Origin of the sequence: Methanolobus sp. WCC1 (assembly GCF_045690315.1) — an archaeon.
Classification (GTDB): Archaea; Halobacteriota; Methanosarcinia; order Methanosarcinales; family Methanosarcinaceae; genus Methanolobus; species Methanolobus tindarius.
Window position 1 is genome coordinate 2,764,162 of record NZ_CP146979.1, and the last position, 57,671, is coordinate 2,821,832.

At 39.2% G+C, this 57,671-nt stretch carries 57 protein-coding genes and 2 tRNA genes (2 of these 59 only partly in view); 36 read left to right on the forward strand and 23 right to left on the reverse strand.

The genetic code is table 11. The annotated features are described in order from the left end of the window. The 4 genes from dapB to V7O61_RS13115 all read right to left on the reverse strand — a co-directional run. A protein-coding gene (gene dapB, locus V7O61_RS13100) for a 4-hydroxy-tetrahydrodipicolinate reductase (protein ID WP_407283352.1) crosses the window boundary here: on the reverse strand, positions 1-158 show its 5' end (the start). 634 nt of this gene lie to the left of the window's left edge; 158 of the gene's 792 nt are visible here — the first part of the coding sequence; its start codon is at positions 156-158; its stop codon lies off the left edge, out of view. Beyond that, positions 155-1,030, reverse strand: coding sequence for a 4-hydroxy-tetrahydrodipicolinate synthase (dapA, locus tag V7O61_RS13105; protein ID WP_407283351.1), 876 nt, complete (start codon positions 1,028-1,030; stop codon positions 155-157). Before dapA ends, dapB begins: the two co-directional genes overlap by 4 nt. 24 nt (positions 1,031-1,054) lie before the next feature. After that, a complete protein-coding gene (locus V7O61_RS13110; RefSeq protein WP_023845525.1) occupies positions 1,055-1,249 on the reverse strand; it encodes a 30S ribosomal protein S17e in 195 nt (64 codons plus the stop codon). A 134-nt stretch (positions 1,250-1,383) separates the two neighbouring features. Beyond that, positions 1,384-1,563 (reverse strand): hypothetical protein, encoded by a 180-nt coding sequence (locus V7O61_RS13115; RefSeq protein WP_407347410.1) that lies wholly within the window; start codon positions 1,561-1,563, stop codon positions 1,384-1,386. A 271-nt stretch (positions 1,564-1,834) separates the two neighbouring features. On the opposite strand from V7O61_RS13115, the gene dinB reads away from it, so the two are divergent. From dinB to V7O61_RS13140, 5 genes are all read left to right on the forward strand, one after another. Continuing rightward, positions 1,835-2,923 (forward strand): DNA polymerase IV, encoded by a 1,089-nt coding sequence (gene dinB, locus V7O61_RS13120; protein ID WP_407283349.1) that lies wholly within the window; start codon positions 1,835-1,837, stop codon positions 2,921-2,923. A 174-nt stretch (positions 2,924-3,097) separates the two neighbouring features. Next, positions 3,098-4,129 carry a PEF-CTERM sorting domain-containing protein gene (locus V7O61_RS13125; RefSeq protein ID WP_407283348.1) on the forward strand — a complete coding sequence of 344 codons (1,032 nt, stop codon included), beginning with the start codon at positions 3,098-3,100 and terminating at the stop codon, positions 4,127-4,129. Positions 4,130-4,447: 318 nt separating this feature from the next. Then, on the forward strand, positions 4,448-6,370 hold the full coding sequence (locus V7O61_RS13130; protein WP_407283347.1) for a methyltransferase domain-containing protein: 1,923 nt from the start codon (positions 4,448-4,450) through the stop codon (positions 6,368-6,370). Positions 6,371-6,570: 200 nt separating this feature from the next. Further along, positions 6,571-6,855: a ferritin family protein gene (locus tag V7O61_RS13135; protein WP_023845520.1), complete on the forward strand. Its 285-nt coding sequence runs from the start codon at positions 6,571-6,573 to the stop codon at positions 6,853-6,855. 11 nt (positions 6,856-6,866) lie between these two features. Continuing rightward, complete coding sequence (locus V7O61_RS13140; protein ID WP_023845519.1) at positions 6,867-7,139, forward strand: ferritin family protein; 273 nt, start codon at positions 6,867-6,869, stop codon at positions 7,137-7,139. A 29-nt stretch (positions 7,140-7,168) separates the two neighbouring features. Here V7O61_RS13140 and V7O61_RS13145 read toward each other — a convergent pair whose 3' ends face one another. From V7O61_RS13145 to V7O61_RS13160, 4 genes are all read right to left on the reverse strand, one after another. After that, a complete protein-coding gene (locus V7O61_RS13145; protein WP_407283346.1) occupies positions 7,169-7,912 on the reverse strand; it encodes a heparan-alpha-glucosaminide N-acetyltransferase in 744 nt (247 codons plus the stop codon). A gap of 19 nt (positions 7,913-7,931) precedes the next feature. Continuing rightward, entirely contained in the window at positions 7,932-8,390 is a 459-nt protein-coding gene (locus V7O61_RS13150) for a Zn-ribbon domain-containing protein (protein WP_407283345.1), read from the reverse strand. 72 nt (positions 8,391-8,462) lie between these two features. Next, entirely contained in the window at positions 8,463-9,383 is a 921-nt protein-coding gene (mtnP, locus tag V7O61_RS13155; protein WP_407283344.1) for an S-methyl-5'-thioadenosine phosphorylase, read from the reverse strand. Further along, positions 9,352-10,053 (reverse strand): phosphoribosyltransferase, encoded by a 702-nt coding sequence (locus tag V7O61_RS13160; protein ID WP_407283343.1) that lies wholly within the window; start codon positions 10,051-10,053, stop codon positions 9,352-9,354. The genes mtnP and V7O61_RS13160 overlap by 32 nt, the downstream gene beginning before the upstream one ends. 189 nt (positions 10,054-10,242) lie before the next feature. On the opposite strand from V7O61_RS13160, the gene V7O61_RS13165 reads away from it, so the two are divergent. The 3 genes from V7O61_RS13165 (at position 10,243) to V7O61_RS13175 (ending at position 12,124) form a co-directional block, all read left to right on the forward strand. Next, a tRNA-Met gene (locus tag V7O61_RS13165) sits at positions 10,243-10,317 on the forward strand. A gap of 122 nt (positions 10,318-10,439) precedes the next feature. Next, positions 10,440-10,514 (forward strand) — tRNA-Met (locus V7O61_RS13170). Between the two features lie 290 nt (positions 10,515-10,804). Next, a complete protein-coding gene (locus V7O61_RS13175) occupies positions 10,805-12,124 on the forward strand; it encodes a signal recognition particle protein Srp54 (protein ID WP_023845514.1) in 1,320 nt (439 codons plus the stop codon). 104 nt (positions 12,125-12,228) lie between these two features. Here V7O61_RS13175 and V7O61_RS13180 read toward each other — a convergent pair whose 3' ends face one another. Further along, positions 12,229-12,798, reverse strand: coding sequence for a GMP synthase subunit A (locus tag V7O61_RS13180; protein WP_407283342.1), 570 nt, complete (start codon positions 12,796-12,798; stop codon positions 12,229-12,231). A 327-nt stretch (positions 12,799-13,125) separates the two neighbouring features. Between V7O61_RS13180 and V7O61_RS13185 the strand changes: the two genes are divergently transcribed. From V7O61_RS13185 to V7O61_RS13215, 7 genes are all read left to right on the forward strand, one after another. Further along, positions 13,126-14,523 (forward strand): RAD55 family ATPase, encoded by a 1,398-nt coding sequence (locus V7O61_RS13185; protein WP_407283341.1) that lies wholly within the window; start codon positions 13,126-13,128, stop codon positions 14,521-14,523. Positions 14,524-14,700: 177 nt separating this feature from the next. Beyond that, a complete protein-coding gene (locus V7O61_RS13190) occupies positions 14,701-15,498 on the forward strand; it encodes a 2-amino-3,7-dideoxy-D-threo-hept-6-ulosonate synthase (protein WP_023845511.1) in 798 nt (265 codons plus the stop codon). A 37-nt stretch (positions 15,499-15,535) separates the two neighbouring features. Then, positions 15,536-16,678 carry a 3-dehydroquinate synthase II gene (locus V7O61_RS13195; RefSeq protein ID WP_407283340.1) on the forward strand — a complete coding sequence of 381 codons (1,143 nt, stop codon included), beginning with the start codon at positions 15,536-15,538 and terminating at the stop codon, positions 16,676-16,678. A gap of 31 nt (positions 16,679-16,709) precedes the next feature. Next, positions 16,710-17,414 carry a type I 3-dehydroquinate dehydratase gene (aroD, locus tag V7O61_RS13200; protein WP_407283339.1) on the forward strand — a complete coding sequence of 235 codons (705 nt, stop codon included), beginning with the start codon at positions 16,710-16,712 and terminating at the stop codon, positions 17,412-17,414. Continuing rightward, a complete protein-coding gene (gene aroE, locus V7O61_RS13205; protein WP_407283338.1) occupies positions 17,411-18,226 on the forward strand; it encodes a shikimate dehydrogenase in 816 nt (271 codons plus the stop codon). The genes aroD and aroE overlap by 4 nt, the downstream gene beginning before the upstream one ends. A gap of 2 nt (positions 18,227-18,228) precedes the next feature. Further along, positions 18,229-19,545: a prephenate dehydrogenase gene (locus V7O61_RS13210; RefSeq protein WP_407283337.1), complete on the forward strand. Its 1,317-nt coding sequence runs from the start codon at positions 18,229-18,231 to the stop codon at positions 19,543-19,545. Between the two features lie 141 nt (positions 19,546-19,686). After that, positions 19,687-21,087 (forward strand): ATP-binding protein, encoded by a 1,401-nt coding sequence (locus tag V7O61_RS13215; protein WP_407283336.1) that lies wholly within the window; start codon positions 19,687-19,689, stop codon positions 21,085-21,087. A 62-nt stretch (positions 21,088-21,149) separates the two neighbouring features. Here the strand turns inward: V7O61_RS13215 and tpiA are convergent, their stop codons facing one another. The 4 genes from tpiA to V7O61_RS13235 all read right to left on the reverse strand — a co-directional run bounded on the left by tpiA (position 21,150) and on the right by V7O61_RS13235 (position 26,433). Continuing rightward, positions 21,150-21,818 (reverse strand): triose-phosphate isomerase, encoded by a 669-nt coding sequence (gene tpiA, locus V7O61_RS13220; RefSeq protein ID WP_154809629.1) that lies wholly within the window; start codon positions 21,816-21,818, stop codon positions 21,150-21,152. Between the two features lie 169 nt (positions 21,819-21,987). Next, positions 21,988-23,166, reverse strand: coding sequence for a bifunctional 5,6,7,8-tetrahydromethanopterin hydro-lyase/3-hexulose-6-phosphate synthase (locus V7O61_RS13225; protein ID WP_023845504.1), 1,179 nt, complete (start codon positions 23,164-23,166; stop codon positions 21,988-21,990). Between the two features lie 261 nt (positions 23,167-23,427). After that, positions 23,428-24,039: an endonuclease III gene (gene nth, locus V7O61_RS13230; RefSeq protein WP_048136008.1), complete on the reverse strand. Its 612-nt coding sequence runs from the start codon at positions 24,037-24,039 to the stop codon at positions 23,428-23,430. Positions 24,040-24,135: 96 nt separating this feature from the next. Beyond that, positions 24,136-26,433: a PAS domain S-box protein gene (locus V7O61_RS13235; protein WP_023845501.1), complete on the reverse strand. Its 2,298-nt coding sequence runs from the start codon at positions 26,431-26,433 to the stop codon at positions 24,136-24,138. A 246-nt stretch (positions 26,434-26,679) separates the two neighbouring features. Between V7O61_RS13235 and V7O61_RS13240 the strand changes: the two genes are divergently transcribed. Together V7O61_RS13240 and V7O61_RS13245 are read left to right on the forward strand one after the other, a co-directional pair. Continuing rightward, complete coding sequence (locus V7O61_RS13240) at positions 26,680-27,099, forward strand: YqaA family protein (RefSeq protein ID WP_288069965.1); 420 nt, start codon at positions 26,680-26,682, stop codon at positions 27,097-27,099. A 157-nt stretch (positions 27,100-27,256) separates the two neighbouring features. Then, on the forward strand, positions 27,257-27,457 hold the full coding sequence (locus V7O61_RS13245) for a hypothetical protein (RefSeq protein ID WP_023845499.1): 201 nt from the start codon (positions 27,257-27,259) through the stop codon (positions 27,455-27,457). A gap of 157 nt (positions 27,458-27,614) precedes the next feature. Here the strand turns inward: V7O61_RS13245 and V7O61_RS13250 are convergent, their stop codons facing one another. Next, complete coding sequence (locus V7O61_RS13250) at positions 27,615-29,270, reverse strand: PAS domain-containing sensor histidine kinase (RefSeq protein WP_407283335.1); 1,656 nt, start codon at positions 29,268-29,270, stop codon at positions 27,615-27,617. Between the two features lie 267 nt (positions 29,271-29,537). Beyond that, the gene (locus V7O61_RS13255) at positions 29,538-29,750 is read right to left on the reverse strand and encodes a hypothetical protein (RefSeq protein ID WP_407283334.1); all 213 of its coding nucleotides are present in this window, start codon (positions 29,748-29,750) and stop codon (positions 29,538-29,540) included. A gap of 237 nt (positions 29,751-29,987) precedes the next feature. Between V7O61_RS13255 and V7O61_RS13260 the strand changes: the two genes are divergently transcribed. The 4 genes from V7O61_RS13260 to V7O61_RS13275 all read left to right on the forward strand — a co-directional run bounded on the left by V7O61_RS13260 (position 29,988) and on the right by V7O61_RS13275 (position 36,096). After that, positions 29,988-30,500, forward strand: coding sequence for a deoxyuridine 5'-triphosphate nucleotidohydrolase (locus V7O61_RS13260; RefSeq protein ID WP_407283333.1), 513 nt, complete (start codon positions 29,988-29,990; stop codon positions 30,498-30,500). A gap of 54 nt (positions 30,501-30,554) precedes the next feature. Then, complete coding sequence (locus V7O61_RS13265) at positions 30,555-31,346, forward strand: 2-amino-3,7-dideoxy-D-threo-hept-6-ulosonate synthase (protein WP_023845495.1); 792 nt, start codon at positions 30,555-30,557, stop codon at positions 31,344-31,346. 513 nt (positions 31,347-31,859) lie between these two features. Then, a complete protein-coding gene (glyS, locus tag V7O61_RS13270; RefSeq protein WP_407283332.1) occupies positions 31,860-33,614 on the forward strand; it encodes a glycine--tRNA ligase in 1,755 nt (584 codons plus the stop codon). A gap of 190 nt (positions 33,615-33,804) precedes the next feature. Next, positions 33,805-36,096, forward strand: a complete 2,292-nt coding sequence (locus V7O61_RS13275; RefSeq protein ID WP_407283331.1) for a DEAD/DEAH box helicase — start codon at positions 33,805-33,807, stop codon at positions 36,094-36,096. A 63-nt stretch (positions 36,097-36,159) separates the two neighbouring features. Here the strand turns inward: V7O61_RS13275 and V7O61_RS13280 are convergent, their stop codons facing one another. After that, positions 36,160-36,627: an Sjogren's syndrome/scleroderma autoantigen 1 family protein gene (locus V7O61_RS13280; protein ID WP_407283330.1), complete on the reverse strand. Its 468-nt coding sequence runs from the start codon at positions 36,625-36,627 to the stop codon at positions 36,160-36,162. A 117-nt stretch (positions 36,628-36,744) separates the two neighbouring features. Here V7O61_RS13280 and V7O61_RS13285 point away from each other — a divergent pair, with 117 nt between their 5' ends. Then, positions 36,745-37,011: a UPF0147 family protein gene (locus V7O61_RS13285; protein WP_023845491.1), complete on the forward strand. Its 267-nt coding sequence runs from the start codon at positions 36,745-36,747 to the stop codon at positions 37,009-37,011. Between the two features lie 43 nt (positions 37,012-37,054). Here V7O61_RS13285 and V7O61_RS13290 read toward each other — a convergent pair whose 3' ends face one another. Further along, a complete protein-coding gene (locus tag V7O61_RS13290) occupies positions 37,055-38,263 on the reverse strand; it encodes an ISL3 family transposase (RefSeq protein WP_023843742.1) in 1,209 nt (402 codons plus the stop codon). Between the two features lie 172 nt (positions 38,264-38,435). On the opposite strand from V7O61_RS13290, the gene V7O61_RS13295 reads away from it, so the two are divergent. After that, positions 38,436-38,702 (forward strand): hypothetical protein, encoded by a 267-nt coding sequence (locus V7O61_RS13295; protein WP_407283329.1) that lies wholly within the window; start codon positions 38,436-38,438, stop codon positions 38,700-38,702. 195 nt (positions 38,703-38,897) lie between these two features. On the opposite strand, the gene V7O61_RS13300 is transcribed toward V7O61_RS13295, so the two are convergent. Next, positions 38,898-39,218, reverse strand: coding sequence for a helix-turn-helix domain-containing protein (locus tag V7O61_RS13300; protein WP_209616403.1), 321 nt, complete (start codon positions 39,216-39,218; stop codon positions 38,898-38,900). Beyond that, entirely contained in the window at positions 39,205-39,534 is a 330-nt protein-coding gene (locus V7O61_RS13305; protein WP_209616406.1) for a hypothetical protein, read from the reverse strand. The genes V7O61_RS13300 and V7O61_RS13305 overlap by 14 nt, the downstream gene beginning before the upstream one ends. A 185-nt stretch (positions 39,535-39,719) precedes the next feature. On the opposite strand from V7O61_RS13305, the gene V7O61_RS13310 reads away from it, so the two are divergent. The 4 genes from V7O61_RS13310 to V7O61_RS13325 all read left to right on the forward strand — a co-directional run bounded on the left by V7O61_RS13310 (position 39,720) and on the right by V7O61_RS13325 (position 41,732). Next, on the forward strand, positions 39,720-40,904 hold the full coding sequence (locus V7O61_RS13310; protein ID WP_209616409.1) for a transposase: 1,185 nt from the start codon (positions 39,720-39,722) through the stop codon (positions 40,902-40,904). Positions 40,905-40,986: 82 nt separating this feature from the next. Next, positions 40,987-41,160 (forward strand): hypothetical protein, encoded by a 174-nt coding sequence (locus tag V7O61_RS13315; RefSeq protein WP_209616412.1) that lies wholly within the window; start codon positions 40,987-40,989, stop codon positions 41,158-41,160. 13 nt (positions 41,161-41,173) lie between these two features. After that, the gene (locus tag V7O61_RS13320; RefSeq protein ID WP_209616428.1) at positions 41,174-41,428 is read left to right on the forward strand and encodes a peptidyl-tRNA hydrolase; all 255 of its coding nucleotides are present in this window, start codon (positions 41,174-41,176) and stop codon (positions 41,426-41,428) included. Next, the gene (locus V7O61_RS13325) at positions 41,331-41,732 is read left to right on the forward strand and encodes an ArsR family transcriptional regulator (protein WP_209616689.1); all 402 of its coding nucleotides are present in this window, start codon (positions 41,331-41,333) and stop codon (positions 41,730-41,732) included. Before V7O61_RS13320 ends, V7O61_RS13325 begins: the two co-directional genes overlap by 98 nt. A gap of 151 nt (positions 41,733-41,883) precedes the next feature. Here the strand turns inward: V7O61_RS13325 and V7O61_RS13330 are convergent, their stop codons facing one another. The 4 genes from V7O61_RS13330 to V7O61_RS13345 all read right to left on the reverse strand — a co-directional run bounded on the left by V7O61_RS13330 (position 41,884) and on the right by V7O61_RS13345 (position 48,131). After that, positions 41,884-42,402: a hypothetical protein gene (locus V7O61_RS13330; RefSeq protein ID WP_407282226.1), complete on the reverse strand. Its 519-nt coding sequence runs from the start codon at positions 42,400-42,402 to the stop codon at positions 41,884-41,886. A 1,509-nt stretch (positions 42,403-43,911) separates the two neighbouring features. Next, the gene (locus V7O61_RS13335) at positions 43,912-44,706 is read right to left on the reverse strand and encodes a TrmB family transcriptional regulator (protein ID WP_407282225.1); all 795 of its coding nucleotides are present in this window, start codon (positions 44,704-44,706) and stop codon (positions 43,912-43,914) included. 42 nt (positions 44,707-44,748) lie between these two features. Then, complete coding sequence (locus V7O61_RS13340) at positions 44,749-45,813, reverse strand: COG1361 S-layer family protein (RefSeq protein ID WP_209616438.1); 1,065 nt, start codon at positions 45,811-45,813, stop codon at positions 44,749-44,751. Next, positions 45,810-48,131: a hydrophobe/amphiphile efflux-3 (HAE3) family transporter gene (locus V7O61_RS13345; protein WP_407347412.1), complete on the reverse strand. Its 2,322-nt coding sequence runs from the start codon at positions 48,129-48,131 to the stop codon at positions 45,810-45,812. Before V7O61_RS13345 ends, V7O61_RS13340 begins: the two co-directional genes overlap by 4 nt. Positions 48,132-48,235: 104 nt before the next feature. On the opposite strand from V7O61_RS13345, the gene V7O61_RS13350 reads away from it, so the two are divergent. From V7O61_RS13350 to V7O61_RS13390, 9 genes are all read left to right on the forward strand, one after another. Then, positions 48,236-49,021, forward strand: a complete 786-nt coding sequence (locus V7O61_RS13350) for a TrmB family transcriptional regulator (RefSeq protein WP_209616444.1) — start codon at positions 48,236-48,238, stop codon at positions 49,019-49,021. Positions 49,022-49,064: 43 nt separating this feature from the next. Continuing rightward, entirely contained in the window at positions 49,065-50,042 is a 978-nt protein-coding gene (locus tag V7O61_RS13355) for a radical SAM protein (protein WP_407347414.1), read from the forward strand. Next, positions 50,042-50,632 (forward strand): hypothetical protein, encoded by a 591-nt coding sequence (locus tag V7O61_RS13360; protein ID WP_407347416.1) that lies wholly within the window; start codon positions 50,042-50,044, stop codon positions 50,630-50,632. The genes V7O61_RS13355 and V7O61_RS13360 overlap by 1 nt, the downstream gene beginning before the upstream one ends. Positions 50,633-50,710: 78 nt before the next feature. Next, positions 50,711-51,898 (forward strand): hypothetical protein, encoded by a 1,188-nt coding sequence (locus V7O61_RS13365; RefSeq protein ID WP_407282223.1) that lies wholly within the window; start codon positions 50,711-50,713, stop codon positions 51,896-51,898. Between the two features lie 275 nt (positions 51,899-52,173). After that, complete coding sequence (locus V7O61_RS13370) at positions 52,174-53,859, forward strand: AarF/ABC1/UbiB kinase family protein (protein WP_245249965.1); 1,686 nt, start codon at positions 52,174-52,176, stop codon at positions 53,857-53,859. A gap of 516 nt (positions 53,860-54,375) precedes the next feature. Beyond that, the gene (locus V7O61_RS13375) at positions 54,376-54,732 is read left to right on the forward strand and encodes a hypothetical protein (RefSeq protein WP_407283328.1); all 357 of its coding nucleotides are present in this window, start codon (positions 54,376-54,378) and stop codon (positions 54,730-54,732) included. A 66-nt stretch (positions 54,733-54,798) separates the two neighbouring features. Next, entirely contained in the window at positions 54,799-56,418 is a 1,620-nt protein-coding gene (sepS, locus tag V7O61_RS13380) for an O-phosphoserine--tRNA ligase (protein ID WP_407283327.1), read from the forward strand. Continuing rightward, a complete protein-coding gene (locus V7O61_RS13385; RefSeq protein ID WP_407283326.1) occupies positions 56,411-57,109 on the forward strand; it encodes an endonuclease V in 699 nt (232 codons plus the stop codon). The genes sepS and V7O61_RS13385 overlap by 8 nt, the downstream gene beginning before the upstream one ends. A 4-nt stretch (positions 57,110-57,113) precedes the next feature. Further along, a protein-coding gene (locus V7O61_RS13390) for a DUF169 domain-containing protein (RefSeq protein WP_407283325.1) crosses the window boundary here: on the forward strand, positions 57,114-57,671 show its 5' portion. Its footprint extends 114 nt past the window's final position; 558 of the gene's 672 nt are visible here — the first part of the coding sequence; its start codon is at positions 57,114-57,116; its stop codon lies off the right edge, out of view.

Here is a 57,671-nt window from a genome sequence, read left to right on the forward strand (position 1 = left end):
ACTCCCAATGAACCTATCTGAGCTACCTCACCGACATCCTTACCGATGTTCATAAGATCAAAGGCTGATGTTAATTTCAGGTCGTCGAATTTGAGAATATTATCAATAATAAGTCTTCCCATTCTTCCGGAAGCGCCGGTTACACCAACATTGATCATGCAATACACCCCATCTTGCGTAGGACAGTTTCAAGAAGAACACTGTTCTCATCACTTAATGGCGCAAGAGGGAGCCTCATGTCACCACTTGAAAGACCTATAAGTTCTACTGCCCTCTTTACAGGTATAGGGTTTGTTTCTGTGAACAATGCACGTATAAGTGGTGCTACCTCAAAGTGAATCCTTCTGGCAGTTTCAAGGTCGCTGGCCTTTACAGCTTCAGCAAGTTGTACCATCTTAGCAGGAACAATATTAGCAACCACAGAAATTACACCTGCACCGCCTATGGCCATTGATGGAAACGTAAGACCGTCCTCTCCTGAAAGGACCTCAAAGTCTTCGTCTGCAGTTTCTTCAATAATCTGTGAAAACTTGCCAAGACTACCGCTTGCTTCCTTGACAGCCACGATATTCTCAACCTTTGAAAGCTCTACAATAACTTCCAGTGGCATGTCCTGTCCTGTACGGGATGGGACATTGTATAAGACTATAGGAATATCTGAAGCTTCTGCTATCTTTTTAAAATGAGCTATCAGCCCTGCGTTGTTGGGCCGGATATAATATGGGGATATTATAAGAGCACCATCTGCTCCCGCGTCAGCTGCGTGTTTAGTAAGTTCCACCGCCTCTGCAGTGTTGTTAGAACCTGTACCGGCAATGACAGGAACCTTAGCGCAATCTACACAAAGATTAATCAGCTCTTTGTGTTCCCTGGTCTCCAGGGTTGCGGATTCACCGGTCGTGCCACAGACAACAACTCCGGAAACGCCACCTTCTTCTACAAAATTGACAATGTTTTTGAAACTTTCTGAATCAACAGAACCGTCCTTTAAGAATGGCGTTACAAGAGCAGGTAAAACTCCTTCGAACATGGGAACATCCCCTCTCCAGAAACCTTACTCTCTTGGCTTATGGGTCATCTTTCTTGTCACGTAACCTGCTACACGGTTTCTGATAACCTTGCTCTCGATGGTTGTGTACTTTGTCACAAGGTGCTTGTTTGTGTCAAAGTCTGTTGTAAATACGTTACCGTGGTTTTCGGCTAAGCGAATTGCGATTCTCTTGATATTTGTTTGTCTAATATTTCCCATGATAATTCTCCATTATTATGAATTAATTATTTGATGAAACTTGAAACTTTATAGTAGTAACTTGTGTCGGGGTTATAATAAATACCCTTACATTTATACCTTTTGGATTACTGGAACTGCACCTGAATACTTGATTATATATCAGTCTTTCCCAGAAAACGATCCATAGCACCAGCGTTGTTGAATACACGCTCCCGGACACCTTTTTTATTGGCATACATACCAATAAATACAATAAGAAGACCCATTTCCGGATTAAAAGTTGTGAACAGGATTCCAAGTAGTACAATGGACGAAGCAAGAATACCTTTCATTGCCCCTTTACGGTAAGAATCAAGTTTGGTCCTTTTATAGATTCGGATATCCCTCAATGTTAGATAAAGAACAGCTACGTAAGCAAAAATTGCAAGATAGATATAATACATGATTTACAGGACCATTGGTTTATTACTTTATACGGTTGCCATGGTTCCTGATATTATATCAGAGTTCCGTTAGGCATAAGCAAAAAATCAAAATAAATGATATATTCAATTGAGCCTGTAAATATAACTGCATTTGAATAAAAACACTTATGGAGACTAAATGGAAAACTCTGGAAGGGAAAGGATAACACTGCACATTGATATGGACAGTTTTTATTCATCAGTTGAAGTGAGAGAAAAGCCGGAAATTCGAGGATTACCTGTTGTTGTAGGTTCTGATCCAAAAGGTGGTAGTGGAAGAGGAGTTGCCAGCACCTGCTCTTATGAAGCAAGAAAATTTGGTATACATTCTGGAATGGCAATTTCAAAAGCCTACAAACTATGCCCGGATGCAGTTTATCTCAGAGTTAACATGAAGCTCTACAAAGAAGTATCGGCAGAAATTATGCAGACACTTCGCATTTTTGCAGACAAATTCCAGCAGGTGAGTGTTGATGAAGCATACCTTGACATTGGAGAATCTATTTCGGACTATGAATCTGCAACATTGCTTGCAAAGAAGATTAAAAGTGAGATCCAGAGACTTCACGGACTCACATGTTCCATAGGCGTGGCACCAAATAAAGTGATTGCAAAAATTGCGTCGGATTTTAACAAACCCAATGGCTTGACAGTTGTAAGGCCTGAGGACATACAGGATTTCCTATTCCCAATGCATGTATCCAAAATCCCGGGAATCGGTAAGAAGACACAGCCAATACTGCAAGAATTGGGAATTGAAACCGTAGGACAGCTTGCCACCTGTGATGTGCAGTTGCTTATAGCACGCTTTGGAAAATTCGGGGTTGTAATGCACCAGCTTGCAAACGGTATTGACACACGGGAAGTTAAAGAGCGTGAAGAAGTAAAATCCGTAAGCACTGAAGACACATTCGATGAAGACATCTCCGACCCCGGGAGAATTGAACAGGTTTTCAAAGAACTGACAGAGAAAGTCCACGCTTCAATGATGAAAAAGCGATTCCGATACAGGACTGTAACAATCAAGGTTCGTTACGAGGATTTCAGGACATACACCCGTGCAAGAACCCTGAATGCTGCAACCACTGATAAAGAGGTCATCACAAAGAATGCGCTGATACTTATGGAAGAGTTCATGGGAAAAGGCAGATTCAGGTTACTTGGAGTAGGAGTCACGAAGCTTGAGAAGATTGATGAAAGACAGACTTTTTTGAGTGATTTTTATTGATAAACAAATTAGAGATATTGATTATATGATAATCATAATGATTATGATATACAGGTCATTCGAATAATTATATATGAAAGAAAAATCAACATGTGAATAAGCTGGAATAAGGGGGACAAAACAAACCTATTCTGAGCTAAAAAGTGATCCAATAGATATTGGGTGGTGCGATATATGAAATGCAAAATAATTACATTACTTGTAGTGCTGGCTTTATTCACAGGAATGGCAAGTGCTTATGAAACAAATGACCTAAGCTCAAATGGACCAGAGCCAATGATAAAACTGGCTGCTGCATCAGGAGAATCAACTGTAAATAATGGAGACGGAACCTTCACATACACTCAGACAGTGGACGATAGCAGTACAGCTCCTCATTACACTGCACCTGCCAGTGGAGGATTTGACATATACAGCTGGTGGGATGAAGACTATGGCTGGACACACACATTAGATTCAGCAATATATAATGATCCAAATCTTACAATCAATTCCGTACAGCTTGTCATAAGTGCATATGATGTCGATGCGGAAACATACCATGGCCTTGATGGAGAATACGATCATGTTACTGCAGATGGTGTAGACATGAACCCGGTATATCTCCAGGGAACAAATGGTCAATGGGCAACCACAACATTCGATGTAAATCCTACCTTATTGACAGATGATGGAGAACTTGACATCTGGATTGACATCGACATTTACCACAATTATGATGAGTGGGCAACCACACTTGAATACAGTAAGCTTATTGTAACATACAGTCTGGATGGTTCCAACCATGTGCCATACGAGCCTGTTGTTGAGAAATGCCCTGCATACTGTGTAGATACAAATGATGACCTTACTGTTACTGTAACCGGTCCAGACCCTGCAGACCCAGATGAAGATGCTGTTACATACAAGTACAGATGGTATGTGGATGTAGGAACCGGCGGATACCTTGATGATGAATTCGCACTTGGAATCGACCACACAGGATGCACAGTACCTGCTGCAGACACAAGTGCCGGACAGAAATGGATGGTACAGGTCACTCCTGTAGATGTTCATGGTGCACAGGGCCCAATGGTCGAAGTGGAATTTGAGACAATTGTAAGAGAATGTGGCGAAGAGGAAATTCCAGAGTTCCCAACACTTGTACTTCCAGTAGCTGCAATTCTTGGTCTTGCACTGGTAATCCAGAGACGCAAGAATGAGTAAGTGAAAACTTACTCTGCTTTTTTTTATTTTTTAATACGATTTCTTTTTCATTTAAGATAACCTGTTACTTGCAAAGATACCAGTAAATGGCTGATATTGTAATTCTGCAATGAAAAAATCATTAATAGTGATAAATAATACATTATTTATCTTTTTTTTAGTAAATAAGGATTTAAAATTAATATTAATTTGATTAATAATGATTTATGATATTAAAACTAAATAAAACTTGTAATCATAGGTTATTTATCCTTAAACTCCAGTATAGCCTTTGAATACACTGTAATATGTGTTCCAAAAATTAGAGGGCTATACCTAATGAAAGAAAGACCTAAAGAATACCAGAACAAGGAAAAACAAAAATCAAGGACATTGGGACCTGTACCACATCTGGAAGAGCATGTGAACCCTGATTGGTGGAAGAAAATATTTAATTCACTCTACCTGAAAACCGATGCAGACATAGTAGAGGATGCAAGCATCACCAGACAGGAAATAGATACTTTTTCATCAATACTTAAACTGACACCTGATGGCCATGTACTCGACCTGTGCTGTGGCCAGGGAAGACATACACTGGAACTTGCAAGAAGAGGCATAAAGAACCTCGATGGCCTGGACAGGTCACATTACCTCATCCAGAGGGCGAAGAACACTGCAAAAAAGGAAAGTCTTGGTGTCAAGTTCAAGGAAGGGGACGCAAGGAAAACACCATACACAACTGACACATTCGATGTTGTGATGGTCCTTGGAAATAGTTTTGGTTATTTTGAAACGTCTGATGAAGACCTGAGAGTCTTAAAAGAAGTAAAAAGGATACTCAAACCCTGGGGAAAGGTGCTGCTTGATGTAGCTGATGGTTCATACCTTAAGGAAAAGTACCAGCCACGTTCATGGGAATGGATTGATAAGCACAACTTTGTATGCAGGGAGAGATCCATATCAACCGATGGTCAGAAACTCATATCCAGGGAAGTCATTGTCAACGATACATCAGGAGTTATAGCAGACCAGTTCTATGCTGAACGCCTCTATACAACTGAAACGCTGAAAGAACTGCTGAAAAAAGCAGATTTCACGGACATTGAGATAGTTGATTCCATTAATTCACAGACACTGAGAAACCAGGATCTTGGAATGATGGAAAGGCGCATTATTGTGACTGCCACGGTCAGGAAAGAATGGACTCCCAAGAGAAAAAAGGCGAAGGAAGCAAAGAAGAATGTAGTCGTTGTTTTTGGAGACCCGAGAAAAAACGATTCACTGAAACCTTGCGGTGTCTTTGATGATGATGACATGTACACCATTGACCAGCTTAAAGGCGGACTCCATGGGCTTGAAAATTATTCTTTCAAATATCTGGATAACCACGATACACTTGTCACAGACCTTGCAAAGATAAAATCTAAAACAGATTTCATTTTCAATCTTTGTGACGAGGGATATGATAACGATCCTAAAAAAGAGCTGCATGTGCCTGCAATACTTGAAATGTTTAACATTCCTTACACTGGATCAGGACCGCAGTGCCTTGCATTCTGCTATGATAAAGCACTTGTGAGGGGGATTGCAAAGGATCTTGGTGTTCCGGTTCCTGAAGGTATTGTTGTTAAAGGAGAGGACACCCTGTTCGAGCTGCCCATGGATTTCCCGGTAATCGTAAAACCTAACTTTGGTGACTCCAGTTTCGGACTGAACCAGCACAGCGTTTGTAACAGCCGCGATGAAGTTGTCAGGGCTATTTATGACATCAGGGAAGGACTTGGTTACGACAAACCGATACTTGTGGAAGAATTCCTCTCCGGAAAAGACCTCAGTATAGGAATCATAGGCAACCCACCTGAGAACTATACCGTACTGCCGCTTACACAGGAAGATTACTCTGACTTACCTGAAGAACTTCCAAAACTCTGCGGATACGAAGCAAAGTGGATACCAGACTCACCTTACTGGAAAATTAAATCCTCACCTGCTGATCTTCCAAAAGAGACTGAAGAACTCATTATCGAGTGCAGCCTGAAACTCATAACTAGGCTGGAGTGCAGGGATTACACCCGCCTTGACTGGAGACTTGATGCAAAAGGCAACCCAAAACTCCTTGAAGTCAACCCCAACCCCGGCTGGTGCTGGGACGGACACCTTGCAAAAATGGCAAAGATAGCTGATATCTCGTACAGCGATATGATAGCCATGATACTCAAGAGCGCGGATGAGAGGATATCTGGGCAGAAACAGGGATAAACTGCAATTCAAAATTATTTTTAATGGAACAGATCATATGACATTTGATTTTGTTCCATGACTTATTTCGTTAGTTCTAAATAGACTGAGGCTTCATGTATTAGATGGGAGTTATTATTTGCCTTTATCTTACAGGCAAATAAAATCACATTGAATCGATTATTGCCAGTTAGTGAATACTGGATATGGAGAGTGGATATATGTTTTCAAAAGTACCTATAGACCTCAGTAACATAAAAAAAGAAAATATTGACAAAGAGATACTAAGAGCCGCACTCATGGCCGAACTTGATGCCATCAACCTCTATGAACAAATGGCAGGTATGACTGACAATAAAGAAGTCAGTGATGTACTTCTTGATGTTGCAAAGGAAGAGAAAACGCACATTGGAGAGTTCCAGACACTTCTACTTCAGATAGATCAGCAGCAGGTTGATGAGCTGGAAGCTGGAAAGAAAGAAGTTAAAGAAGAACTGGGCAAATAAAGGGTGATGAAATGGTATTTTCAGAAGTTCCCATTGAACTTAAAAATATCAGTGAAGATGACATTGATAAAGAGTTAATGAGAGTTGCCATTATGGCTGAGTTTGATGCCATTAATATGTACGAACAGATGGCAAATCTCACCGAAAATGAAGACCTTAAGACAATATTACTCGATATAGCTAAAGAAGAAAAAGTTCATGCAGCCATGTTCCAGACAGTCCTCATGGAAGTTGACCATGAATATCTAAAGGTAATGGCAAGTTATTCACTGGCAAAAGATTGAGTTCTGTGTCTTATATGCAGAACACTTCTTTAGAAGCTTGTAAGCAGCAGTAGCATTCCCACAATCACCGGCTGATGCACCAGATAGATCAACAGCGACTTTTTCCCCAGATACTCAAGCAATCTCACGCCAGCATTCCCCTCGCAATCACACATCCTGAAACTTCGTTTGTAATCAGGATACAGACTGTTCCCTGTATAGATTCCCAGAAGGACAAGTCCAAACCAGGGTATCAGCGGGAAGTAATCAAGAGTATAAAAACCATGAGGTTTCAGACCTATCCATAAAAGCCATGGATAATCAACATAAGCAGCGTCCATTGGGATTCCTGCAAAGAGCAGTATAAGACCTGCAATCAGGTTGAACTCTCTGTGTTTGAGGAATGGATAGGAAATGATAATCGAAACTCCTATAAGATGAAGAATTCCAAAGTAAATCGTGCCGCTTTCAAGGAATGTTGCAGTTACCAGCGTAATCACAAGACCCCAGCCGAAGATTCCGGCACCTCTTTTGAGATTGTGGATGAATATCTCTTTTCCAGATTTGCAGCGGGATGCTCTTGAGTAACTTAAAGTGAGTGAAACACCCACAAGAAAAATGAACAGGATAGCTGCGCTTCTTCCTATAACTACAAGAAGACCCGAATGCATGTCAAATTCAGAGATGCTGAAAAAATCAAGATCAAAAAAGAAATGATAGATAACCATCAGAACGATTGCGACTGCACGCAGAGCATCAACTTCAAAGAATCGTTCTTTTGGATTTACATCCATTGCTTACCTCAAAGAAGATTTACTTTTTCTTCTTTTTCTTATCTTTGTTTTCCTTAAAAACAGAACCAAGATGGAGAGCATATGCACCATCTTCTTTGAAGGCCATTACAATCTCCTTGCGATCAAGCAGGGAATCGAGGTTCAGTTCGTAAGAGCCGGGACCAAGGATACGCACGGATTCAACCCTTTCGCCTTCCTCTTCAGTGACACTGGATTCTTCCTTCTCAACACCAAGGATATCATCAATCTCACGGATTATTTCTCCTGAAGACTGTTCTCCTTTTGTTTCAGGAGAAGTCTCATCAATGACATGTTCCTCTCCGGCTTCCTGAGCTTCAGAACCTTCCGGAGATTGCTGCTCAAGCTCTTCATCCTTGACATAAAGGAACTTATTCCAGCCACAATTAGGGCATCCGCTAAGTATTACTGAAGCGCCGTCTACAAAGATAGATTCACATCTTGTACACTTATGAGGCATGGTCCACCGAATTAAATAAGCATCATGATATATTAAAACACTTGCGATAAGCCACTTACAGATAGCTGAGACTTACTCATCCAGATATTTCCCGATAAGAGGATCAAGTCTTCTCTTTGTTTCATGAGGTATCATGGACGGAACGGTTGTTATCGCACCCATCAGAGCATCCTTACACATACAATGCTGTTCAAGACTCAATTTATCAAGAGTTGACACGATTATATCTTTAACAGCAGCCTCGTTCTTCATTGCATTCTCAATGACAGTTTCGATGGTAACATCTTCCTCATACCAAACATCATAATCTGTAACAGTAGCAATCATGGAGTAGCATATTTCAGCTTCACGTGCAAGTTTTGCCTCAGGAATTGCAGTCATTCCGATAATATCAAAGCCAAGTGACTGGTAGACTCTTGACTCTGCACGAGTTGAGAACTGCGGACCTTCCATGCAAACGTAAGTTCCGCCTTCTTTGACGCTGTATCCTTTTGAATTGGCAACATCAACTATGGTCTTTGAAGTCTCAGGACAGAATGGATCTGCAAATCCCATGTGAACCACAATGCCGTCCTCAAAGAAAGTTGATGGCCTGGATTTTGTACGGTCATATATCTGATTGGGGATAACAATATCCAGTGGTTTGAGTTCTTCTTTCAGACTTCCCACAGCAGATGCAGCGATTATGCGCTTTACACCAAGTTTTTTAAGAGCAAAGATATTGGCTCTTGAATTCAGCTCTGATGGAGATATCCTGTGCCCAATGCCATGTCTTGGAAGGAAACACACACCTACATCACCATGATTACCAACTGTTATTGAATCAGAAGGTTTTCCAAAAGGTGTGTCAATATCAACATCCCGTACGTTGTCAAGCAGATTGGCATCATAAATGCCACTTCCACCTATAATTGCGATATCAGCGTTAGCTTTAGCTTTTTCCTGCATTCTATCACTCGTTTTATTCAGCAAGTTTCCAGTACTGTTTTCCATCCTCATTCACAGAGCATACAACGCCTCTGCGATGCATCTCTTCAAGAATCTCAGGAAGCCTTCCGGGTTGTGCAATCTCAAATGCAAATGAATCAAGTGAGTGATACATGTAAAGACCGTGCCTTATGGAAGCAACATCCCAGAGTTCCTTATCCTCTTTTGTCATGAGGGTTGAGATGAGATCGGTCATGTCCTCAATAAAATTCCATGGGAAAACAACCCATGCCCATTCTTCAAGACGTTCTCCTACAAAATCAGGGTTATATTCGGAGGAATCCAGATATTGGAGAGCTGCAGTCCTGACTTCTGTGGGGTTCTGTTCATTTACATATTCAAAGGAGCGCATGAGACTCTTACCAGTGTCTGCAATGTCATCTACAATCAGGATTTTCTTCCCTGCAACAGCTTTGTCGGCAAGAGGGTATTTTATCTGTGGCTCATCACCTGCAAGTGCAGTTCCAAGGTAGTGTTCAATCTTAAGACTTGTGAGGTCATCAAGACCAAGAAAATCACATAATACACGACCTGCAAACCATCCGCCTCTTGCAAGGGCAACTATCATATCTGGTTCGTAACCTGAAGCTTTCACTTCGTTTGCAACTTCTCTGCACAGGTCATAAATGTAATCCCAGTTTGTAACAACACATTTGAATTTGTCAGGTAAGGCCATATTATCTCTCCAATTAATAAAATTAAGATGAAACACTATATTTAGACAGCTAAGAGATATAATTTACCTATTATCAAACACATAATTAATCATGTAATCCTGCTATAAAAACAAAGTCACACGCAAACTATATGAACTATGAAATAGTTGATGGGGGAGTACCCTTCCAGAATAAACATCAATCTCCGAAGCGGGGTGGGGTAGCCAGGAGATCCCGACGGGCTCATAACCCGTAGACCGATAGTTCGAATCTATCCCCCGCTACTTTTCTAACATCATTTTGATTTAAACATCAATTAGTGTGTTAGAGCCTTGTTCTGGAAATATACATATATAGTATGCAGACATAGAAGGATTTGCTTTACAAGTTAAACTTCAATCCCCGAAGCGGGGTGGGGTAGCCAGGAGATCCCGACGGGCTCATAACCCGTAGACCGATAGTTCGAATCTATCCCCCGCTACTTTTCTAACACCATTTTGGTTTAAATATCGTCCAGAAAGCTGAGTTGTAACTTTTTTATACCATTTAATCATTCGAGTAATTTCAGGATATCAAAATGGAACTATCAGTTCTTATTTTCAGACTTGCAGCAACAACCGGGAAAGTTGATATTGCAGCCATTTTGATAGCGTAATGTCATACAACGAAAGATTTGTAAATCTAAAAATAGATGATTTTCACAACAGAATTAAATATGAACTCCCCATTTATTAGAGCAAAAAGAGAGAACTGAAAAAGGAAGATCCTTAAATGGTAATGGATAAACTCGGGAATTCCCTGCAGGATGCCCTTAAGAAAATAGTAAAATCTGGACGTATTGACGAACGTACCGTAAACGAGGTCGTCAAAGATATCCAGAGGGCTTTGCTTCAGTCAGACGTTAATGTCAAGCTTGTAATGCAGATGTCAAAGCACATCAAAGAGCGTGCACTGAAAGAAGAAGTACCCTCAGGAATGAGTCCCAGAGAACACGTAATTAGAATCGTTTACCAGGAACTCATCAATATCATCGGCAAGAGTACCGACATTCCCCTCAAACCACAGACTATCATGATGATCGGTCTGCAGGGTAGCGGTAAAACTACCACAACATCAAAACTTGCACGCTACTTCCAGAGGAAAGGACTTAAACCCGGTGTAGTTTGTGCTGACACGTTCAGGCCAGGTGCATATCAGCAGCTTAAGACTCTCTGTACTAAACTTAATGTTGCATTCTACGGAGAAGAAGGGAATCCGGACGCAGTAGGAATCGTTGAAAGAGGTCTTAAAGAACTCGAGAAAAACGATATCCTCATTGTGGATACTGCCGGACGTCACTCACTTGAAAGTGACCTCATCACTGAGATGGAAGAAATACATGCTGTGGCAAAACCTGATTACAAGCTCTTGGTACTTGACGGTGCAATCGGCCAGCAGGCGAGCGAACAGGCACGTGCATTCAATGAGTCCATCGGAATATCCGGTGTTGTAATCTCAAAACTTGACGGTACCGCAAAAGGTGGTGGAGCACTCTCCGCCGTATCTGAAACGAACTCATCCATCGCATTCATTGGTATTGGTGAAACACCTGATGACCTTGAAAGGTTTGAAGCTGACAGGTTCATCTCAAGACTTCTCGGAATGGGTGATATCAAGAGTCTTATTGAAAAGGCTGAGGAAGCTCTTGGTGAAGAAGACTTTGACATGGAATCAATGCTCCGTGGAAAGTTCACCCTGAAAGATATGTACAAACAGCTTGAAAGTCTCAACAAGATGGGACCAATGAAGCAAATTATGCAGATGCTGCCTCTTGGAGGAATGGGTGCCAAGATACCGGAAGATGCATATCAGGTAACGGGTGACAAACTCGGACGTTACAGAGTCCTTATGGATTCAATGACAGAAGAGGAAATGCTCAATCCAAGGATCATCGGCAGTGCCCGTATTAAGAGGATTGCCAGAGGTTCAGGCTGTGCTCCTGAAGATGTCAGAGAGCTTTTGAAATATCATAAGATGATGCAAACTGCCATGAAAGGATTCCGTGGCGGAAAGTTCAATATGCAAAAAATGATGAAGAAAATGGGAATGTGAGAGCAATAGTTCTCACATCAATTGATTTTTTGACTTAATAAGTTCTTAAGTCCTGAATAAAAGATTTGTTTTATTAAATAATTCTTACATAGAGAATGTAAAAACTAATAGTTCTCACATACCTCAAAGAAGTTCATTAACAACTGTTCTCCTTTTTCTGTGTGAGCAACTTCCGGATGCCACTGGACCCCAAATATTGGCCTGTCTTCATGCCGCATTGCCTCGCATTCACAAATGTTAGACCTTGCAAGCTGGATGAAGCCTTCAGGCATTCTTACAACTTCATCTGCATGTGAAGCCCATACTGATGTCTTGGGACCAAGTCCTTTCAGAAGATCATCTTCTTCAACGATCTCAACTTCTATATCTGCATAGCCCCCGGAGTTTCCAGAGGCAACTTCTCCACCGAATGTCTTTGCTATAACCTGGTGTCCAAGACAGATTCCAAGGATTGGAAGGTCAATGCTTTCCACGTATTCGGAACAAATTCCTGCACGCTCCATTGTGGGACCACCACTGAGTATCAGCCCATCTGGCTCCTCATCGAGGATTTCTTCAACTGGTGTTGTGTTGGCTACTATCTTTGTTTCCATGTCCAGATCCCTTACTGAACGGTGGATAAGGTGGCAGAACTGCCCGTAATTGTTGATAACAAGGATTTTTAACTCTCTCATATTAGTTCCCTGATTTAGTTTGTGTTAATATTAAGTCGTTAGATTAGAGATAGAGAAGATCTCCAGATATGATCAGCGTAGAATTATTATTAATTCCAGTATTAATATTGGCGTTATAGTAATTAACCATATAAGAGAGTTTCATAGCAAAAAAGAACGTATGAAACCTCTACAACCTTTTAAATAAGAAACTGTGCAGGCATATTTAAACAGTATTTGCTTTAAAATATATTGAACTCATGAATAATGTTAAGTAAAATTAAAAGTAAATTAAGTAAGGGAGAGGAAGTTTCAAATAAATCCTTTACATGAAATTCTCATTATTGCTTGGCAATAACCCAGGACGAGGTTCTGAAATTGGAAACAAAATTCACAGGAATATACGGTTTCGATGAGATACTGGGCGGTGGAATAACTGCCCCATCCACAATACTCATAGCAGGTAATACAGGCAGCGGAAGAACCATACTTGGAGTCCAGAGCTTGTGTGAAGCAGCACGTAACGGTGAAAAGGTACTTTACATCTGCATCACGACACAATCAGAGAATTCCATAAGAGAATCACTATCTGAGTATTCATTTTATGAGGAAGCCCTGAATGTACACATATTTAATGTCAGCTCCGTTGAAAGAGATCCTCTTACAATGCTGGTAGAACTTGGAAACATAGTGAACTCCATCAAACCTGACAGGATACTCATTGACCCCATAACACCTATTGGATTTGGTTTCCCGGAAGCTGAAAGGAGGAGATTTATCTACTCACTTAATTCAGCCATAGTCGAGTGGAATGCTGTTGTTTACCTTACAGGAACCATGTCAAAATCTGATGTTTGCAGATCAGTTATCAGCGATGTGGCAGATGGTATTGTTCATCTGTCCCAGGAGATCCAGAGAAGAGGCAGCAAACGGATGATAACAATAATCAAGATGAATCGTCCCAATTATATTGATGGTGAGCATAGTTTCAGCATAAATTCCAATGGGGTTACTATTTATCCAAGAATTACCGCACCAGTTGTTGAAGAAACAGCACAGATTAACAGAATCAGTGCAGGCATTCCTAAGTTTGATGAATTGAGCAGAGGCGGCCTTTTTGAATTATCAGCTACATTGATAGCCGGAAATACCGGAACAGGGAAAACACTGTTTGGGCTAAATTTTATTGTTGAGGGTGCCAAAAACGGTGAACCCGGAATAATCAGTACTTTTGAGGACAGCCCGGCCGAACTTAGGCGCTATGCAGCAAGTCTTGGGCTTGAACTTGAAGAACTGGAAAAACAGGGATTAATACGAATAATTTACACGCCACCTTCTGAGATTAATGCATGCAGACACACAATCGAACTTCGCAACTACATTCAGGAAATGGGAGCAAAAAGAGTTCTACTGGATGATATTTCAGGCTTTGATTATGTTTTCGATACCCAGATCGCAAAAAGAGAACATATTGCCAACCTGATACGGCTCTTCAAAAATATGAGTGTTACATCCATGTTTATTAGCGGAAACATGGCTGCTGGAAGCAATATACTTCAGACAGAGATACCTGTATCATCACTTGCAGATGTGCTGATACTTCTCAAGCACATGGATATTGGCAAAGAAATCAGAAAAACCATGTCCATTCTGAAAATGCATGGCAGTGACCATGAGAAGCACCTTATAAGCTACGACATAAGTTCTGAAGGAGTCATCATCGGCGAATTCCTGAAAGATATCTGATCTTTGAAATCTGAGCTTTATTTTTAATTCGTTTCAGCCCGTCATACAAAAACTTTTATATACTAAACCATGCTACTATGTCACACACTAACATGCAACTAAACAAATACATTAATGTACTTAACAGTACATCAATGTATATTCAATATAACTCAATCTTATAGAAGGCGAAAGCAAATGTCAGAAATTGGTAAAAAGATCCGTATCGAAAGAATCATGCACAGAGACAGCAGAAACATCGTGATAATCCCAATGGACCACGGAATATCTGATGGCCCAATAAAAGGACTCATTGATGTTGCTGACACCATCAACAAGGTAGCAGAAGGCGGTGCAGATGCAGTTCTCATGCAGAAAGGCATAGTAAACCACGGCCACAGAGGATACGGACATGATGTGGGACTCATAGTTCACATGAGCGCATCCACAATCCTTGGACCAGATCCTAATAACAAGGTTCAGGTATGCTCTGTTGAAGAAGTCATGAAAATGGGAGCAGATGCAGTTTCCATCCACGTGAACGTAGGTTCCGAAACAGAAGCAGACCAGCTCCAGAAACTTGGAAGCGTGGCTGAGGAGTGCAACTACTGGGGAATGCCTCTTCTTGCAATGATGTACCCACGTGGAAAAGAAATCATCAACCCGCATGACCCTGAACTTATAGCACACGTTGCCAGAGTTGGCGCAGAACTTGGTGCAGATGTTGTAAAAACATTATACACCGGCAACCCGGATACATTCAAAGACGTAGTGCAGGGTTGTCCAGTACCAATAGTGATTGCAGGAGGACCAAAGACAAATACCGATGAAGAATTCCTCCAGATGATCGAAGGTGCTATGGAAGGTGGTGCAAGGGGTGTTGCAATAGGAAGGAACGTATTCCAGCACGAGAACCCTACAAAAATTACAAAAGCCATTACAGAGATAGTGCACTACAAAAAGTCAGTTGAAGAAGCACTGGAAATGCTGAAATAAGCTGAGATTGTTTCCTGTGCTTGCGGACGTGCTCATTATGAATAATAAGATAATCTGGATTAAAGCCGATGAAGGCAACTGGGATGAACGCAAGGCTGTAATTACCACCGGAATGGAATCCGGCGTAGATGCAATTATGGTTGATGCTGCTGATGTTGAGAAGGTAAAAGAGCTTGGAAATGTGAAAGTAGCAGCTTTCTCCTCAAACCCTGTTGAAGGTGCGGAAATTGTTGTAGTGGGAAAAGGTGGAGAAGGAGACGGAACAAAACCATTACCACCAGACTATGCTGGATCTCTTGACATTACAACAGCTCTTCGCCTGAAAGAAAAAGGACTCAAGGTTGCAGGATATGTAATCATTCGCAACAAGGACTACGAGAACTTTGCAGCTGAAATGGGAAGTGTATGTGATTATCTTGTAACTATAGGCACAGACTGGCAGGTTATTCCACTGGAGAACCTTATTGCAGGACTTCAGAAGGAGAATGTAATGCTTCTCTCGGGCGTCCAGAATTCAGAGCAAGCAAAACTTGCATTCGAGACAATGGAACACGGAACCGACGGTGTAATGCTTGACACAAAGGACCTGAGTACCATCAAGAAAACAGCGGAAGTTGCAGAAACAGCCGGTGTCAAGAACCTTGCAATCCAGACTGCTGTTGTCACAAGAGTTGAGGCAATCGGTATGGGTGACAGGGTTTGTGTTGACACATGCAATCTCATGGTAAGAGGAGAGGGAATGCTTGTGGGTTCACAGGCAAACGGAATGTTCCTCGTGCACTCTGAATCCGAGGAAAGTCCATACGTTGCTTCACGTCCATTCAGAGTCAACGCAGGTGCAGTTCACGCTTATATTAAGGTAGGAGAGAAAACACGCTACCTTTCAGAGCTTAAAGCAGGTGATCAGGTCACAATAGTAGATGGTGACGGTAAGCAGAGAACAGGCGTTGTCGGTCGGGTCAAGATAGAGAGAAGACCACTTATTCTTGTTGAAGCAGACCTAAATGGAAAGATAATCAAGAACATTCTGCAGAATGCAGAGACCATCAAACTCGTCACAAAGGACAAAGAACCAATAGCTGTTACAGATGTCAAGGTAGGCGATGAAATACTTGTTCACTCAGAAGATATTGGTCGTCACTTCGGAATGAAGATCGAAGAGACCATTATCGAGAAATAAGCAAGAATAAGAGAAATTCAGGAGCGATTCAATGGTAAAGATAGGAAACTTTGACCTTGATGAAAAGCCCGCTATCGTTTCAGTGATAGACGATGACCCGGCTGAAAATGCAAAGGCTGCAAACTGGCTGGGTGCAAATGTTCTTGAGCTGAGACTTGATCTTCTCAATTTTTCAGACCTTGAAGAAGCTAAGAAGACTATTGAAAGAATAAAAGTGAACACCAACCTTCCATGTATTGCAACCAACCGATTACAAACTGATGGCGGCAAATGGGAAGGTTCGGAAGATGACAGAATTAAATTATTAGTTGACATCATGCCTTTTGTAGAAGCTGTAGATATTGAGCTTAGTGCTGATGAAGACCAGCGCAATAAAGTCATTGCAGCAGCAAAAGCAGCAGGAGTAACAGTAATTGTTTCCGCTCATGATTTTGATGGAACTCCTTCTGTTGAGATCATGAAGAAGATACTTAATCATGCACATGAAGCCGGTGCTGATATTGCAAAACTTGCAGTCATGTCACACTCTACACAGGATGTGCTGAACGTACTCCAGGCAACTGCTGACATGAAAAAACCAGTGTGCACCATTGCAATGGGAGAGATCGGCAAACACAGCCGTATTGTAGCTCCATGTTACGGTTCAAGACTCACATACGGAGCAATAGCACAGGCTGTTGCACCCGGACAGATAAAGATACACGAACTTAAATCAGCCCTGGAGATTCTCTTTTGAACACGGTTTTTGGTGTATTTGGTGACCCGATAGCACATTCCAAATCACCCGACATGCATAATGCAGCTTTCAGGGAACTTGGCATGAACTGCACATACCATGCTTTCAGGGTCAGCCCTGAGAATCTGAAGGATGCGCTTCTTGGAGCTAAAGCCATGGGTTTTGGCGGAGTGAACCTTACTGTTCCACTGAAACAGGAAGCATTGGAGATAGTCGATGCTGACCCGCTGGCAGAAGGAATTGGTGCTGTGAACACCGTTGACTTCAAGGATGGAATGATCGGCTACAATACCGACGGACTTGGTGCTAAACGCAGTCTTGAGGAAAAAGGAGTGAAGATAAAGGGTTCCAATGTACTGATAGTAGGTGCAGGCGGAGCTTCAAGAGCTATCGCATTCCAATTTGCAAAGGACGGAGCGGACATCACCATAGCAAACAGAACCGAGGAAAAGGCTATCGAGCTTGCAGCCGGTGTGTCAGGAGTTGGTAATGCAAGAGGCTGTGGACTTGAGAATTTGAAGCAACTTATCGCAGATAGTGATATTCTGATCAATTGCACCACCCTCGGAATGCATCCAAAGACCGAGGGAACAATAGCAACAGCAGATGACATGCACTCTGATCTAACTGTATTTGATATAGTGTACAACCCTCTGGAAACCACCCTCTTAAAAGAGGCAAAGAAAGCCGGTGCTAAAGCAGTCACCGGTGAGATGATGCTAGTCTACCAGGGTGCAGAGGCATTCAAGATATGGACTGGCGTTGAGCCACCAATTGAAGTTATGAAGAAAGCGGTACTGGAGGGCTTTTAAGTTTGAAAGTCCTTATCATAGGCGGTACCGGTGAAATGGGACAGTGGTTCACTCCTTTTTTTAAGAACCACGGTTACGAAGTTGTTGTCTGGGGCAGCAGTGGGAAAGTTGAAGTTGCTGAGCGAATGGAGGTTGAGTTTGCCAGTGACCTTGATGCTGAAATAAGCACCAGTGACATTGTTATCGTAACAGTACCCATCAATATTACCGAGAAGGTCATCAGTGAAACTGCACCTAAAATGAAGAGTGGAAGCCTGCTTATGGATTTCACGTCACTTAAGGTCGGACCCACTGAAGCCATGAAGAAGTACGCTCCCGAAAATGTGGAGATACTCGGTACTCACCCTATGTTCGGACCATCCATTCCAAGTCTGCACGGACAGATTTTCATTCTAACCCCTATCAATGGAAGATGTGATAAGTGGTTCCCCGTTATGCGCTCACTTTTTGAAGACAACGGCGCACACATCGAAGTAATCACTCCCGCAGAGCATGACAGATTCGTTTCCGTTGTGCAGGGACTTACTCACTTCGCTTACATCACCATCGGCACAACCTTTGATGCCCTTGATTTCAGCGTGAATGAATCAAGAAGATTCATGAGTCCGGTCTATGACATAATGCTTGATTTCGTTGGCAGGATACTTGGACAAAACCCATACCTCTACGCATACATCCAGATGGAGAACCCGGAAGTTCTCAAAGTGCACGATGCTTTCATGAATCAATGCAGCGATATGTCATCAATCGTCAGAAAAAAGGATGTGGAAGCCTTTACTGCAAAAATGAAGGATGCAGCAGTACATTTTGGAGATACTGCATCTGCACTCCGCAGGTCTGACAAGCTCATAAACTCAAAAATCGCTGAATTTGACAGGCTGCTTGATTCCATTGGACAGGAAATTGGTGTCAGGCACATCTACTCAGGTATAGTGCACACAGGAATCGTCAAGAAAGTAAGTCCAAGAGACGTTGTTCTTGAATGTGGCAGCAGAATGGTTCCTCTGAAAATAGAGAACATTCGTCTGTTAGACGAAGAGGAACTGCATGAGTGGAAGCTCGAAAACCTCGAACATCATTTAAGAGATATATCGGTACTGATTCCTGAGGAAGCCGATGCTGATGTGATAATGGAACTTGTTTCCTGTAATGATGATATCGTTTCAATTGAGATAATTGACAGGTATGAGGGTGTTGAGGGAACTAAGCGGCTGAGTGTTACATTCCGTGTTATGATTATGGGTGATGTTGAGGCTGAGAAGGTTCATCAGGAAGTGGAGAGGCAGCTGATGGGGATTGGTTGTGCTGTTCGCGGGTAAAAAACAATATACCACTTGGTCTTTTTAAAATTATAGAATCTAATTTTAATAGACATATTCACAAGAGATACATTTAGAACATTGTTAATTCAATTTAATAAAACATTAATAGTTCTAACTTCTATTTTCATATGTGATTTAATGAGTGAAGTTAATCCGTTTACTAAAGAAATGTTAGAATGGATTTTTGAAAAAGCCAACGAAGAAGACAATAAAGTCTTAAGAAGAGAAAGCTCCACTCTTGATTTTAAAGAAAATTTTAATTTTAATTCCATAGTAGAATATGGAAAATTTGGTGCATCTTTTGCAAATCGAAAAGGTGGTTACTTAGTATTTGGAATCAAAGATAAACCACATTTATTATTAGGAATGCAGAATGATCAATTTTTGAATTTAAATATTGAAAAAGCCACAACCTTATTCAATGAACATTTCGCCCCATCACTAAAATGGGATTCATACGTACATGAAATTGATGGGAAAAAATATGGACTACTTTACTTTTTTGAAGAATCTAATAAACCAATTATATGTACTAAAAATAATAATCATGGGAAATTTTCAGAAGGAGATATATACTACAGATATTCAGGGCAATCTCGGAAAATAAGGCATTATGAGTTAAATGAAATTATTCAAAATAAAATAAAACAGGAAAAAGAAGAGTGGTTAAATTTTTTAAAAAATGCAATGCAATTTAAACCAGATTCTGCCTTAATACTAGATTTACAATCAGGAACCCTTGACGCGAAAAACCACTCAATATTAATTGATGAAAATATCGTAGACAAATTAAAATTTATAAAAGAAGGAGAATTCACTGAAAAGGAGGGAGCTCCAACATTAAAATTGATAGGAAACATAACAGATACCGTTCAAACACACGGTGCAAAAATTATTGAAAGAAGAGTACCAGAGCCTATTGCAATTACAACAGAACAATTAATAGAAGCATTTCTCAATCAAAGTTGTGAAAAACCAACAGAGTACCTTAAACAATTCTGTTATGAATCTGCTTATCATTTACCCATATGGTATTTCATTTTATGCAGTCGAATGAGTATAGATGAAATGGAAACATTTTGGAGCACTTTAAATGATGTTAAAAATGCAACACGAAAAAAGCTTTTAGATAGACTTAATGATGATAATATCGATACTTATAAAGTTGGTACTCTAATTGATATTGAAGATGAAGTGAAGATATCAGATGTTCAAACATTTGATAATTTTGTAAAAGAAACAAGATTGAAATTAGGCTTATCAAATAGCAGAGACACAACAATTGAGCGTAGCTTATTTTATAAAATAATAATGGAAAACAAAGAAAAAAGTATTTTAGAAGAAATCATTGAACCAAAAGCACGCCCATTATCAGAAGCAATATCACACATTCCTGAAGAAGTTATTATTGAAAAAAAGGAATGGATATTAGAAATTCTTAGTATAATTCACGCTATTCCTTCGAAAAATTTTGTGTATGGATTCCGTAGATCTCTTTGCAGTGTAGATATCAAACTATCTAAATCACAAGTTGAATGATAATAGGTTTGCTACTCTACTATCATATCCATATTTTGCAAATAATAATTAAAAAAGAATAATTAGACCTTACTCACAAGGTCTTCCAGTGCAGCCTTCGGGTCAGCAGCCTTCACAATCCCTGATGCCAGCAGAACGCCAACTGAACCAAGTTCAAGAGCTGCGGCAAGGTCTTCGCCTTTTGAGATGCCTGCTCCGCAGAGAACCTGTACTGCAGGGTTGATCCTCTTTACTGCATCAACTGAACCAGTGACTACTCCAGGGTCTGCTTTTGATACAGGGATGCCGGAGCCGATAAGCTCTGGGGGTTCAACTGCAACATAATCAGGACCGAGTGCTGCGGCGGCGGCTGATGTTGCAACGTTGTTGGTGCAGACTATTGTTTTGAGAGCTGCGTTTCTTGCAGTTGTGATGGATGCATCGATGTTTGCAAGGGTAAGACGGCATTCGGAGTGGTTGATAAGGGTTCCAACTGCGCCTGCATCTTTGATAGACTGGACGAATGCATGTCCTGTAAAGCTGCCTGCTCCGACCGGGTCAAGACTCTGTGCGTAGACCGGCAGGTCAACCTGTGATGCTACACGATAGATGTCACAGAACTGTGGTGCAACACCAATCTCAATTCCGCTGTCATCTGCAACTTCTTTACATGCCTGTGCAACCTTTACGGCGCCTTCGCCTGTACCCTCAAGGTATGTTTTGAGGTTCAGGACAATTAGTGTAGAACTCAAATTCAATCTCTCCAATATGATTATATGAATATCAGTATGCGTATCTCGTACGCAGCAATATAGATGTAACTCCAACTATAAATATAATCTTAGAAAAAACGCAGAAGAAGCAAAAAGTGAGACTGAAAGTTTAGAAAAAAGAAGACAAGAGTGTGGAAATTCCACACGCTTAGAAGTCAGTCATTACTCTGAACTGGTCGATTTCAGGGTTGTTGAGACCTTCAATGAATTTCTCTGCGACCTGCCTTACATCCTTTGCATTGGTGATTGCTCTTCCGACTACAAGGACATCTGCGCCTGCCTTAAGTGCCTGTGGCATTGTGTTGATACGTACACCACCAGCAACTGCCACCAGGATCTTTGGTGAGAGTGCCTTGATAGCATCGATGTTACCCCATGCATGCTCTGTTTCCTCAATGTCGATTCCACGGTGGAGTTCTACTACATCTGGAAGTACATCGAGCTGCTTGAGTACTGCTACAGGGTCGTCACAGTTGAGTGTGTCCATGATAGCATAGATACCGGTCTTGTGAGCTTCCTCAATTGCCTTGTTCATGGTTGCGATTGGTGCAAGTGCGGAGACGACAATTGCGTCTGCTGTTGCGTCTGCTACCATACGTGCCTCGAGGTTTCCTGTGTCCAGAGTCTTAAGGTCAGCTACGATAAATGCATCTGGGCGGATTTCCCTGAGCTTGGTGATTACGTCAACACCATAGCGCTTGATAAGAGGTGTACCTGCTTCAAGGATGACGTGGTCACTCTTAGGAATCTGCTTAACAATGTTCTGGATAACAGGAAGGTTTGGATTGTCAAGTGCAACCTGAAGGTATGGTGGGTTCCAGAGTCTGGATACCTTGAATCCCATGATTGCGTGTCCCATTCTGTCCTTCTCCTTGAGTACTGTGTCGATGTCCGGGAAGCCATCTACTGCGCGCTTAACTGCCAACTTTGTAGCTCCGTAGTTGTATCTGTAGATTCTGTTGTAGTCCTTTGCTTCAGGGTGGATGAAAACACTTGCAACTACTACAAGATCCTCAATGTCAAGGTCACCGAATGTTCCCTCTTCAAGAGCATCTGCAACAGCCTTTGCAACAGCTGCCTGTGCAGGACCGAAGATCTGAGCTGCCTGGCCCATATTCTTTACAGTTACTTTAGGTACGATAAGTGTTGCAGGTTTGGTTGGAAGGTTTGGACGGACAACTGAAAGCAGAGGTGTGTGACCTGCTGAAAGCTGTGTTAAACCATTTGCGAATGCCTGACCAACAGGACCGTCTTTGTTTCCGATCATGAGGTCTACGTGTGCGAGTTCTGGTTCCTCGCCGATTAATGCTTCTCCGATTAATAACATGATTCTCACTCAACTGTATGTGTATTTTAACTTATACTGGATAAATAGCGTATCTGTAGTTGTAGTTGCGTTATAACCAGTTTATTAGTTATTATAGTATTTGCAACTATGAAATTTATCAGTTCTCGTGCAAAACCAGCGCTTTATATATTAGAGTTATGGCAGGATACACGAGATTTCTGCTTTATATAGTATATACAAATAAATAGTTTGTTGAAACTCGCGTTTTTAATCAAAACTGCCAAAAATACAAAAAATAACTCAAATGAGCTTCGGACAAATATCATCCATGATGCAGACATCGCATTTCGGCCCGACAGGCCTGCATATATTCTTGCCGAACAGCACCATCAAACCGTTTATGTCCTTCCATTCCTCTTTCGATAGCACCTTCTCAAGCTCTTTTTCGGTCTCATCGGGATCGGAGGTTTCAACAAGTCCCATGCGATTGGATATCCGATGCACGTGAGTATCAACTGCTATGACATCCTGCTCAAATCCATACCCAAGTACACAATTAGCAGTCTTCCTCCCAACACCTGGAAGTTTGAGAAGCTCATCCATACTATCAGGAACAACTCCGCCGTAGTCCTGTAGAATGATGCGTGAAATATCGATAATACGCTGGGATTTCACCCTGTAAAATCCCACTTCTTTAATTAGTTCCTGTATCTCATCAACATCTGCCTCTGCCATTTGCTGAACCGTACCAAATACACTGAAAAGCTTTTGCGTGGTTGGAATGGTTACCTCATCTCTTGTGCGCTGGGAAAGGACTGTGGATATCAAAAGATAGAAAGGGTCCTTGTTAATATGATAATATCCGCTCGGGTACAATTCCCACAGCCTTGAGACTACATCTTCAGCGTACATCAGAACAAAGAGAAACTTCAGGATATAAAATCCTTTGGAACCTGTACCCCAAAGAAAATAAAAGAGATTATATTGAAAAATTAATAAACTAGTCTATTAACTGGATCTGGAATATGCGGGAAAAACAATATGAACAGTAGTTCCTGAACCTTCCGTACTTTCAACCCATACCTTACCATGATGGATCTCAGCAATGGTTTTGCTGACATAAAGACCCATTCCGCTTCCACCGTATTTCCTGGACTTGGAACCATCTATCTGATAAAAGCGTTCAAAAATATTGTCTATTTCATGCTCAGGAATACCTATTCCTGAATCAGTCACTGTCACATGAACCTGTCCATCATCCTCAAATGCACATATCGATATCTCCGAGCCATCAGGACTGAACTTAACAGCATTGTCAACAATGGATCTGAAAAGATAGGGCAAATATTCCACATCACCTTTCATTAGAGGCAAATGCTCCTGGAAATCAAAGGAAATAGTAAGATCTTTTTCCTCGGATTTAAAGGAAAAATTCTCTACTACTTTTGTAAGGATATCCTCTATTCTGATAGGATCAAGCCTGTATTGTACTTTTCCTGACTTGATAATACTCATATAGATCAATGAATCCATGAGGAAACTTAGATGATCATATTTTTCGAGAACTGTTTTCATGGCATTTTTCTGTTTGGAATTCAGAGGGCCCATTACTTCATCGTGAACCAGTTCACTATAACCTTTTATGGATATCAGAGGTGTTTTCAACTCATGACTCAGATTTGATATGAATTCGTCCTTCATCCTGTCAAGAGATTTCAGTTCCTCATTTACCCTTGCCAATTCCTCTGTATAACGTTTAATTTCTTCCTCAGCCTTTTTGCGCTCGGAAATATCACGCGTCACGCCCAGGAAGAACTCAAAAGTCCCATCCTCATCAAAAACCGGGTTTGCAATTGCTTCAGTCCATCTTTTTGAACCATCTTTGTGATATTGTTCAATCTCAAATGTTTCAGAATATTTAATTTCGCCTGCCTCAAGGTGATCCTGAAAACGTGCTATAGCACCTGATATAGTTTTTATATGTTCTGGTGGGAAGATTTCCTCAAATGACTGCTTTGCAACCTCTTCAGGAGTATAGCCCCTTAATTTGAATACAGAAGGACTTGTATAGGTGAATTTACCTTCTTTATTCAGAGTCCATATTACATCATTTGTATTTTCAGCAAGAAGACGGAATTTATGCTCACTTTCACGGAGTTCTTTCTCAGCGAGTTTTCTTTCGGTTATGTCCCGTACATTGCTCAATAGTGCAGGATTCCCATCATAATCTATTATTCTGACACCCATTTCAACAGGAATTCGGGATCCGTCTTTTCCCATGTAGACCATTTCCAGCCTTATGGACTGGTGTTCCATGACATCACTCATTTTTTCACTGCAAATACCATGAAATTCCGGTGCCACAAGATCGTAACGGGTCGTTTTTAACAGTTCATCAATTGAGTAACCAAGCATTTCTGATGCTATTGAATTTGCATCAATAACATTACAATCAAAGTCAAATACCAATATAGCATCCGCAGCATTTTCAAACAGAGCCCTGAATTTGGATTCGGATGCCTGAAGTTTTTTAGTGGCAAGTCTTTCCTCAGTTACATCTGAACCGGAACTTAGTACGCCGACAATATTTCCATCAGGATCCTTATGATAAGAATTGTTCCAGCTTATGAGCCTCTTTTCTTTACTCTTAGTCAGAACACTGTTTTCATTTACTTTTACTAATTCCAGATTGCCTTTTGATATGCTATTAAATACCATGGATACCCGTTCTTTTTCGTCTTCCGGAATGGCAATATCCACCCATTTTTTACCAATGAGTTCCTTCTCGGCATATCCCAAAACCTGACAGCATTTTTTGTTTACAAGCTTCACATAGCCTTTTTTATCAAAACCAACTATAATACATCCTGCAATGTCAAGATAAGATTGTACCCTGTCTTTTTCAAGCTTTAATTCATCATAGAGATTTTTGTTATTCAACAGAGTTCGCACACGTGTGAGAACTTCTACCCTGTCAATGGGTTTTACGAGGAACTCATCTGCACCTACTTCTATTCCTTTTATCCTGTCATCTTTTGAAGAAAGAGCTGTGACGACAACCACTGGAATGATTTTCGTTGATTCATTTGCCTTTATCCTGCGACAGACTTCATATCCATCCATTCCGGGCATCATTATATCCAATATTACAAGATCAACAGGTTCAGACTCTATTATTTCAAGAGCTTCTTCTCCGCTATAGGCTCCAAGAACTGAATGGTGTTTTGAGAGAAATGCTTCCAGAAGCCTGACGTTTAGAGGGTCATCATCTACGATCAATATAGTATATTCGGTTTTTTCTTCCATTTTTAAACCCTGGAAATCAGAATTTTGAATTTGATTAAATAAGTGACTATTCTATGAAACGCAGTTATGATTATATGGGATGGTTTTTACACTAGTGAGCAAATGTTACATTGATGAATATAGAGTTATTAATATATAAATGTCATTAGTATGTTTTATCATAAGATGCAAAGAAAAATAAAAATCAGGAGTTGAAAAATAATAGAGATACTGTCTGTACTTGTAGAAGAGCATGCACTTGCTGGTTTGTTTATTGCAAGTTTTCTTGCATCAACCATTCTTCCAATAGGTTCGGAAGCTTATGTAGTCCTGTTAATCAGTAAAGGTTTTTCTATTCTGCCTGTAGTAATGGTTGCCTCTATTGGTAATTACATAGGAGCATGCACAACATATTACATTGGAATCAGAGGCAGGCAGGATGTTATTGAAAAGTATTTTTCTATTTCTGATGAACAACTGAAAAAAACCGATAGATTGTTTGCCAGATATGGTTCTTTTTTGTTGCTCTTTACCTGGGTCCCAATTATAGGCGATGCAATTACTGCAACAGGAGGAATTATGAAGCTTGATTTCAGGATATTTTCTTTCTATGTGTTCATAGGAAAAACTGCAAGGTATGCAGCACTGGCTTACCTCACGGCAGGAACCCTGATGTTTTTCCAGTGATTTTGAATTTTGATGTACATGTTTTACCTGTTTTAAGCCATAATTAAGACGGGATTGTTCAAACATATGTCTCAAAGGGATAAAGTATATATACTCATCCAGAGCATATAAATAAATATATATTACCAAAGATAGCAAAACATTCAGAGACATGGAAATGGCAAAATTAGAAATAGAAGAGAAGACACTTAAGCAAAATTCTTTGCTGATACCTGTTGCTGTAGCTCTTGGAACTTTATTGGCAATTATCGCCTATACATACCTCCCAAACAATACAGCGTTGATAACTATATTTTCAGGTGCAATTATAGTGGCTTTGATAACCTATGCCTTTTTAAAAAAAAAGAAAGAAGAATAAAACATAATGCAGACAACGACATCTTTGCAGACACAAATTAAGAACTTATTCTGCTCTCATCAGAGCCCGTGTCTGACTGCTTTTGGCGTTGTTTTTGCACAGCATAGGCTGGATGTTCGAATTTTACCGAACCTGCCTTTTTAAAAATTAGTCCGCATCACTTATTGCTATTATTAACGGGAATCGAAAAACAAAACTCGCTACCCTCACCAACCGTACTATCAACCCATACTTTACCATTGTGCATTTCTACGAACTTCTTCACAAGAGCAAGCCCAAGACCTGTCCCTGCATATTCATTAGTGGTGTATGAATTAAGCTGTCTGAATGGCTGGAAAAGTCTGGCCTGATCATTCTCTGAAATACCTACTCCTGTATCCTTTACGCAGAAATGAACCATATTTTCCGATAGTTTTGAAATAATAGAAACTGTACCTTTTTCAGGAGTGAACTTTATTGCATTGCTGGCAAGATTATAGAGAATCTGCTTAAGCTTAGTCCTGTCTGCGTGGATTTCCCCAATACTTTCATCGGTATCAGTGACCAGTTTTATTCTCTTATCCATTGCCATTGGAGAAACCAGGGTTTTTACTTCATCTACTGCAGGAGACAATGAAAAATATTCGTATTGAAGCTCCATTTTTCCTGCTTCCACTTTTGAAAGGTCCAGCACATCATTGATAAGTTGTAGCAAATGATTACCAGCATCTAAAATATGGCCAGCATAACGATTCTGCTTTTCATTCAACTCACCAAACATATTGTCCATGAGAATATCAGAAAAACCAATTATAGATGTCAGCGGAGTTCTCAATTCGTGGCTCATGGTAGCCAAGAATTCATCCTTACTGCGATTTGCTGCCTCTGCAACAATCTTAGCATGCAGCAGAGCATCTTCAACTTTCTTTCGTTCTGTGATATCCTGAATTGTACCTATAATTGTATTTTTCTCTGCATCATATTCGGCAATTGAATGAATATCGCGTACAGCTCCATCATTCTGCCTGGTGATCTTAAACTGCACATCATAGGTGACCCCATTTCCTATCAAATCCCGCATTGCCTCATCCATCATCGGCCGATATTCTGGTAAAACTACGGCCTGTACCTCTTTAAGAGAGAAAATAGTATCATCGGGTTCATACCCATAAATTCTTTTAGCTTCATCTGAAGAATCCATCATACCTGAATTCAGATTTAAGTCCCAGCTTCCGATATGACCTATTTTTTGAGCAGTTCTAAGCTGCATATTTCTTTTATTTAATTCAGCTTCGGCTTTCTTGCGTTCAGTTATGTCATGGATAATAGAGTAAAGAAGCTTCTTTGAATTTACAATTACAGGACTGCTATACACTTCCACATCACGGATCTGGCCATCTGCAAGTTTATGCTTAAAAAGGAAATAGTTTCTTTTTTCAGCAACTGCATTCTGCATCTCTTCCAATATTTTATCAGGAGGAAGAAGATTGATGTCCTGTATCTTCATACATGTGATGACTTCAAGCGACCAGCCATAATAATCGCACGCAGCATTATTTGCATCAATTGTTTCAAAGTTTTCAGGATTAATGAGAAGAGTAATTGCTTTGTTGTACTTGAAAAGGGAGCGATACACATCACCCTTTTCCATGAAAAACCTATCAGTAGGACTTAAAAAGTCTGCACCATTGCCCGATTCAGAGTCTGTATTTTTGACAGAATCGTCCGATTGAACATTATCAAATTCAAGGGAAGAAGTACAGGAAACATCAGTTTCACTATTGGAACGAATGTCATCATTCCCCTGCAGACCATTAGACTTCAGATTCACCATAATACCTTTCCCACATACCTGTTCAGGGTTACCTTCTGAATACCTATAGAATATCAGATTTCAAAGGCAGCTCACTTCCGAGTTCACTATTTGATAGTAATAATAAATAAAAGTATTTTATCAAAATAATAAAATGAAAAGTCATAGTAACAAGAAAAAATCAGGATACGAGTATTCTATGAGAAAATAGCCATACAATACAAATAGAAAATATAAGATTCAGATCAGTAAATACTGATCAGAATTAAAAAAGAGAGGATTAAAATATCAATCCTCTGCCTGGAAATGCCACTGGCAGTCATCACGTATTTCACGTGACTGGGAATCAAATTCCTCTTTATAATGAGGAAGATCTGCACTTGCATACTTCGGGAAAACAAGAGAAATCTCTTTCTGATAAGTGGTTCCATCAGGGCTTAAAGTTACTTTAAACAACATTTCAGGCCTGCTTCCATTCTTTACTAGATCCGTACTACTCACATCATTCACTCCTTCTAGTCAAATATTTTTATGTATTCAATACAGGTTTCCACATCCAATGCCTTTTCCTCAGGGAACTGGAATTATGAAAACATTTTCAAACTCACCATAAACCAGATAGTTACTAAGAAATATAAACTAATTGGTTTACAAATATATAATTTAATACTAATTTGTGTTTACAGATATTCTGGATACTACACAAAATGATATATTAGATAATGCAAACCTACAACCATGACCCTATTATCCAGAAACGAACTCAGGGAATTGATAAACAGCGAACCGCCACTTGTTGAGAACATGATAGATACTGAGACTCAACTGCAACCAAACAGTGTTGAACTGACCCTCAAAGGTATCGAGACATACACAAGTTCCGGTGCAGTTGACTTTGATAATAGTGAAAGAGAAACTCCTTCTACAAAACCAGTGGAATTTGATGAGAAAGGCTGGGCACACCTGGAACCCGGAGTATACAAAATTACATTCAACGAAATAGTCAACATTCCTCTTGACAGGGCTGCCATTGCAAGACCAAGATCCACATTACTCAGATGCGGAGCAAATATAGGAACTGCAGTATGGGATTCCGGCTACAGAGGAAGAAGTGAATCCATGCTTGTTGTTTACAATCCTCATGGATTCAGGCTGAAAAGAAATGCACGTGTAATGCAACTGATATTTTTTGACCTGCACAGCAAACTTTCAGAAGGGTACAACGGAAAGTACCAACATGAGAACCTGTGACATAGTAACATAATCTACGTTAGGGTTATCTATAATTAAAGCAATCACGCAAACATGAGTGAAATAGGCAAATCTGTCAGGATGGAAAGGATCTTCGATCGAAATACAAAGAATGCAATTATCATTCCAATGGACCATGGTGTGGGTGCAGGGCCTATAAAAGGAATTATTGACCTGCCTGCTGCTGTGAACAAAGTTGCAGACGGCGGAGCAAACGCAGTTCTCGGACATATGGGACTTCCAAAACACGGCCACCGTGGATATGGAAGAGACATTGGACTTATTATACACCTCTCAGCTTCAACATCCCTGGGACCTGACCCAAACCACAAGGTCATTGTCACAGACATCGAGGAAGCTATCAAAGTCGGTGCTGATGCAGTATCAATCCATGTAAATGTTGGGGCTGATGACGAGGCACAGATGCTTCAGGACATGGGACATGTTGCCCGAAAATGCGATGAATGGGGAATGCCTCTGCTTGCAATGTTGTATCCAAGAGGACCTAAAGTAACCTCCGAACATGATGTTGAGTATGTAAAGCATGCAGCAAGGATCGGAGCGGAACTTGGAGCAGATATTGTCAAGACAAATTATACCGGTGATATTGATACATTCAAGGAAGTTGTCAGCGGATGTCCTGTACCTATTGTAGTTGCAGGCGGTCCCAGAATGGATACTGAACAACAGCTTCTGGAAATGGTTTATGACTCACTCCAGGCCGGAGGAAAAGGAGTAGCTATAGGAAGAAACGTATTCCAGTCAGATGACCCTACAAAACTGGTGTCACACATATCCAGGATTGTACATGGTGGAATGACCCCGGAAGAAGTGCTCAAAGAATAAGAGCACTCATATTTTATTTTCGCTAATTTTATTCATCATAGTATATATTTTATACTCCAGTGGAAACGAAGGGGTTTTGTTTACTATTCACAAATGCATTCTTTTTTGACGTGTGTACCCTTACACAGAACCGGAGCTAATTGAAAATAACAGCCAAGAAAAAATAATGTTAGCTCATTGATGAAAAAAACCATTGGATAAACAGGATTCAATAGTAATATTCAATATCAAAAAAATGGATAGGAAGAGCAAGGTCAGTGTTGAAATGACCAATTGAATCATATTTAGATGGTGGTACGATATGATATGATTTGATTGAGATTCGACCTTGCTCAATCATACAATATATGAACATGCATATAATAATTACGAGTATAAAAATATCATATTACTACATAAAATCAGATTTTATGAACATAGACGTTTTGGGGATGCTTTCGTTACCATTAAATGTAATGGGCATATCGATGACTCATAAGAATCATAGATATACACAATTATCGAGGATCATTCATGGATAAATATGAGCAGGTAATAGAACTGGCTAAACGTCGCGGATTTTTGTGGAACTCTTTTGAGCTTTACGGAGGAACCGCAGGATTTTACGACTACGGACCACTTGGAAGCACCTTAAAGCGCAGGATTGAGCAGATCTGGAGAGAAACCTACGTTGTACAGGAGGGGTTCATGGAGATAGAAGCCCCAACAATCGGTATTGAAGAAGTTTTCGTGGCATCAGGTCACGTTGGTGGTTTCTCAGACCCACTCTGCGAATGTAAGAACTGTGGAGAAGCATTCAGGGCAGATCACCTTGTAGACAAGATGGTGGATTGTGCTGATGCACTTTGCGTCAAAGACCTTGACAAAGTGATTGCAGAAAACAATGTCAAGTGTCCTGAATGTGAAGGAGAGCTGGGAGAATCATATGAATTCAATCTCATGTTTAAGACAAACATTGGCCCAGGCACAGGAAGACAGGGATACATGCGTCCTGAGACCGCACAGGGAATGTTTGTGGACTTCTTGAGACTTGCAAGGTTCTACCGTGAAAAACTCCCATTCGGTGCAACTCAGATAGGAAAATCCTACCGTAACGAGATCTCACCAAGACAGGGAGTTATCAGGCTAAGAGAATTTACCCAGGCTGAAGCTGAGATATTTATTGATCCTAACGACAAAAAACACGCAAACTTCAGCAGGTTTGCTGACACTGTTATCAACCTTTACTCCGAGGAAGCACAGCATAAAGGTGTTATCGAGAAAATGACTCTCGGCGAAGCAGTGGAGAAAGGCACCATTGCCCACGAGTTCCTCGCTTACCAGATAGGACTTACAAACCATTTTCTCCAGCGTATTGGAATTTCAGCAGATAAGCTGAGATTCAGACAGCACCAGAAAGATGAGATGGCACACTATGCAATAGACTGCTGGGATGCTGAGATCCTAACTGACAGGTTCGACTGGGTAGAAGTTGTGGGAATTGCAGACAGGACAGACTATGACCTGAAGGCACATGCTGCTGTAAGCAAGACCGAACTCTCAATCTACAGAGAATACAGCGAACCTAAGATGGTTACTCAGTTTGTTGTCAAGCCAAATATGGGTAAACTCGGACCACTCTTCAAAGGAAAGGCAAAGGCTGTTGCAGATGCACTCAAAGCACTCAACCAGACAGAACTCGAACAGGAGAACATCACAGTCACTGTTGACGGAGAAGAAGTAACTGTACCCGGAGATATTGTCGAGTTTGCAGAGGAAACTGTCAAGATAAGCGGAGAAAATGTCATTCCTCACGTTATCGAGCCGTCCTACGGTATTGACAGGATATTCTACTCAACCATGGAACATGCATTTGAAGAGGAAATGGTCAGCGGCAAGGAAGAAACTGAGAATGAAGAGGCAGAAGCAAGGATTGTCCTGAGATTCAAGAAGGAAGTCGCTCCTGTACAGGTGGCAATTCTTCCACTGCTTACCAGAGAAGAACTCATCAACCCTGCAAGGAACATTGAAGCTCAACTGAAGCAGAAAGGTCTCCTTGTATCATACGATGACTCAGGAACTATCGGAAGACGTTACAGAAGGAACGATGAAATTGGAACACCATACTCCATTACAATCGACTATGATACACTGGAAGATAACACCGTCACAATCAGGGACAGGGACAGCATGAAGCAGGTTCGTGCACCAATTGACGGAATTGCAGACCTTATTTATGAGATGATTTACATGAACAGGGATTTTGAGAGTGCTGGAAAAGCACTCTAAATTCATTTTCTTTTCTCTTTTAGTTTTTCTTTTACTTTATTAGTTCATTTCCTGTTTTCGAAATTAAACAATACTTTCACCCTGCTTAGCTCAGCTTTAAAAACCTGAAGAGATTATATATTGAAAAACCAGATACTGAAAGTAAATATTATAATAATCATAAAAATTGCAAACATGCAAGAATGGTAACATGCCGGAATATATCAAACACCCTTTGATAAAAGCAGATACTGTAGAGCAGAGGCTATATCAGCTTGATCTGGCAGGCAAGGCTCTTGATGTATCCACACTTGTTGTATTACCAACTGGACTTGGAAAGACAGTTGTATGTCTTCTTGTCATGGCTTCTCGCCTTGAGAAATTAGGCGGCAAGGTCATGGTGCTCTCACCAACAAAACCTCTTGTGGAACAGCATGCATCTTTTTTCAAAAATGTAATGAACATTCCAGAGGAAGAAGTCCTCACATTCACAGGTAGCATCAGTCCTGAAAAAAGGTCAGAACTCTGGGAAACTGGCAAAGTTATCATTTCCACACCCCAGGTTATTGAAAATGACATACTGACCAAAAGAATAAGTCTTGAAAATGTTACACACATTACATTTGATGAGGCACACCGTGCAGTTGGAAATTACGCTTATACCTATATTGCAGAGAAATATTTTGAAACCGCAAAAAACCCTCTTTGTTTAGGGATTACTGCAAGCCCGGGCAGTTCGGACGAGAAGATAGCAGAGGTTTGCGAGTCACTTCACATCGAATCGGTTGCTGTTAAAACCGAATCAGACAGGGATGTCAAACCTTACATTCATAATAAAGAGATCGAATGGAAGCGCATCAACCTTCCTGACGAGATGAAAGAGATCAAAGACCTGTTGAATAAGGTTCTTGAAGACAGGTACAAGAAGCTTACTGAACTTGGTTACCCAATATATAATAAGAGATTTGTCTCAAAAAAAGACCTTCTTGGATTGCAGGCAAAACTTCAGGGAGAACTCAGGGGAGGAATGCCCGATACTTCAGTTTATAGTGCAATTTCCTTGCTTGCAGAGATACTGAAAGTAAGTCATGCTGTAGAAATTACGGAAACACAGGGACTTGAAGCTCTCCGTATGTACATGGAAAGACTGGACAACGAAGCAGGTTCTAAAAGTGGAAGCAAGGCTTCAAAGCGTCTTGCTGAAGACCTTTACATCAGGCAGGTCGTACACCGCCTGAAAGACTGTGACCTTGAGCATCCCAAACTGGAATATGTGAAAACGATAGTTCTTGATGAGCTTGAAAATAAGCCACATTCCAGAGTTATTGTTTTTGCCAATTATCGTGACACCGCCGAGATGCTTACAAAAGCACTCGCTGAAGTTGAAGGCATAAGGCCAGTGAGGTTTGTGGGCCAAGCGTCCAAATACAAGGATAAGGGACTGACACAGAAGCAACAGGTTGAGATTATCGAACAATTCAAGGCTGGAGATTACAACGTACTTGTGGCAACCTCGGTTGCAGAGGAAGGCCTTGATATTCCATCCACAGACCTTGTGCTGTTCTACGAACCAATTCCCTCTGAAATTAGGAGTATCCAGAGAAAAGGGCGAACAGGAAGAAAGCATGAAGGTCGTGTTGTTGTTCTAGTTACAAAAGGCACCAGGGATGAAGGATACTACTGGAGCAGCCTTTCAAAGGAAAGGAAAATGCAGAGCAACATGAAAGAGCTTCAGTCAGCCATGCCGGCACGGAAGAATAACTCAATTGAAGAGGAATTCATGCTGGATAGTAACGGGAAGGACCAGAAGACATTGTTTGAATACGATGACAACAATGAATCTAAACCTGAAAACAAGGATAGTATCAAAATTGTTGTGGACCAGCGTGAGATTCGCAGTTCTGTTGCCCGTTCCCTTGACAGAAACGGTGTTGAGATTACAGTAAAAACACTGGAAGTTGGTGACTACATCCTGAGTGAACGCATTGCTGCGGAAAGGAAAGAGACACAGGACTTTGTGGGTTCGCTTATTGAACAAAAACTGTTCGAGCAGATATCAAACCTCTCAAGAGCCTATGAAAAGCCAATACTGATAATTGAGGGTGAAAGCCTCTTTAATTGCAGAGGAATAAATCCGAATGCAATTCACGGAACCCTGTCATCAATATCACTGGATTTTGGAGTTTCAATATTCTATACGCGTGACCCGGAAGATACTGCTGCCCTCTTACAACAGGTTGCAAAGAGAGAACAGGTTGATGAGAAACGGGAAGTTAACATGCACGGGAAGAAAGCTGCTGCTATGCTTCCACAGCAGCAGGAATATGTTGTGTCTTCAATATCTGATATCGGTCCGAAAGCAGCCAGAAACCTCCTGAAACATTTCGGTTCTGTGGAAAATGTGATGAAAGCCAGTTATGAAGAACTGCTTGAGGTCAACAATGTTGGACCCAAGACCGCAGCAAAAATAAGGGAAATTATCGGCAGTGAGTATAAGCGTTGATTCCTAAAAATAAAAAAGGGAGTTAAGTGGAGTTTACCACTTACCAAATTGAAGATTACCTGGCTACTTCATTTTATTCATTATATCCATACAGCGTTCGATCATATCAAGATAATCAGATATTCTTCTTACATCAGTTTCATCCTGCATAGTATTTGCAAGTGAAACCATTTTTCTTACGAGCAAAATTTCCAGTTCAGGGATTGATGCCGGAGCTGAAGTTGATTGTCCCACAGATGTATCTTCGGACTCAGATCTTACAGGCGTGGTTTTCGGAACTGCCGCAACCGGAGTTTTCTTTTCTTCTACTGGAGAAATTTCTGTTTTTGGCTCAGGTGTAACTACCGGAGCAGATGCTTGCTGCATGCTTCCACGTGGGTCGCGAACATCATCACAGACCGGACATAGTACCCTACCCTGATAGCGGAAGAGAGGGGCTCCACAGTTGCCACAATGTTGTGCAAGCATTGTTCCGCCAATCTCAAGCATTCGGGATATTTTTTGTATATTTTCATCATCAGTGTTTGACATGTTATCTCCTTTTTCTCAAAACCTATATACCAATGAAAGTCTTTTTATAGAATATAATTATTTAGGGATAAATTGAGCAACCCTATTTTGATTTCAAACTTATCAAGGTGATCCTACATGTCAAATTTTGATCAAGTCATTGAAGAATGCAAACAAAAGTTAGAATATATCGCAAACGATAATTCAGTACCAAGGAACATTAGGCGTTCTGCAAATGATATACTGGAAACATTAAGTAAGAAAGATGAACCTCTCTTTTTGAGGACATCATCAAGCATATCCATTCTTGAGGATATCAGCAACGACCCTAACATCCCTGTTCACACAAGAACACTCATCTGGGATGTTGCAAGCCAGCTCGAGACCATTCCGGTCGACGAGTAAAACGAACAATATAATTGTTCGCCTTTTACTTTTTTGGTTCTCTTTAACATCGTGTGGGTAAACGAAGTTTACCCGCCATCAAGAATATCATTGTATTCCTACACTTCTCAGTCTTCAATCCATATGATCTCTTAAAAGCAGTTTTAATTTTGTTGTTCAATCCTTCAACAACACCGTTGCTGATACCTTGTTTGATTGATTCCAATATCCCATGAGAATTTCTTTTAATCATCTTGGCCAATGTGATAATTTCCTTGATGTTGCTATGTGTTCCCCAATAATGCCATTTGTCAAGATATTCCCTCGCTACCTCTATATTTTTTATATCCCACAGACGTTGAAGTCCAAGCTTAAATCTGTAAGCTTTTGCTGTTTTAGTATCCAAATCTTTGATTGATCGAATCTTAGCTATTTCCCGATCCGATAGATTTTCAGGATTTTTCAACCACATGAATCTCGTTTTACCCAGATCTTTATTTGTTTGATACTCCTTTCTTCGAACCTTATCAATTGCATCATTCATCATTTTGACAATATGGAACTTATCGTAAACGATCTTAGCATTTGGGAAATATTCCCTTGCTCCACCCCTAAAAGCAGGATACATGTCCATTGAAATATACTTGATATTATCAGGGTCTATTTTTCTGGAAAGAACTTCCCTGAAGTTCTTGAAAACACTTCTTTTCTTTCCATTTTCAATATGAATTACTCTTGATTGATTTAGATCATAGAACAAGGTCACATAGCTGTGACCTTTTTTGACAGATATTTCATCTACTCCAATAGTATCTAACTCAGAGAGATCCATCTTTGCTCTGGCTTCTTCAACATAATGAGCTAGAATTATCCATACAGAATTTTCATGAATATTGATCAATTCAGCAATTGAAGAAACACTCATTTCTTTGGACATTGCAACGATTAGTGCTTCGAAAAATAATGTAAATCCAGTATTTTGTCTTGTCCATGGAACTTCTACAAGTTTTACATCATCTCCATCACACTTTGTTCGGGGAACTCGTGCATGAATGTATGTTTCATGATGGAAGAAATCAAGGTGTCTCCATACTTTTTCTTTGGTATCATGGAGATCACACAGTTTGTTGCAAACTGGGCAAGGGAACTTCGTTCCCTTGGTAAAATCTAGATAAATATCCATTCTTTTCTTAGAAACATTAAGATCAATGTCTTTCACATACCATGGAGGGGTTATTCCCAGAGCCATTTGAATCAAGAGTTTATCGTCCATCCAATATGGATTGGATGAACAGAATATTAAATTACCCACTCAATGTTGAGGAGATCCACTTTTTTTAATTTTGAACTATGCATAGGTCGTAGTTTCAACAAAATATCACTGTTTTTATCCACGCTTTTGAAAAACTGTTTATATCAAGCTGTAAATGAACTAAAGGATTGGAATGATCTACAATATATCCTGCAGTATAAAAGACAGCTTTGAAGAAAAAGACAAAGCAAGAGAAAGCACTCTGGCAATTTCCAGAGATGTTGTGCGCAACTGCAGGACAGCAATGTACAGCATACATAACAGGGATTTTGATAAAGCAAATTTGCTGATATCCAAATCCGTAGAAATGATAGAAAAAATGGATACATTGCTTGCGGATCATCCTGACATATACTCAGTACATCCGAAAGTACCTATCATTATAACTAATTTCAACTAGTTTCAAGATATAATCCCGTGAATTGCAACTTTACATATAACAGTATTTCTAAAAGCTAATTAGACTTGTTGTAATAATTGTAAAAAGATTATTGAATAAAATGTAGACTAATCTACAAAAAATCAATCCATGATTTGCCTTTGAAATACCAAATCAAGAAAAATTGATAAAAATGAATCAAGAATAGATGTATAATTAATGATAATCATGGAGGGTTTGTTGAACAATTTTTGTTTCTGGAATGAATGGAGTTGGTCTATAAAGAATCCATTTTTCTTTTTCCTTGTCAGAAAGTGCTTTAAAATGAGAAGCATACATCCAATATACTCTATTTCCTACTTCTTTTTTGTAAACATAACCTTCTTCCTCTAAAATATCCAAGTATTTCTTAACAGTTGCCCATGCAATGTCCGCTTTAGAAGATACCTGAGAAGTCGTTAATTCTCTTCCAGCCTTAAACAAAACGAACATAACTGCTATTTCATATTTGTTAAAAGACTCTTCAAGTATTGACATCTTCGACTACCTTTAATGTGATGGGAACTTCTCTGATAGTTTCAGTCGTAGTTTTTGTTTCTTCAATTATTATCTCTACTTCATCGCCTTTTCTTAAACTATAGTATTTACTGATTTCATTTGGTATGCGAATTAAAAACTGCTTCCCATCATAACTAATTTTAACTTTCTTTTTGATCTCGTTATTATTTTGCAGAATATCTGTTTCTTCGATGTGTGATTTTCTTTTTTTAAGAAATTCTGCGTTTAATTCATTGATTGGTATTCTATGGCTAGGACGCTGCGTATTTTTTAATGATCTTTTTTGATTTTCCATAGTCTCCACTCAAGCATTTTTTGCTCATAATTAAATGGCCGAAATCTTATTAATAGTTTCGTACGATACTTGATATTATATCACAAATCGTACGATTAGATTGGAGTAAGTATAAATAGCAATAAAACATTGCTAAGTTCGGTGATTCAAATGAAACTTGATAAAAAATAAGATGACATTTGAAAATGACTGAAAAAACAAAACAAAAAAAGCTAGATGATTTCTGTTTTAGCAATCATGAAAATAAAAATGTTATAGGATCAAAAATAGGACATGCTTTTAAAAGCATTATAAATCCTTCTATTTTATTTACCATGAAGCATAATTGTCTCTATTCAGATAGAGACATATTACATGTAGTAATGAGAGGAGCATTGACTAATAATTTTATAGAAAATGCTTCTGAATCATTAATATTTGATGGATATTCAAATGTTCCAAATGGAGATACTGTTCGTTATCACATCAAAAAAAATGATATAGACGAAATACTAAAAAGATTCACATTTGTTTTTGATTCTATTTTTAGGGAAGCAAAAAAACAAGGGTTACTTAATAGTAAAGTTGATCTTGCAATTGATTGGACAAGTATAAAATTTTATGGCAAACGCGATACTAAGATGGTTGTTGGAACAAAAGCTGAGAGAGGGACAACAAAAGCTTATCAATTTGCAACCGTAACTATAGTCGAAAAAAACAAAAGGTTTGTTCTAAGGGCATTACCACTTGAATCACGTGATAGTGAACATTTAAAAGCTATAGTCGAAAATCTTTTGTATTATGCTAAATCAAAAGTTCAAATTAACAGAGTTTTTTTTGATAGAGGCTTTTATTCGGTTGCTATAATCTCAACATTAAAAAAAATGGATATTCATTTTTTGATGCCTGCAAAAAAATCCAAAAATATAAAAAAATTAGCAGAAAAAGTTAAACTACCAGCAACCCGGTTATATAGGTTGAAATCGAAAAATAAAGGTACTTTAGTTAAATTGATTTTTGTAGAATCAGATAAAAGGTCAAAAAATAATAACCAAGCAAATGACGAAAAAGAAATAGGTGTATTTGCTACAAATATGTCTCTTTCATCTGATGAAATTAAAGAGTTGTACTTATTATATTCTAAAAGATGGGGTATTGAAACTAGCTATAGAATGTGCAATATATTTAGAACAAAAACAGCTGCAACAGACTATAGAATTCGTCTATTTCTTTTCCTATTTTCAATTATATTATACAATTTATGGGTTTTAATTAACGCTTGCATATTTTCAGATCCTTTCAAGCGACAAGGGAAACGTCAAATAGCAGCCATTAGTTTTCTATCTTCATTGTTAATTACAGTTGCATGCTCGCCCGCAGCAAACTTCTAGTTTATTCTATATAATTTATAAGTATAGTTTATTAAAACTCTGTTTAGTAATATCTAAATATCATAGATGTTATTTTTATTACATGGCAACTGTAAAAATACAAAAAGATGGACATAAATGTGGAAGATGTGGACATGAATGGGTACCACGTACTAAAATAAATGAAGACCCTGTGATATGTCCAAAATGTAAATCCCCTTACTGGAACAAGCCTAGAAAAAATAAGACTAAATTATCAAAAAATAAAGCTATCTAAAGAGTGAAAAAGCATGTGGGAGTACAAACAAGTTATAGTGATACCTGAAGATGTGGAATTGTCTCCCGGGAAACTTGGAGTTCAGGTTGCTCATGCATCGATAACTCCAATCCTCAAAAATCTGGACCATCTTGGTGATATTAAAGAATGGTTCGACAAGGGAACTCAGTATTTCTGTACCAGTTGCTGCAAAACACGCAAACATACTGGAAGATGCAGAACTTATACAGCGCAAGATTTATGGAAAGACCCATGTTCTGCAGCTTAACAATAAGAATATTTTCAATGCGCTTAACATATTCGCACCTATTAGAACAGTTGAAGTTGAAAAAGGTGCTACATTGCTGGAAGCACTCAAAAAAGCAGCAATTGTTGAAGTGAAAGACGTTCACGGTCAGGACAATATTGTTTCAACCAATGGTGAGGAAGGTTTCTTTGTCTATGACGTGGACGGTGTTTTCTCAGATAAGAACGTTAATGATTACGTTTTTGACAAGAGTTGCACAGTTGAGTGGAAAAAACTTGAACCTATCAGCATCTTGAAAGTTAAAGTAAATATTGCAGAAGAATAATTGTTTTGAAGAACGTTAACCCGTTCTTCCAGTATCATTTCTTGTTTTCAATCCTTGTTTTAGTGGATATTGCTTTTGAATTGCGATCACATCGAAGATTTCACACAAATAAATTAAGTGTTACGATACCGAAAACATAACATATCTATTATTATAATTCAATTTTGGCATCAAGTAAAGGGATTAGCAAAGGCTCATCTCTTGTCACGGCTTTCTTTACCTTGTCGAGTGACAAACGTTCAGTGAACCGATATCCTCTTGATTTGTCTTTTTTAGACATGTATCGGGCTTCCACAAAATGAGGTAAATAGGTCGATGCCATTCCCTCTAAACAGTTCCGAACAGTACCCACAGGGAACGGAAGAGTGGTATAGGTATCATTCGGAAGATTAATCTTTTCAAGTTCAGTATCTCTCGTCCACTCTATGCAAACATGGAGTATCTCAGAGTGGTACACATATTTAGGGATAGGATATACCTGTTCATGTATTTTGGCGAGTGCCAATAATACTATTTTTTGATTTAATGGTAGGCGTTCCATAAACCTATATCCCATATAATGTTCGCTACCATAGTCTGCAATTTCTCGGCTATACATTTCTTCATTAGACATCGGTTTGAAATCGCTATCCCTTGCCAACTTGAATCTTGATATTTTCGACACATCCATATTACCACATCCGGACATTGAGTTTCAATTTTTTATTGGCTATTGCTTTCGAATTGATCTTTTGTGTACTGTCATAAGTATCATTATGATTCAATGTTTGAGCAAGTTGTAAGTAAGATATTAGGGCAAGATGGATCAAAATCAATGTCTTTTTAGAACAATTACCTTTTTTTGATGTTCAATGTATTGAAACACACCTGTAGAGCTTTCAACATTATAATTGAATTTATTAACTGTATGAACACTGAAAAAATCAGTATTCAAGGGGATAACATACTATTGTTGGCCACAACAAAAGTCTCTTTTTCAGTAGTTGTAAAGGGAGCAAAGCATGAAGAGTGGCCAACAATAACGTGAGCGGGATAATATTTTGTTTTCGGGGTGGTTCTTAGTTGGTACCTGTATGTTATAGCAGGTTATCATCCCGCGCTACATTTCTATACGGTAACATTCGTATTTAAAAACATTCGACTTAAAACAACTAAAAAAGGGTTTTATTCAAAAAGAAACTAAAAAGTCTATAGGATACTTAAAAGAGAAAAGGTGAAATAACACCTTAATCCACATCACCATCAATCATAAAATTAACAAAACAGGATATAATGATCAGACATATTAACGGTCATATCTTCATCAAGACCGTACACCTGACTTTTTTAATCACAACACTCAAAGTTAGCGTCCTTGAATGTTTTTCCTACACATATGGAACTATGTGCAGTATGAGGGGCTTAAAAGAAATATCATCAAGATTTCAATTTGATTTTAACAACTTTTTATTCGCCGTAAGAATATCGATGTCATTACAATGAAAATCGCAATCATTTGTGACGAGGATATAGTTGTTTGTTTTACAAACATCTTGTAAAATAAGATCATTGAAATCATTATTTCCAGATTTATATTCTTGTATTAATTCTGATAAATCGATATTTGCTAATTGAGAATCTGATGATACTGTTTTCGCAAGTATTTTTTCAACATTCAGAGATATTTCTTCAGAGATGGGATCAAATACAGCACTACTGTTTCTAAATGCTTTAAATTGGTTTTGTTTAAAAGGCTTTGTAGAAATCCTCAAAATTCAAGCTATTATCCAAGTCAATAGAAATTCGATATGTAACCCTTAATAATGATTGCTATCGCAGAATTTTAGCTATAGGTGCTGATTTCGATAGGTTTTCTACAGAGTCAAATTTTGAATAAATCATTATATGGTGATAAACATTAATAATATATGATATATAATGTGATATTGGCAATTAAAAGTAAAATAAATAAAGTGATGTATGTCAAACATAGCAATATCAATTTTATTGTTATTTTATTATTGTTAAAGACTTTAGGATTCATGTGTAATCTCATGAAATAATTGCTAAATATTCATGTTATACTGAACGAGATCTTCAATCATTCTTGAACCAAATAAAGAACATTGAGATAAAATCATTGACCTGCCTCCGTTAAATCATTCGAACCTTGCTTTTTTGCCTTTATATTGCAAACCAGTCATCCAATTTCAAATGGAGTGGAAGATTCCCACTCGGTATCTACGAAATGCTTGAAGATCTGAACATGCTCTTTTCCGTTGTACCATGTGGCATTGAGGCTTATTGGAACCACATCATCATTAATAGTAATAACAAGTATCCCTTTGTTGTCAATGACCAGTATTCCACCTTTAAGAGGTTGGGTTCTTTTTCCATTGCTGTACGTACGGACCTGTACTCCAGGAAACTCCTTTACAAGATCTCCCACGTGGCTCTTTTCACGTCCTGTAAGCTTCAGTTTTACACCCATAGCAATTTTCTTATGGATAGTATCCTTGATGGCATCCATTATAGGGTAAACTTCTATCACACGAGTTAGTGAAGGATAGAAGGATGCAAAAATAATCTCCTCGGTAGCAGATTCCATCATTTGCAGTATCTTATCATTGACATTCTTCACACCGTTGATATTCCATGCAGAGTTTTCTTCTGTGTGTTCCGCATTTTCACTATAGATGTTCTCAAGCTGTTCCCTGCAAAACTTGATAGCATCTTCATAGTTAGCCTTGAGTCTGTCAATAACGATATCTGGGGATAGAGCCCTATAACGCATCGGTTTTGTATTCTGGACCTCGATTATACCTCTGTCATTTAAGCGGTCTATCACACCATAAACTGCAGAACGTGGGACACCCGAAAGAGCATGGATGTCCGCTGCATTCCTGCTTCCGTACTGCGTCAGTGCAACAAGGATCTTTGCTTCATAGGACGTGAGGCCAAACAATTGAAGAGAATCTATTAATGAATTCATCATAGTACTTACGTTATTACATCCTATTTGTTATTTTCTTCATCTCTACTCCTTTTTTCTGGACCTTAAATACAGTGGTATACTGACAATACCCACCAGGACTACAGCACCTAACATAGTAGTTCCATTCAGGCTGGATTCGGACTCACCAACATTCACCGAAGCCTTGAGATCATCGGAATACTGACTTTCATCGTGTTTGTCAGTATACTTCACTTCAGTGCTGATCGCATAGGGTTTCACTGTAGCATCATCTGCCACATTAACCTCGAAAGTTGCAGTCTTTGAATCTCCGGGGTACATGTCACCAAGATATGCTTCGTCATCGCTGGTTGTGAATGGATCCACAACACTTATCCTTGCAATACAGTCGTATGCAACATCATCTCCAATGTTCGCATAGGTTATGTTGATGGTTTCCTTATCACCCTTCTGAAGACCAGATTCTGTCTTTATCACCTTGAAATATGGTTCCTCCTCTACAAAAATATCAAGGTACATTGTCTGGTTCATTTCTTCATGCCAGTAGTATGTGTCACCGTAGGGAGGAGTTACAGCAGAATCTTTTTGGTACCTGTATTTCACATTGAGTTTCAATCTGTAAGTACCAGCTTCTGCATTGTCATATACCTCTATAGGGAATTCGGCAGGTGATTCTAAGGATTTACCTGAACTAATTGAACCCAGAAGCAGGGTATCAAGTTTTATGTCTATGGGAGTATCCGGGTCTACAAGTGAAAGTGTTGCTGTTATATCCTCAGCTTTTGTAATGGCTCTGTCAGAAGCGAGTTCACTTGCCATGTAAGTCCTGGTAAGTGTCTCACCAATCTGTCCATCTCTGAAATCATCCTCAATCTCATCCTCATCGGCTTCAAGTCCTGTGATCTGACCATCGTTCATGATGTTCACGTACAGGACAGCATCTTCACCTCTCTCAAATACATCATCGCAGGCGAGGTTTGCTACTAGATGAGGGGAACCGTAAAGATCGTAGTAATCACTTGCTATTTCTGAAATAACGTCTTCATCTATGCTTGCAGACGCACTATGCATACAACTTAGCACCAAGAGTGCTATCGTGAGCATCTTTACATTTTTAAGGGATATCATACATTCACCTTGCTATATTTTGTATTTTTGTTCTCTAATTTATCTGAAGATTGGTGTTTTATTCTCCACCTATCAAGGTTTACCATGATGGGTGGCAGCACAATAACTGTGCTCAACAAGGAAAATGCAACAGCTATCACTGTAACTTTTCCAAAATCACTTATCATTGGGAACGAGGATACAATAAGGGCTGAGAAGCCAAATATGACAGTAGAACCTGATGCAATGATAGCCGGACCAACTGAAGATGCAGCCTTTTCCATTGCATCATATGGTTCCATGCCTTTTTCACGTTCCTCAAAGTAACGTTCAAGCATCAATATTGTGAATTCTGCTCCAATGCCTATTGCAAGAGCACCAAGAGTGGCAGTCAGCGGATTGTATGGCATGTCAAGGAGATACATCACTCCCCCTATCCAGCCTGTTACCATTACAATTGGTAATATTGTGGATACAGCCTTCAGCCAGTCCCTGTAGATCACAAGCATTCCCAAGAAGATAATTACCATCCCAAGATAACCCATAGTTGTCCTGCCGGATGTCAGGGCATCTATAATGGAATTTGTCATTACCTTTGAACCTGTGACAGTTACCGTAGTACCTGCTGGAGGATCATACCATTCCATGTCACTTTTGACAAGGTCAAAAGCTGTTGTGATTTGCTCAGAAGGAAGGTCACTCTCAAGTTTCAGGTTTATTACAGCAAGATTGCTTCCTTCGATGTACTGATCCGTTACAACCGAGGACATGCTATCAGTGACAGAAGTAATGGTATCCTTATCTGAGGGAATCGAACCATGACTTGATTCGATCAGGGAGGCAATGCTGCTTGAACCTGTTATATAGCTATTGCTTTCTTCTTCTCTTTCAGAAAAATCTAACATCCATTGCAGCAGGTCTGGATCAAGGACATCATCTGTTCTGACAATAATGTTTATCTGATCAATTCCACCCACCACTGTTGTTAGTTTATTCAGATTCTGCAAAGCCCGCATGTCCTGTGGTACAAAATCCTTTGTCTCGGTCTGAACACCTACATGTTCATCAGCATACAATCCTCCCGCTGCAAGAACAGATGCCAGCACAATGATGATCAAAGGTCTTTTTGCAGAGAACATGGCAACATGGGAAAGTACTTTCCCAATAGCTGTTTCCTTTTGTTCTGCTTTTTTTACAGAAGCCTGTCTTGCAGGATACCTGCGTTTCTTTTTCTCTTCTCGTCTGTCAAGTAGGTATAAGATGGATACAAGAACAAACATTGAAGCAATGTAACAGAGTAGCACACCCACAAGACTCATTTTGCCGAAATCCTGTATCATAGGAACCGGGGATATTAAAAGAGCGATAAAACCCAGACATGTGGCTACAACAGCACTCCCAACAGCAGGACCAGTATGTGTGATTGTATCAATAATGGCTTCTTCGACACTCTCACCTTTTGCAAGTTCTTCTTCCACACGGTTATGGAACTGAATTGCATAGTCGGCACCAAGTCCGATAAGAATTGGGAATACTGCCATGGATGCCATCGTCATGGGTATGTTCAGATAACCCATTGCACCAAAAGTCCATATCAAACCTATAAGAACTACAGGCAATGGCATCAGACACCACCTGACATGTCTGAATACCATAAGCAATGCAAAGATCATCAGGACAAATGCAAGGATAAGCATTGTTTGGAGACTTGAGCTCATCTCTTCGGACATCGCAATCATAAAAGCAGGTTCACCTGTTGCAACAGCATTTGTGCCTGTGGGAAAATCAACCACTTCAATTGTTCTCTCTACCCGCGTAAGCACTCTTTCCTTGTTGTCTTCATCTATGTTTCCCGGCAACTGCACCATAATAATAGTATGCGTGTTGTCAGGCATCAACTGGTCAACATAAGCAGAAGGCAGTAAATCAATTATTGACAGAATGGAATCGTAATTATTGGGTATTTCAGAATGGCCGGTGACGGAATATGCAGTATTCTTAATCAGTGATGCCATACTGATAACATTCTCTACATCCTTATCTCGGGCTATCAGCGTATCAAAATCATCAATTGCTTCGATGACTTCAGATTCCCTTACATCATCAGAATCGATGAGCACCATTATAACTTCGTTTCCAAAATTCTGCTTGTAGATATGATCATAGTTCTGATAGAGGTCAGAGTCTTTTTCTACAAAAGTGTCTGTTCCACTTTTATGTTCTATCAAGCCTGCTCCTTGAAATGCAATCAGCATCATGAGAATCGCAACGATAATTATTCCCAGAGGCCATTTCTCAATCACAGCTCCAATTTGTTCAAATCTTTTTTTTGCAGACATGATATCTGTTAGTAATAGAATACTAACAATATGAATAGTTATTTAATACTAGTTTATTGTTGTACCGAAGATAGTAAATAGAAGATACTTATATCAATGTTATTATGCAATTGTTAATAGAATCTCTGCAACAATTAGGTTTGACAGCCTATGAAGCCAAAATTCTGGCAGCACTAACGCAGTACGGAAGCAGGAATGCAGCTGACCTCCATACTCTTTCGGGTGTCCCACGTTCTGCTGTGTATGGTGTAATAGACAAACTTAAAAACAGAGGGTTAATCGAGATTCAGAACTCCAAACCAATGAGATATAAAGCACAGGAACCCGAAAGAATAATCACTCTGTTGACAAAAGATTACGCGGTTGCTGTGGATTTTTCCCTGGAACAACTTGAAAATATCTATCAAAAACAGGAAGGGACTTTAGAAGATAACTCGGCATGGAATATTAATGGTGTGAAGAATGTCACTGACAAGATACTTCAAATGCTTGAATCATCCAATAAAGAGATTCTTTTTTCTTCGTCATACGTTCCATTGAACCAAATTGTTGCTGTTTATCCTATTATGGGCAGTATTTGGAAAGAGATTCGTGAAAAAATCAGTGAGGGCGTGAAGGTTAAAATAACTGTCAATGATAAAATTTATGCAGATGAAATTGCCACAGAGTTGCCCGGTGCTGAAGTCAAAGTGTATAATAAAAAGAACAATTCTAGTCCTCTAATGGGTGGTATCCTTTCTGTTGATGAGAAAGAACTTCTTGTAGTCACTGTCAATGATGAAATATTTCCTCCTAACCTCAATGCTACATGGTACTGTGGGAAAGAGCATGTTCGTGTTTTCAGGCATTTCATTGATGCAGAGTGGAATCAATCTGCATCAATAGAATAGTCTCGTATCCATAGCAGATAAAAGTAATAAAAATGGTGAGCAAATGACTAGCAAATGCACAACAGACTGCAATTTGAGTATAAATGTAGTTTCAAAAAATAGCGAAACGGATGAGCTAAATAAAAAACAAAGGTTGCACATAAAAAATACAATCTCACTTTGTCCGGAATGCTTGGACAAAATTCCTGCTGAAATTTTCACAGAAGATGGCAGCGTTTACCTTTCCAAGTATTGTTCTAATCATGGTACTTTCCAAGATATCTATTGGTCTGATTTTGAACTTTATAATAAGTTCTGTCAATCTCATGTAGTAGGCACAGGTGTTTTAAATCCTGCAATAAAGAGCGAGAATCATCTTCTTGATTGTGGATTATGTGAAAAACATACAACCAGCACTATTCTGGCAAACATTGATGTAACAAATAGATGTAATCTTAACTGTCCTGTATGTTTTGCGAATGCAAAAAGAAGTGGATTCATTTATGAGCCAAATGAAGAACAGATTCAGAATATGCTACTTATGCTTAGGAATCAGAAACCTGTTCCATGCTGTGCGGTCCAATTTTCTGGTGGTGAACCAACTGTACGTGATGATTTGCCAGAGCTAATATCAATGGCAAAAGACCTTGATTTTTTACATATTCAAATTGCCACTAATGGAGTAAGAATTGCAAAGGATGTAGAATTTGCACATAAATTAAGGACAGCTGGTCTTCAGACTGTCTATTTGTCATTTGATGGTATAGGAGAAGAACCCTATCACATTACACGTGGTTTTAATGCCTTTCCATTGAAAAATGCTGCAATAAACAACTGTCGTACTGCAGGAATTGCGAGCATTGTGTTGGTACCAACTCTTATAAAAGAAGTAAATGATCATCAAGTTGGAAATATAATCAATTTTGCTTCAGAAAGGCTTGATGTTATCAAAGGCGTCAATTTCCAACCAGTTGCTTTCACAGGTCGCATTGATCAGACAGAAAGAGAGAAAAAAGAATTACAATTCCAGATTTTTTATTAATGACTGAAGAACAAACAAATGGGACTATCTGCAGGGATGATTGGTTCTCTGTACCACAATCAACGTCAATATCCAGATTCATAGCAGCCATGTTGAACAAACAAGTTCTACAATTCACAATACATCCTCACTGTGGAACTGTTACATATATTTTCAAAGATGGAGATAAGCTAATTCCTATTACTCGTTTTGTGGATGTAGACGGTTTGTTTGAATATCTAGATGAGATATCCCCTCAGATAAGTAATACGAATTTTCAGATAAAAAAAGCAGGTCTTACTAGTAAAGCCCTTCACAAAATATCCAGTTTCATCGATCAGAAAACTGCTCCACAGTCTATCAATGTCACGAAAATGATAATGGATTTTTTCAATAAAGGTACAGGAGAAGCTTTAAAGCCCTTCCACAGGAATAGTTTGTTCCTTGGATCAATGCATTTTCAAGATCCCTATAATTTTGATATCGAGAGGGTGCAGAGGTGTGGAATACACTACGCTACACCAGATGGACGTGTGATTCCATTCTGTGCATATAATACAATCCATCGACAGGAAGTAGAGGCAAAATTCTCAAAACCGTTTTACTCATAGACATTTACTGTCCCCAGTTGTAATATACTGACCGGAGAATGTGGAATATTTTAGAAATGGAAAAAATGGGTGTTAAATATGATTGAAGAAGCTGTAAGCCCGACATTAACAGAGAACGATTCTAGAAATAGCGATGTTGGAAATCAGGTTGGTATGGATAAGAATAGGTTGCTGAATTTCATAAAAAAAAGAAACAATTACATCAAAACGCTGCCTAAAAAGGAAAAACAAGCATTTATTGCTTCAATAAATGAACTGAAAGAAAGTAAGAATAGTATTGAAAGACTTTTTTTGAAGAAGAAATCAGGAAAGAATATCGATGACTTTCTTTTTTCATTTGATGATCTTCCTCTTTTTGGAAAAGAATATTGGTTCATGAAATTTACTGCTAATGATGGCTCAAAACGTCAATTTTTTTTGATGTTTGGTAGAACAGACGGTGACATCGAGGTTAATGGTCGCTACATAAAAGATAGCAAAGTGTCTGATAACCGAACAGAGGGTTATTGTGTTTCATGGGAATATGATGAAAAACAGAGAACGATTACAGATGACCTCTGCACCATTGAAATTAAGGATGATATTATAGCTTGTTTTAATGATAATATCAGTGCTGAATTTTGTGGTTCATTTCCTGAATATTCTCTGAATATTATGGAAGCTGGTAAAAAGTTTTGTTCTCTGACGATAAAGAAACCTGAAAATACTGAATTCATTTCCGAGTTGTCAGAGCAATTCAAAGGTTTGTTTGGTTTTCGCCTAGCTAACCTTTATTTTGATTTCGAAGGTCAGCTTTCTTGTAACGATTTCTCAGGTAAATGTTATGCTCAAAAGGTCATAGTAGTTGGTCCGTTCATTCCATGGAAATGGTCAAGGATAGTTTTCAGGAATGGTTCTATATTGACTTATTTTGTACCCTCGATTGAGGTAATGGGGGTGGAATATGATATTTACAATTCTATGAGTTTTTACGATTCCATGACTCAGAAAATGCACTATTTCGAAAAGGTTAGTGTTCATGAATATCCTTCAGAGAAAGAAGATAAAAGGTGGATTGTTACTGCTGAAGGAAATAAGGTATTTGTAGTCATGAAAAGCTACTGTAAAAAGTCATTCAGCTTCAGGAAAGATTTTGATTTTAAATACATTGAAAATCTTGTAGAAGTCATTGATCTTAAAATCGAAACTAATTATGATGTAATTACACTGGATACTACTGGAAGTGGCCAGGGAATGGTGGAAGACACATCGGGATTTGTGATCTAATACGGAATTGGTAAAGGAGCGCAGATCTATGGATTGTAGCAAACTATACTTGGTGATTTTATTTGCGCCTTCTTTGATGTACTTTACAGTAATGCTGCACAATATATTGTGAAATCGGTGACCTTGTATGTATTTTAGTATACTACAGAGATACTTGATAGTAAAACGATACAAGAAAATAATAGAGATTTTGCTAAAGATCGCAATAATCAATACATCTATTATATATTTTATTGTATCGTATTATAATCTTATATAAAAATAGGAGAATCGGTATGAACCTTAGTATACTACGCAAATACTCAATGATAAAAAGGTACAAAAAAATAATAGATATTTTGATAAAATATGAATTTGACTATCTTGTTGATCAGTTGAAACTTCGTCCGTTTCACATTCACATCTTAGATTCAAATAAACTCTATACATCAAAAGAAGAAGCAGTATCACGTCCTGAAAGATTACGGGAAGTACTTGAAGAACTTGGTCCTACCTATGTGAAATTAGGACAAATACTCAGTGTTCGTAAGGATTTGATACCGCTTGAATATGCAGATGAATTTGCAAAACTTCAGGACAATGTCCCTTCATTTGCATTGGAAGATGTTGAATATGTAATTCAAGATGAGTTGGGAGCCACTCTTGATGATTTATTTGAAACTTTTGAACGTAAACCAATGGCAGCTGCATCTATAGGTCAGGTACATAGAGCTAAGTTGAAAGATGGTATGAATGTGGTTGTTAAAATCCAACGTCCACATGTCAATAAAATTATTGAAACAGATCTGGATATTATGAATAGTCTTGCCAGACTTGCTGAAGAACGTGTTCAGGCTGCCAAGCAATATGGATTGGTCAAAATTGTAGATGAGTTTTCAAGATCAATTCGTACTGAACTCGACTACACACAAGAAGCTCAATATATTGAACGTTTCTCTTATAATTTCAAAGATGAAAAGTCAGTCTACATTCCAAAAGTATACTGGAACTATAGTAGTCAAAAGATTTTGACGCTTGAATATATCGATGGCATTAAAGCAAATGATTTTCAATCACTTGACAAATTAGGATATGATCGAGAAAAAATAGCAATGATTGGTTCCAACGCCTTTATGAAACAGATATTTGAAGATGGTTTATTTCATGCAGATATTCATCCTGGTAATGTTTTTATATTGGACAATGAAACTATTGCACTGATTGATTTTGGCATGGTTGGTCGGTTGTCGAATGACCTTCAAAATGGATTTATTGATGCACTCTTCGCAATGAAAAAGGGTGATGTTGAGCAGTTTGTAGAAATTATGTATGAGTATGATGTTATTGGAAGTGATGCAGATACTCAGAGATTAAAAAATGATATTGAAACATTCTTAGATAAATACTACGGCAGATCTTTAAAGCAAATGGATGCAGCATCAATGATTAGTGATATATTCGTTATATTGCAAGAACATCATGCAAAACTTCCACCAAATGTTGCTTTACTTTTAAGGGGAACAATTATGATTACAGGATTTGGTTCTCAGCTGATGCCCGATTTTAATCTGGCACTTGTTTTTGAACCACATGCAAAAAAATATATGAAAAAACGTTTGAGTCCTAAGAATATTACAAATTCAGCATTAAAGAATGTACCGAAATATTCTCGTGTACTGCACAAAATGCCGATGCAGATATCACAAATTCTGTCTTTAATAGAAAAAGGTGAACTAAATATCAAATTCAGGCATAATGAACTTGAAACATTACCTCAAGAAATTAATGATGCAAGTAATCGTATTGCATTTAGTTTTATTGTGTCAGCCATAATAATAGGTTCATCATTGATTTTGCAAACTGATATGGAACCACTCGTCTGGGGCGTTCCATTTCTTGGAGTCTTTGGATTTATCATAGCTTTCCTTTTAGGAATGGGGTTTGTTATCTCTATTCTCAAAACGGAACGTATTTACAATTAGATTCATTCATCTAAGCTTAAAAGCGATAAACAGTAATCTTCCAACGACATCAGAAATGAAAAACATAGAAAAAAAATAAATCATTTAAATGCATTGTATAACAACCAGGCAGAATTATTAGTGCATATATGTCAATGGTATATCGTTAAAAATAACGCTATTTATTTTTGAATACTAAATAAGTAGTTAAAGTTGATGATTTATTAATTTCCACATATGCTTGTAAATCTTTTAGAGTATGTAAGGTAACGACATTAATGACAAGGTAAAGTAAACTTTATTTATACAATTAGAAGATGTGATGTACAAGTACAACTAGATGTTTAATTATAAATATTATTTATTGATGACTGCAAATAATGGTAATAGGTTACATGTTGATATGATGTTGTCCTCTTCAATTTTATTAAATATAGTGCATAATATCGAAGAGGAAGTTTCATCTACTTTCGGATGTACTGATACTATTCCGGTTTTCTGGAACATGCCCAGCAGGAATTCGTCGAATGCCTTGTTGTGTACAACATACTCAGCGGTGAAGATGACGAGATTCCCGGACCTCAGGAACTTAATGTCAGCAACGTAGCATACCTTAACGGTCTTGGAGATGTTGGAGGGGAACTCAGACGACATATTCTGGATCTTATTAGAAAAGATACTCCCGAAGAAGGAGAAAAATACCTGGGCCTGATGGAAGAGATATACAATTGTCTCATGATGTTTGACTATCCCGACGCCATGACACACGGACTTCGACATAAGACCGATGTCACTAGGTCAATTATAGAGAAAACCAGAGGCGACCTTACAAATGCAATGCGCCAGCAGAAGCTGGAAAAAGCAATGAAGGAATTTGAGAATAGAATAAACTAGTCAATTAATCAAAATTAACCCGCTTTCAATTCAGTTACATATTTACACATATTACGAGGAATATACATGAAATTCAACCCTGATGATATCAAAAAAGCAGCAAGCGAGGATTTTGACGCTGCATGGAATAAGGGTACAGAGTACATCAGCGAGTCAAAGCTGAATGAACAGTACCCACATATGACCATCAAATATGGCAAGCCACATCCGGTTTATGACACAATCTCAAAGCTTCGTGATGCTTACCTCAGAATGGGATTTGAGGAAATGATGAACCCACTTATTGTTGATGAGAGAGAGGTTCACAAGCAGTTCAGCCATGAAGCGCTGGCTGTCCTTGACAGATGCTTCTACCTTGCAGGACTCCCACGTCCGAATGTAGGTATCTCAGACGAGCGTATCGCTGAGATTAAGGAGATACTCGGGGGAGTTGATGATGAAGCCATTGAGACCATCAGGAAAGTTCTTCACGCATACAAGAAGGGAGATGTCGAAGGAGATGACCTCGTACCTGAGATTGCAGCAAGTATCAACGTATCAGACTCACTTGTTGTTGAGATGATTGACCAGGTCTTCCCGGAATTTAAGGAACTCATTCCTCAGGCTACCAAGAAGACACTCAGAAGTCACATGACTTCAGGATGGTTCATCAGTCTTGCATCAGTAATTGAACGTGCAAACCCGCCTTTCAATTTCTTCTCAATTGACCGCTGCTTCAGAAGGGAGCAGGACGAAGATGCGGCACGTCTGATGACTTACTACTCTGCATCCTGTGTGATTATGGATGAGAATGTGACCATAGACCACGGAAAAGCAGTAGCGCAGGGATTACTTTCACAGTTCGGTTTTGAGAAGTTTATGTTCAGGCCGGATGACAAGCGCAGCAAGTACTACGTACCTGACACACAGATAGAGGTATTTGCTTACCATCCAAATCTGGTGGGTTCTAAGACAAAATATTCCGACGGATGGATAGAGATAGCAACCTTTGGAATTTACTCACCTACAGCCCTCTCACAGTACGATATACCCTATCCTGTGATGAACCTGGGACTTGGCGTGGAAAGGCTTGCAATGATACTCCACGATGCAACTGACATCCGTTCTCTCACATATCCACAGATTGCTCAGTATTCTGAATGGAAGATGACCGACAACGAACTTGCAAAGACAGTGCATGTGACTAATGTTCCTGAGACTGAAGAAGGAATGGAAATTGTAAAGGCTATCGTGGCTGTCTGTGAGGAGAATGGTTCAACCCCAAGTCCGTGTGAATTCCCTGCATGGGAAGGTACAGTCAAAGGAAAGACAGTAAAGGTCTCGGTTATCGAACCGGAAGAGGAAACAAAGCTCTGTGGACCTGCAGTGTTTAATGAAGTTGTTGCATACGAAAATGACGTACTTGGCGTACCTGACAATAAGAAGTGGAAGAAAGTACTTGAGAACCATTCTGCAAGGACTGGTGTAAGGTTCCTTGATGCTTTTGCATGCCAGGCTGCAAAGGATATTGAATGTGCTGTTGAAAATGGTGAAAGCGAAGTTGAAACAAGGGTCAGGATCGTGAAGGTTCCTTCCGAGATTAACATCCGCCTTGAACCACTGGCACAGCGCTTTATCACAAGCAACAAGAAGAAAATAGATATCCGTGGACCTGTGTTCACTACTGTGAGGGCAACTATTGAATAATAGCGAACTGGATTACTGGTTCGACCCATCTTCACGTACTCTGGAGGAACTAAGACTCCTCCAGAACAAAGCCATTGGGAATCTCAGCCTTGTGGATGGCTTTGGAAAGATAGACAGAATAGCAGGTGTGGACTGCGCATATTATGACGATAAAATCATCTGCTCTATGCCTGTCCTGGACTATGAATCACTTGAACTAATTGAGAAAAAGCACATTGTACAGAAAGTGCCTCTTCCTTACATACCCACCTACCTGAACTTCAGGGAAGGAAAAGCCATTGCATCTGTTTTTACGGAACTTAAAAATAAACCGGACATAATTGTGTTTGATTCCTGCGGCATCAATCATCCGATTAAGGCAGGCATGGCTACTTATTTTGGAGCGGTTATGGATATCCCGACAATTGGAGTTTCCAAAAAGATCCTTTGCGGTGAATCCGAAACACCTAACGCGGTGGGAGAATCACAAAAACTGATGTTCAAAGGTGAACAGGTTGGCTGGCTTCTGAAAAGTAATAAACGTAGTAATCCAATCATAATCGCACCCGGACACAAGGTTTCTGTTGAAAGCTCGCTTGAAATTGTAAAACACTGCCTGAAAGGATATAAATTGCCTGAACCTACGAGGCTTGCACATATGTATGCGGCGGAAGCTAAGAAAGAAATTTCGGAACACAAGAACAGGAAATGAGATTATGAAAACATACAACGATTCAAATTCTCCTGATTATCCAAACAACCAACATTATCAAGAATACCCGAATATTGAAGCGCTTATGGACGAAGGCGAACCTGTGTGCATCTCCCTGTGTGATGATGAAGGTGAAACTTCAGAGAGGCTTTACTGTGAACTAATTCATCTGGCACGAAACGGAGAATCTTTCCTGATAGAAGACCAAAGATGCAGACCTGGAAAGTTCATACTTGGTGTTAGTGAGAATAGTCCGGCAGATTATTACCTGAGTTCCAATCGCTATAAGGATGAAGAGACTGCAAAGAGAGCTGCGGACTCACTTCCAAGGATTGAAAGAGATTACAGGTCAGTTAAAATCGAGCCTCTTGGCAAGAATAATAGTGAATTTGATGTTCTTTTGCTTTATCTTAAACCTGAAAGTGCAATGAAGATTATACAGGCATATGCATTTCATTTTGGAGAGAGTATTACTTCAAAGTCAATTGGTGCGGCATCCATATGCGGGGATTGTACTGCAAGGGTGCTGAAAGAGGGAATTGGGATATCCTATGGCTGCAAG

What these genes read in the sequence shown, in the direction of transcription:
- dapA (WP_407283351.1), bottom strand. Translation starts at nt 1,030, where the DNA reads ATGTTCGAAGGAGTTTTACCTGCTCTTGTAACGCCATTCTTAAAGGAC.
- V7O61_RS13110 (WP_023845525.1), bottom strand. Translation starts at nt 1,249, where the DNA reads ATGGGAAATATTAGACAAACAAATATCAAGAGAATCGCAATTCGCTTA.
- V7O61_RS13115 (WP_407347410.1), bottom strand. Translation starts at nt 1,563, where the DNA reads ATGAAAGGTATTCTTGCTTCGTCCATTGTACTACTTGGAATCCTGTTC.
- dinB (WP_407283349.1), top strand. Translation starts at nt 1,835, where the DNA reads ATGGAAAACTCTGGAAGGGAAAGGATAACACTGCACATTGATATGGAC.
- V7O61_RS13125 (WP_407283348.1), top strand. Translation starts at nt 3,098, where the DNA reads ATGAAATGCAAAATAATTACATTACTTGTAGTGCTGGCTTTATTCACA.
- V7O61_RS13130 (WP_407283347.1), top strand. Translation starts at nt 4,448, where the DNA reads ATGAAAGAAAGACCTAAAGAATACCAGAACAAGGAAAAACAAAAATCA.
- V7O61_RS13135 (WP_023845520.1), top strand. Translation starts at nt 6,571, where the DNA reads ATGTTTTCAAAAGTACCTATAGACCTCAGTAACATAAAAAAAGAAAAT.
- V7O61_RS13140 (WP_023845519.1), top strand. Translation starts at nt 6,867, where the DNA reads ATGGTATTTTCAGAAGTTCCCATTGAACTTAAAAATATCAGTGAAGAT.
- V7O61_RS13145 (WP_407283346.1), bottom strand. Translation starts at nt 7,912, where the DNA reads ATGGATGTAAATCCAAAAGAACGATTCTTTGAAGTTGATGCTCTGCGT.
- V7O61_RS13150 (WP_407283345.1), bottom strand. Translation starts at nt 8,390, where the DNA reads ATGCCTCATAAGTGTACAAGATGTGAATCTATCTTTGTAGACGGCGCT.
- mtnP (WP_407283344.1), bottom strand. Translation starts at nt 9,383, where the DNA reads ATGGAAAACAGTACTGGAAACTTGCTGAATAAAACGAGTGATAGAATG.
- V7O61_RS13160 (WP_407283343.1), bottom strand. Translation starts at nt 10,053, where the DNA reads ATGGCCTTACCTGACAAATTCAAATGTGTTGTTACAAACTGGGATTAC.
- V7O61_RS13175 (WP_023845514.1), top strand. Translation starts at nt 10,805, where the DNA reads ATGGTAATGGATAAACTCGGGAATTCCCTGCAGGATGCCCTTAAGAAA.
- V7O61_RS13180 (WP_407283342.1), bottom strand. Translation starts at nt 12,798, where the DNA reads ATGAGAGAGTTAAAAATCCTTGTTATCAACAATTACGGGCAGTTCTGC.
- V7O61_RS13190 (WP_023845511.1), top strand. Translation starts at nt 14,701, where the DNA reads ATGTCAGAAATTGGTAAAAAGATCCGTATCGAAAGAATCATGCACAGA.
- V7O61_RS13195 (WP_407283340.1), top strand. Translation starts at nt 15,536, where the DNA reads ATGAATAATAAGATAATCTGGATTAAAGCCGATGAAGGCAACTGGGAT.
- aroD (WP_407283339.1), top strand. Translation starts at nt 16,710, where the DNA reads ATGGTAAAGATAGGAAACTTTGACCTTGATGAAAAGCCCGCTATCGTT.
- V7O61_RS13215 (WP_407283336.1), top strand. Translation starts at nt 19,687, where the DNA reads ATGAGTGAAGTTAATCCGTTTACTAAAGAAATGTTAGAATGGATTTTT.
- V7O61_RS13225 (WP_023845504.1), bottom strand. Translation starts at nt 23,166, where the DNA reads ATGTTATTAATCGGAGAAGCATTAATCGGCGAGGAACCAGAACTCGCA.
- nth (WP_048136008.1), bottom strand. Translation starts at nt 24,039, where the DNA reads ATGTACGCTGAAGATGTAGTCTCAAGGCTGTGGGAATTGTACCCGAGC.
- V7O61_RS13235 (WP_023845501.1), bottom strand. Translation starts at nt 26,433, where the DNA reads ATGGAAGAAAAAACCGAATATACTATATTGATCGTAGATGATGACCCT.
- V7O61_RS13245 (WP_023845499.1), top strand. Translation starts at nt 27,257, where the DNA reads ATGGCAAAATTAGAAATAGAAGAGAAGACACTTAAGCAAAATTCTTTG.
- V7O61_RS13250 (WP_407283335.1), bottom strand. Translation starts at nt 29,270, where the DNA reads ATGGTGAATCTGAAGTCTAATGGTCTGCAGGGGAATGATGACATTCGT.
- V7O61_RS13260 (WP_407283333.1), top strand. Translation starts at nt 29,988, where the DNA reads ATGACCCTATTATCCAGAAACGAACTCAGGGAATTGATAAACAGCGAA.
- V7O61_RS13265 (WP_023845495.1), top strand. Translation starts at nt 30,555, where the DNA reads ATGAGTGAAATAGGCAAATCTGTCAGGATGGAAAGGATCTTCGATCGA.
- glyS (WP_407283332.1), top strand. Translation starts at nt 31,860, where the DNA reads ATGGATAAATATGAGCAGGTAATAGAACTGGCTAAACGTCGCGGATTT.
- V7O61_RS13275 (WP_407283331.1), top strand. Translation starts at nt 33,805, where the DNA reads ATGCCGGAATATATCAAACACCCTTTGATAAAAGCAGATACTGTAGAG.
- V7O61_RS13280 (WP_407283330.1), bottom strand. Translation starts at nt 36,627, where the DNA reads ATGTCAAACACTGATGATGAAAATATACAAAAAATATCCCGAATGCTT.
- V7O61_RS13285 (WP_023845491.1), top strand. Translation starts at nt 36,745, where the DNA reads ATGTCAAATTTTGATCAAGTCATTGAAGAATGCAAACAAAAGTTAGAA.
- V7O61_RS13290 (WP_023843742.1), bottom strand. Translation starts at nt 38,263, where the DNA reads ATGGACGATAAACTCTTGATTCAAATGGCTCTGGGAATAACCCCTCCA.
- V7O61_RS13295 (WP_407283329.1), top strand. Translation starts at nt 38,436, where the DNA reads ATGATCTACAATATATCCTGCAGTATAAAAGACAGCTTTGAAGAAAAA.
- V7O61_RS13300 (WP_209616403.1), bottom strand. Translation starts at nt 39,218, where the DNA reads ATGTCAATACTTGAAGAGTCTTTTAACAAATATGAAATAGCAGTTATG.
- V7O61_RS13305 (WP_209616406.1), bottom strand. Translation starts at nt 39,534, where the DNA reads ATGGAAAATCAAAAAAGATCATTAAAAAATACGCAGCGTCCTAGCCAT.
- V7O61_RS13310 (WP_209616409.1), top strand. Translation starts at nt 39,720, where the DNA reads ATGACTGAAAAAACAAAACAAAAAAAGCTAGATGATTTCTGTTTTAGC.
- V7O61_RS13315 (WP_209616412.1), top strand. Translation starts at nt 40,987, where the DNA reads ATGGCAACTGTAAAAATACAAAAAGATGGACATAAATGTGGAAGATGT.
- V7O61_RS13320 (WP_209616428.1), top strand. Translation starts at nt 41,174, where the DNA reads ATGTGGGAGTACAAACAAGTTATAGTGATACCTGAAGATGTGGAATTG.
- V7O61_RS13330 (WP_407282226.1), bottom strand. Translation starts at nt 42,402, where the DNA reads ATGGATGTGTCGAAAATATCAAGATTCAAGTTGGCAAGGGATAGCGAT.
- V7O61_RS13335 (WP_407282225.1), bottom strand. Translation starts at nt 44,706, where the DNA reads ATGATGAATTCATTAATAGATTCTCTTCAATTGTTTGGCCTCACGTCC.
- V7O61_RS13340 (WP_209616438.1), bottom strand. Translation starts at nt 45,813, where the DNA reads ATGATATCCCTTAAAAATGTAAAGATGCTCACGATAGCACTCTTGGTG.
- V7O61_RS13345 (WP_407347412.1), bottom strand. Translation starts at nt 48,131, where the DNA reads ATGTCTGCAAAAAAAAGATTTGAACAAATTGGAGCTGTGATTGAGAAA.
- V7O61_RS13350 (WP_209616444.1), top strand. Translation starts at nt 48,236, where the DNA reads ATGCAATTGTTAATAGAATCTCTGCAACAATTAGGTTTGACAGCCTAT.
- V7O61_RS13355 (WP_407347414.1), top strand. Translation starts at nt 49,065, where the DNA reads ATGACTAGCAAATGCACAACAGACTGCAATTTGAGTATAAATGTAGTT.
- V7O61_RS13360 (WP_407347416.1), top strand. Translation starts at nt 50,042, where the DNA reads ATGACTGAAGAACAAACAAATGGGACTATCTGCAGGGATGATTGGTTC.
- V7O61_RS13365 (WP_407282223.1), top strand. Translation starts at nt 50,711, where the DNA reads ATGATTGAAGAAGCTGTAAGCCCGACATTAACAGAGAACGATTCTAGA.
- V7O61_RS13370 (WP_245249965.1), top strand. Translation starts at nt 52,174, where the DNA reads ATGAACCTTAGTATACTACGCAAATACTCAATGATAAAAAGGTACAAA.
- sepS (WP_407283327.1), top strand. Translation starts at nt 54,799, where the DNA reads ATGAAATTCAACCCTGATGATATCAAAAAAGCAGCAAGCGAGGATTTT.